The organism is Pseudomonas sp. GW822-FHT02G04 (genome assembly GCF_058802085.1).
In genome coordinates this window covers 1-56,632 of sequence record NZ_JBXANU010000017.1, presented here as the reverse complement: position 1 = coordinate 56,632, position 56,632 = coordinate 1, and the positions used below count along the sequence as shown (strand labels likewise).

At 59.2% G+C, this 56,632-nt stretch carries 58 protein-coding genes (1 of these 58 cut by a window edge); 36 read left to right on the top strand and 22 right to left on the bottom strand.

Annotated elements, in window-relative coordinates; genetic code table 11:
* The 5 genes in view from mtnC to aroC are tightly spaced (at most 28 nt apart) and all read right to left on the bottom strand, a layout consistent with a single transcriptional unit that may run on beyond the window.
* Positions 1-352: the 5' portion of an acireductone synthase gene (gene mtnC / locus AC1RO5_RS20360; protein WP_493177236.1), read on the bottom strand. The gene continues 332 nt to the left of window position 1, outside the view; 352 of the gene's 684 nt are visible here — the first part of the coding sequence; its start codon is at positions 350-352; the stop codon falls past the left edge of the window.
* Between the two features lie 4 nt (positions 353-356).
* Positions 357-902, bottom strand: a complete 546-nt coding sequence (locus tag AC1RO5_RS20355) for a 1,2-dihydroxy-3-keto-5-methylthiopentene dioxygenase (protein WP_205889614.1) — start codon at positions 900-902, stop codon at positions 357-359.
* A gap of 20 nt (positions 903-922) precedes the next feature.
* Positions 923-1,549, bottom strand: coding sequence for a methylthioribulose 1-phosphate dehydratase (locus tag AC1RO5_RS20350; protein ID WP_413697472.1), 627 nt, complete (start codon positions 1,547-1,549; stop codon positions 923-925).
* Entirely contained in the window at positions 1,546-2,697 is a 1,152-nt protein-coding gene (locus AC1RO5_RS20345) for an MFS transporter (RefSeq protein ID WP_493177234.1), read from the bottom strand. Before AC1RO5_RS20345 ends, AC1RO5_RS20350 begins: the two co-directional genes overlap by 4 nt.
* A gap of 28 nt (positions 2,698-2,725) precedes the next feature.
* Positions 2,726-3,817: a chorismate synthase gene (gene aroC, locus AC1RO5_RS20340; protein WP_019648222.1), complete on the bottom strand. Its 1,092-nt coding sequence runs from the start codon at positions 3,815-3,817 to the stop codon at positions 2,726-2,728.
* Between the two features lie 85 nt (positions 3,818-3,902).
* Between aroC and AC1RO5_RS20335 the strand changes: the two genes are divergently transcribed.
* Positions 3,903-4,901, top strand: coding sequence for an alpha/beta hydrolase (locus tag AC1RO5_RS20335; RefSeq protein WP_493177232.1), 999 nt, complete (start codon positions 3,903-3,905; stop codon positions 4,899-4,901).
* Between the two features lie 87 nt (positions 4,902-4,988).
* Positions 4,989-5,780 (top strand): hypothetical protein, encoded by a 792-nt coding sequence (locus tag AC1RO5_RS20330; protein WP_493177230.1) that lies wholly within the window; start codon positions 4,989-4,991, stop codon positions 5,778-5,780.
* A gap of 135 nt (positions 5,781-5,915) precedes the next feature.
* Here the strand turns inward: AC1RO5_RS20330 and prmB are convergent, their stop codons facing one another.
* A complete protein-coding gene (prmB, locus tag AC1RO5_RS20325) occupies positions 5,916-6,824 on the bottom strand; it encodes a 50S ribosomal protein L3 N(5)-glutamine methyltransferase (protein WP_493177228.1) in 909 nt (302 codons plus the stop codon).
* 238 nt (positions 6,825-7,062) lie between these two features.
* Between prmB and AC1RO5_RS20320 the strand changes: the two genes are divergently transcribed.
* The 5 genes from AC1RO5_RS20320 (at position 7,063) to AC1RO5_RS20300 (ending at position 9,846) form a co-directional block, all read left to right on the top strand.
* Entirely contained in the window at positions 7,063-7,653 is a 591-nt protein-coding gene (locus AC1RO5_RS20320) for a cysteine hydrolase family protein (RefSeq protein WP_493177227.1), read from the top strand.
* 131 nt (positions 7,654-7,784) lie between these two features.
* Positions 7,785-8,105, top strand: coding sequence for a hypothetical protein (locus AC1RO5_RS20315; protein WP_493177226.1), 321 nt, complete (start codon positions 7,785-7,787; stop codon positions 8,103-8,105).
* 87 nt (positions 8,106-8,192) lie between these two features.
* On the top strand, positions 8,193-8,750 hold the full coding sequence (locus AC1RO5_RS20310) for a Smr/MutS family protein (protein ID WP_008005647.1): 558 nt from the start codon (positions 8,193-8,195) through the stop codon (positions 8,748-8,750).
* Between the two features lie 77 nt (positions 8,751-8,827).
* Positions 8,828-9,373, top strand: coding sequence for a GTP cyclohydrolase I FolE (folE, locus tag AC1RO5_RS20305; RefSeq protein WP_007940820.1), 546 nt, complete (start codon positions 8,828-8,830; stop codon positions 9,371-9,373).
* Positions 9,374-9,474: 101 nt separating this feature from the next.
* Positions 9,475-9,846, top strand: a complete 372-nt coding sequence (locus AC1RO5_RS20300) for a glutathione S-transferase N-terminal domain-containing protein (RefSeq protein ID WP_493177225.1) — start codon at positions 9,475-9,477, stop codon at positions 9,844-9,846.
* Between the two features lie 100 nt (positions 9,847-9,946).
* Here AC1RO5_RS20300 and AC1RO5_RS20295 read toward each other — a convergent pair whose 3' ends face one another.
* A complete protein-coding gene (locus AC1RO5_RS20295) occupies positions 9,947-11,113 on the bottom strand; it encodes an aminotransferase-like domain-containing protein (protein ID WP_493177224.1) in 1,167 nt (388 codons plus the stop codon).
* A gap of 82 nt (positions 11,114-11,195) precedes the next feature.
* On the opposite strand from AC1RO5_RS20295, the gene AC1RO5_RS20290 reads away from it, so the two are divergent.
* The 3 genes from AC1RO5_RS20290 to AC1RO5_RS20280 all read left to right on the top strand — a co-directional run bounded on the left by AC1RO5_RS20290 (position 11,196) and on the right by AC1RO5_RS20280 (position 14,061).
* Entirely contained in the window at positions 11,196-11,651 is a 456-nt protein-coding gene (locus tag AC1RO5_RS20290) for a MarR family winged helix-turn-helix transcriptional regulator (RefSeq protein WP_019648217.1), read from the top strand.
* 361 nt (positions 11,652-12,012) lie between these two features.
* Positions 12,013-13,362 (top strand): NCS2 family permease, encoded by a 1,350-nt coding sequence (locus AC1RO5_RS20285; RefSeq protein WP_019648216.1) that lies wholly within the window; start codon positions 12,013-12,015, stop codon positions 13,360-13,362.
* Between the two features lie 72 nt (positions 13,363-13,434).
* A complete protein-coding gene (locus AC1RO5_RS20280) occupies positions 13,435-14,061 on the top strand; it encodes a LysE family translocator (protein ID WP_493177222.1) in 627 nt (208 codons plus the stop codon).
* A gap of 166 nt (positions 14,062-14,227) precedes the next feature.
* On the opposite strand, the gene uraH is transcribed toward AC1RO5_RS20280, so the two are convergent.
* A complete protein-coding gene (gene uraH, locus AC1RO5_RS20275; RefSeq protein ID WP_007940831.1) occupies positions 14,228-14,581 on the bottom strand; it encodes a hydroxyisourate hydrolase in 354 nt (117 codons plus the stop codon).
* A gap of 435 nt (positions 14,582-15,016) precedes the next feature.
* Between uraH and puuE the strand changes: the two genes are divergently transcribed.
* The 7 genes from puuE to AC1RO5_RS20240 all read left to right on the top strand — a co-directional run bounded on the left by puuE (position 15,017) and on the right by AC1RO5_RS20240 (position 22,501).
* Positions 15,017-15,943, top strand: a complete 927-nt coding sequence (gene puuE, locus AC1RO5_RS20270) for an allantoinase PuuE (RefSeq protein ID WP_007940832.1) — start codon at positions 15,017-15,019, stop codon at positions 15,941-15,943.
* Positions 15,940-16,455 (top strand): 2-oxo-4-hydroxy-4-carboxy-5-ureidoimidazoline decarboxylase, encoded by a 516-nt coding sequence (gene uraD, locus AC1RO5_RS20265; protein WP_493177220.1) that lies wholly within the window; start codon positions 15,940-15,942, stop codon positions 16,453-16,455. Before puuE ends, uraD begins: the two co-directional genes overlap by 4 nt.
* An 88-nt stretch (positions 16,456-16,543) precedes the next feature.
* Positions 16,544-17,539: an allantoicase gene (gene alc, locus AC1RO5_RS20260; RefSeq protein WP_007940834.1), complete on the top strand. Its 996-nt coding sequence runs from the start codon at positions 16,544-16,546 to the stop codon at positions 17,537-17,539.
* Between the two features lie 138 nt (positions 17,540-17,677).
* Positions 17,678-18,181, top strand: a complete 504-nt coding sequence (locus AC1RO5_RS20255; protein ID WP_018925187.1) for an ureidoglycolate lyase — start codon at positions 17,678-17,680, stop codon at positions 18,179-18,181.
* 51 nt (positions 18,182-18,232) lie between these two features.
* The gene (locus AC1RO5_RS20250; RefSeq protein ID WP_493177218.1) at positions 18,233-19,534 is read left to right on the top strand and encodes a urate hydroxylase PuuD; all 1,302 of its coding nucleotides are present in this window, start codon (positions 18,233-18,235) and stop codon (positions 19,532-19,534) included.
* Positions 19,535-19,765: 231 nt separating this feature from the next.
* Positions 19,766-21,124, top strand: coding sequence for a nucleobase:cation symporter-2 family protein (locus AC1RO5_RS20245; RefSeq protein ID WP_493177216.1), 1,359 nt, complete (start codon positions 19,766-19,768; stop codon positions 21,122-21,124).
* A gap of 591 nt (positions 21,125-21,715) precedes the next feature.
* Entirely contained in the window at positions 21,716-22,501 is a 786-nt protein-coding gene (locus AC1RO5_RS20240; RefSeq protein WP_493177214.1) for an outer membrane protein OmpK, read from the top strand.
* Between the two features lie 87 nt (positions 22,502-22,588).
* Here the strand turns inward: AC1RO5_RS20240 and AC1RO5_RS20235 are convergent, their stop codons facing one another.
* Positions 22,589-23,743, bottom strand: a complete 1,155-nt coding sequence (locus AC1RO5_RS20235; RefSeq protein ID WP_493177213.1) for a patatin-like phospholipase family protein — start codon at positions 23,741-23,743, stop codon at positions 22,589-22,591.
* A gap of 35 nt (positions 23,744-23,778) precedes the next feature.
* On the bottom strand, positions 23,779-24,711 hold the full coding sequence (locus tag AC1RO5_RS20230; protein WP_493177211.1) for a lipid A biosynthesis lauroyl acyltransferase: 933 nt from the start codon (positions 24,709-24,711) through the stop codon (positions 23,779-23,781).
* Between the two features lie 118 nt (positions 24,712-24,829).
* Between AC1RO5_RS20230 and minC the strand changes: the two genes are divergently transcribed.
* The 7 genes from minC (at position 24,830) to AC1RO5_RS20195 (ending at position 31,763) form a co-directional block, all read left to right on the top strand.
* On the top strand, positions 24,830-25,567 hold the full coding sequence (gene minC, locus AC1RO5_RS20225) for a septum site-determining protein MinC (protein WP_026331736.1): 738 nt from the start codon (positions 24,830-24,832) through the stop codon (positions 25,565-25,567).
* Between the two features lie 201 nt (positions 25,568-25,768).
* Complete coding sequence (gene minD / locus AC1RO5_RS20220) at positions 25,769-26,581, top strand: septum site-determining protein MinD (protein WP_007940844.1); 813 nt, start codon at positions 25,769-25,771, stop codon at positions 26,579-26,581.
* A complete protein-coding gene (minE, locus tag AC1RO5_RS20215) occupies positions 26,581-26,835 on the top strand; it encodes a cell division topological specificity factor MinE (RefSeq protein ID WP_007940845.1) in 255 nt (84 codons plus the stop codon). The genes minD and minE overlap by 1 nt, the downstream gene beginning before the upstream one ends.
* A gap of 91 nt (positions 26,836-26,926) precedes the next feature.
* On the top strand, positions 26,927-27,562 hold the full coding sequence (locus tag AC1RO5_RS20210) for an RluA family pseudouridine synthase (RefSeq protein ID WP_007940846.1): 636 nt from the start codon (positions 26,927-26,929) through the stop codon (positions 27,560-27,562).
* A gap of 273 nt (positions 27,563-27,835) precedes the next feature.
* On the top strand, positions 27,836-29,125 hold the full coding sequence (locus AC1RO5_RS20205) for a M18 family aminopeptidase (protein ID WP_493177210.1): 1,290 nt from the start codon (positions 27,836-27,838) through the stop codon (positions 29,123-29,125).
* A gap of 248 nt (positions 29,126-29,373) precedes the next feature.
* Positions 29,374-29,550, top strand: coding sequence for a hypothetical protein (locus AC1RO5_RS20200; protein ID WP_008005668.1), 177 nt, complete (start codon positions 29,374-29,376; stop codon positions 29,548-29,550).
* A 77-nt stretch (positions 29,551-29,627) separates the two neighbouring features.
* Positions 29,628-31,763 (top strand): mechanosensitive ion channel family protein, encoded by a 2,136-nt coding sequence (locus AC1RO5_RS20195; protein ID WP_493177208.1) that lies wholly within the window; start codon positions 29,628-29,630, stop codon positions 31,761-31,763.
* A 111-nt stretch (positions 31,764-31,874) separates the two neighbouring features.
* Here the strand turns inward: AC1RO5_RS20195 and AC1RO5_RS20190 are convergent, their stop codons facing one another.
* Positions 31,875-32,588, bottom strand: a complete 714-nt coding sequence (locus AC1RO5_RS20190) for a UTRA domain-containing protein (RefSeq protein ID WP_493177206.1) — start codon at positions 32,586-32,588, stop codon at positions 31,875-31,877.
* A 351-nt stretch (positions 32,589-32,939) separates the two neighbouring features.
* Here AC1RO5_RS20190 and AC1RO5_RS20185 point away from each other — a divergent pair, with 351 nt between their 5' ends.
* From AC1RO5_RS20185 to AC1RO5_RS20160, 6 genes are all read left to right on the top strand, one after another.
* Positions 32,940-34,007 carry an ABC transporter substrate-binding protein gene (locus tag AC1RO5_RS20185; protein WP_493177204.1) on the top strand — a complete coding sequence of 356 codons (1,068 nt, stop codon included), beginning with the start codon at positions 32,940-32,942 and terminating at the stop codon, positions 34,005-34,007.
* 156 nt (positions 34,008-34,163) lie between these two features.
* Complete coding sequence (locus tag AC1RO5_RS20180; protein ID WP_493177203.1) at positions 34,164-34,970, top strand: alkaline phosphatase family protein; 807 nt, start codon at positions 34,164-34,166, stop codon at positions 34,968-34,970.
* Positions 34,971-34,975: 5 nt separating this feature from the next.
* Positions 34,976-35,812 (top strand): ABC transporter permease, encoded by an 837-nt coding sequence (locus AC1RO5_RS20175; RefSeq protein WP_162130330.1) that lies wholly within the window; start codon positions 34,976-34,978, stop codon positions 35,810-35,812.
* Positions 35,799-36,599, top strand: coding sequence for an ABC transporter permease (locus tag AC1RO5_RS20170; protein ID WP_018925174.1), 801 nt, complete (start codon positions 35,799-35,801; stop codon positions 36,597-36,599). Before AC1RO5_RS20175 ends, AC1RO5_RS20170 begins: the two co-directional genes overlap by 14 nt.
* Positions 36,596-37,585 (top strand): ABC transporter ATP-binding protein, encoded by a 990-nt coding sequence (locus AC1RO5_RS20165; protein ID WP_138866072.1) that lies wholly within the window; start codon positions 36,596-36,598, stop codon positions 37,583-37,585. The genes AC1RO5_RS20170 and AC1RO5_RS20165 overlap by 4 nt, the downstream gene beginning before the upstream one ends.
* 34 nt (positions 37,586-37,619) lie before the next feature.
* Entirely contained in the window at positions 37,620-38,273 is a 654-nt protein-coding gene (locus tag AC1RO5_RS20160; protein WP_493177201.1) for an HAD family hydrolase, read from the top strand.
* A 100-nt stretch (positions 38,274-38,373) separates the two neighbouring features.
* Here AC1RO5_RS20160 and AC1RO5_RS20155 read toward each other — a convergent pair whose 3' ends face one another.
* Positions 38,374-39,336 carry a zinc-binding dehydrogenase gene (locus AC1RO5_RS20155; RefSeq protein WP_493177200.1) on the bottom strand — a complete coding sequence of 321 codons (963 nt, stop codon included), beginning with the start codon at positions 39,334-39,336 and terminating at the stop codon, positions 38,374-38,376.
* Positions 39,337-39,476: 140 nt separating this feature from the next.
* Between AC1RO5_RS20155 and AC1RO5_RS20150 the strand changes: the two genes are divergently transcribed.
* Together AC1RO5_RS20150 and AC1RO5_RS20145 are read left to right on the top strand one after the other, a co-directional pair.
* Positions 39,477-41,558: a carboxy terminal-processing peptidase gene (locus tag AC1RO5_RS20150; RefSeq protein WP_493177199.1), complete on the top strand. Its 2,082-nt coding sequence runs from the start codon at positions 39,477-39,479 to the stop codon at positions 41,556-41,558.
* A 133-nt stretch (positions 41,559-41,691) separates the two neighbouring features.
* Complete coding sequence (locus tag AC1RO5_RS20145) at positions 41,692-43,482, top strand: bifunctional diguanylate cyclase/phosphodiesterase (RefSeq protein ID WP_493177197.1); 1,791 nt, start codon at positions 41,692-41,694, stop codon at positions 43,480-43,482.
* Between the two features lie 497 nt (positions 43,483-43,979).
* Here the strand turns inward: AC1RO5_RS20145 and AC1RO5_RS20140 are convergent, their stop codons facing one another.
* Both AC1RO5_RS20140 and AC1RO5_RS20135 read right to left on the bottom strand, forming a co-directional pair.
* Positions 43,980-44,879 carry a DMT family transporter gene (locus AC1RO5_RS20140; RefSeq protein WP_493177195.1) on the bottom strand — a complete coding sequence of 300 codons (900 nt, stop codon included), beginning with the start codon at positions 44,877-44,879 and terminating at the stop codon, positions 43,980-43,982.
* Between the two features lie 74 nt (positions 44,880-44,953).
* Positions 44,954-46,024, bottom strand: coding sequence for an SDR family oxidoreductase (locus AC1RO5_RS20135; protein WP_493177193.1), 1,071 nt, complete (start codon positions 46,022-46,024; stop codon positions 44,954-44,956).
* Positions 46,025-46,098: 74 nt separating this feature from the next.
* On the opposite strand from AC1RO5_RS20135, the gene AC1RO5_RS20130 reads away from it, so the two are divergent.
* Positions 46,099-46,488 carry a MerR family transcriptional regulator gene (locus AC1RO5_RS20130; protein WP_493177192.1) on the top strand — a complete coding sequence of 130 codons (390 nt, stop codon included), beginning with the start codon at positions 46,099-46,101 and terminating at the stop codon, positions 46,486-46,488.
* A gap of 90 nt (positions 46,489-46,578) precedes the next feature.
* Here AC1RO5_RS20130 and AC1RO5_RS20125 read toward each other — a convergent pair whose 3' ends face one another.
* Complete coding sequence (locus AC1RO5_RS20125) at positions 46,579-47,568, bottom strand: LysR family transcriptional regulator (RefSeq protein WP_493177190.1); 990 nt, start codon at positions 47,566-47,568, stop codon at positions 46,579-46,581.
* Positions 47,569-47,694: 126 nt separating this feature from the next.
* Between AC1RO5_RS20125 and AC1RO5_RS20120 the strand changes: the two genes are divergently transcribed.
* Positions 47,695-47,955 carry a DUF2798 domain-containing protein gene (locus AC1RO5_RS20120; RefSeq protein WP_493177189.1) on the top strand — a complete coding sequence of 87 codons (261 nt, stop codon included), beginning with the start codon at positions 47,695-47,697 and terminating at the stop codon, positions 47,953-47,955.
* Positions 47,956-48,041: 86 nt separating this feature from the next.
* On the opposite strand, the gene AC1RO5_RS20115 is transcribed toward AC1RO5_RS20120, so the two are convergent.
* The 7 genes from AC1RO5_RS20115 to bamJ form a co-directional block, all read right to left on the bottom strand.
* Positions 48,042-48,959, bottom strand: a complete 918-nt coding sequence (locus tag AC1RO5_RS20115; RefSeq protein WP_493177187.1) for a DHH family phosphoesterase — start codon at positions 48,957-48,959, stop codon at positions 48,042-48,044.
* Positions 48,960-49,427: 468 nt separating this feature from the next.
* Positions 49,428-50,195, bottom strand: coding sequence for a DUF3313 domain-containing protein (locus AC1RO5_RS20110; RefSeq protein WP_493177186.1), 768 nt, complete (start codon positions 50,193-50,195; stop codon positions 49,428-49,430).
* Between the two features lie 290 nt (positions 50,196-50,485).
* Positions 50,486-50,893 carry an SEL1-like repeat protein gene (locus AC1RO5_RS20105; RefSeq protein ID WP_493177184.1) on the bottom strand — a complete coding sequence of 136 codons (408 nt, stop codon included), beginning with the start codon at positions 50,891-50,893 and terminating at the stop codon, positions 50,486-50,488.
* Entirely contained in the window at positions 50,894-51,265 is a 372-nt protein-coding gene (locus tag AC1RO5_RS20100; RefSeq protein WP_003223109.1) for a hypothetical protein, read from the bottom strand. It lies immediately after the preceding gene.
* Positions 51,262-51,603 (bottom strand): helix-turn-helix domain-containing protein, encoded by a 342-nt coding sequence (locus tag AC1RO5_RS20095; RefSeq protein WP_493177182.1) that lies wholly within the window; start codon positions 51,601-51,603, stop codon positions 51,262-51,264. Before AC1RO5_RS20095 ends, AC1RO5_RS20100 begins: the two co-directional genes overlap by 4 nt.
* 112 nt (positions 51,604-51,715) lie before the next feature.
* On the bottom strand, positions 51,716-52,171 hold the full coding sequence (locus AC1RO5_RS20090) for a YkvA family protein (protein WP_493177180.1): 456 nt from the start codon (positions 52,169-52,171) through the stop codon (positions 51,716-51,718).
* Positions 52,172-52,465: 294 nt separating this feature from the next.
* Positions 52,466-53,179 carry a BamJ family beta-barrel-assembly machinery protein gene (gene bamJ / locus AC1RO5_RS20085; protein WP_019648192.1) on the bottom strand — a complete coding sequence of 238 codons (714 nt, stop codon included), beginning with the start codon at positions 53,177-53,179 and terminating at the stop codon, positions 52,466-52,468.
* Between the two features lie 269 nt (positions 53,180-53,448).
* Between bamJ and AC1RO5_RS20080 the strand changes: the two genes are divergently transcribed.
* Both AC1RO5_RS20080 and AC1RO5_RS20075 read left to right on the top strand, forming a co-directional pair.
* The gene (locus AC1RO5_RS20080) at positions 53,449-55,281 is read left to right on the top strand and encodes a di-heme-cytochrome C peroxidase (protein WP_493177178.1); all 1,833 of its coding nucleotides are present in this window, start codon (positions 53,449-53,451) and stop codon (positions 55,279-55,281) included.
* A 3-nt stretch (positions 55,282-55,284) separates the two neighbouring features.
* Entirely contained in the window at positions 55,285-56,421 is a 1,137-nt protein-coding gene (locus AC1RO5_RS20075; protein ID WP_493177176.1) for a catalase family protein, read from the top strand.
* The last annotated feature ends 211 nt before the right edge of the window (positions 56,422-56,632 follow it).

Below are 56,632 nucleotides of genomic sequence, written 5' to 3'. Positions count from 1 at the left end.
CCTGATGCCAGCGTTTAAGCGCTTCAACGGCGTCCGGGTAAACATGGCCTTTCAACTGCCCGGCCTGATACCCCTGTTCCCAGACCATGCCTTGCAACGCCTTGAGCGGCGTGGCCTTGCGGTCTTCGGCGATCCAGCCCAGAAGGATGTCGATAACCCGCTCGACGTCGGCTTGCGGCTCATCGCTGTCACGACGAACAGCGGCGAGCTGTTCGGCGACGTCAGCGCGTTCGGCATTTTCGCGAACGAAGTCCGGCAGGTGTTTGGCCGCGTACGGAAACAACACGTCGAACACAAAACTCACCGCGCTGGTGGTGCCTTCGATGTCGGTGAGAATCGCTTTGATCGGCATCGGTTCAGTCCTCAAGGCGCGGGAAGTGGCTGGCGATGTCATCGCCGGTGAAATTGGCCACCCAGCCCTCGGGGTTGTTAAACAGGCGGATTGCGACGAAATGCGGGTTTTCGCCCATGTCGAACCAGTGCGGCGTACCGGCTGGCACCGAGATCAGGTCGTTTTTCTCGCAAAGCACGGCGTAGACGTAATCGCCGATGTGCAGGGTGAACAAGCCACGGCCGGCGACGAAAAATCGCACTTCGTCTTCGCCATGGCGGTGTTCATCGAGGAACTTGGCGCGCAACTCGGCTTTTTGCGGGTGATCGCTGTTCAGGCTGACCACGTCGACGGTGATGTAACCGCGCTCGGTCATCAGCTTGTCGATTTGCTCCTGATACGCGGCGATCACTTCTTCCTGGCTGGCGCCGGGCTGGATTTTCGCCGCGGCTTGCCAACGGTCGAAACGCACGCCCTGCTCGGCCAGGGTCGAGGCGATGTCTTCGAAGTGGGTCAGCACCTTGTTCGGAATGTCAGGGCTTGAGACGTGGTAAACGGACAGGCTGCTCATCAGGGCAACTCCTTAACGGTTCATGCATTACGGTTAAAGAGCGAGCGCGTCTTCAACTCGCACTCGAACAAAAATTCAAATGCCTCGATCTGCCGCAGCGCATCGCTCATGCGCGCGCCCCACGTGTAGAGGCCATGGCCGCGGATCAGGTAGCCGACACAATCAGGGTGGGCGTCGAGCCAAGGCTGCACCTTGGCGGCCAGCCGCGCAATGTCCTGGTCATTGTCGAAAATCGGCACACGAACGCGGGACTCGTGAGTCGAAACGCCGCTGAAGGCTTTTTGCAGTTCGTAGTCTTCGAACTCGATGAAGTCTTCCGGCGTCAGGCGCGACAGCACCGTGGCGTTCACCGAATGGGTGTGCAGCACCGCGCCGATCTCCGGGCGCCAGCTGTAGAGCTGAGTGTGCAGCAGGGTTTCGGCGGACGGCTTCTTGCCCGGTTCCAGGCTATTGCCCGACAAGTCGGTGGCCAGCACATCATCCGGACCCAGTTGGCCCTTGTGCTTGCCGGACACGGTCAGCAAGGCTTCGGTCGGCGACAGGCGGGTCGAATAATTGCTGCTGGTGGCCGGCGACCAGCCACGGCCATACAGAAAGCGCCCGGCGTCGATGATTTCCTGGGCGAGGTGTTCACGGCTAAGGCTCATGGCCTGTCCTCTTGCATACGTGTGGCAATGATAACGGCAGCGGCGAAGGCTGCGAGACTGGCAATACTAAAGGTCAATGTGGCGCCGAGGGCATTCCAGCTGTAGCCGGAATACAGCGCGCCCAATGCGCCGCCGGTGCCGGCCAGCGCGGCATACAACGCCTGGCCCTGCCCTTGCTGACGCGCGCCGAAACTACGTTGCACGAACTGGATGGCAGCCGCGTGAAAGCTGCCGAAGGTGGCGGCGTGCAGCACCTGGGCGAACAGCAACACCCAAAGAAACTCGGCAAACGAGCCGAGCAACAACCAGCGCAGGGCCGCCAGCAGGAAACTCGCCAGCAGCACCCGGCGCACCGAGAAGCGCGCGAGAATCTTGCTCATGAACAGAAACATCAAGACTTCGGCGACCACGCCGACCGCCCAGAGCATGCCGATCAGCCCGCGACTGTAACCGAGGCGCTCAAGGTGCAAGGTCAGAAAGGTGTAATACGGCCCGTGACTCATCTGCATCAGCGCCACGCACGCGTAAAACGCCAACACTCCGGGGCTGCGCAATTGCTGGAGGAATCCCTCCCCCGTCAACCGTTCACCCTGAACCGGTTGCGCGTTGGGCACCCACAAGCTGCTGACGACGATCCCGGCCATGATCAGTACCAGCGCCACCGGGTAAATATCGAGGCTCAGCCATTCGAACAATCGGCCCAGCGCGACCACGGTGATGATGAAACCGATAGAACCCCACAGGCGAATCTGACTGTAGCGCGACGTCTGCCCCTGCAAATGCGCCAGGGTGATGACTTCGAACTGCGGCAATACCGCGTGCCAGAAGAACGCGTGCAAGGCCATGACCATCGCCAGCCACGCGTAGCTTTTGCTGACGAAAATCAGTGAGAAGGTCAGCAAGGTGCAGGCGGCGCCGAAACGCACGATGGCCAGCCGTCGCCCGGTGTAGTCACCGAGCCAGCCCCAGATATTCGGCGCCACGCAACGCATCAGCATCGGGATTGCCACCAGTTCGCCAATGCGTGCGGCGCTGAAGCCCAGATGATCGAAGTACAGCGCCAGAAACGGCGCTGTCGAACCGAGCAAGGCGAAATAGAACAGGTAGAAACTGGAGAGCCGCCAGTACGGGAGCGCCGCCGCTGCCATCAGACTGCAGCGGCTATCAGATCAGCCATTAAAGCTGCCCCAACACCGGAGTGCTCACGCGCACATCGGCGTTCTGCCCGCGGTGACGCAGCAAGTGGTCCATCAGCACGATGGCCATCATCGCTTCGGCGATCGGCGTGGCGCGGATGCCGACGCACGGGTCGTGACGGCCCTTGGTGACGACCTCCACCGGGTTGCCATGGATGTCGATGGAACGACCCGGCGTGGTGATGCTCGATGTAGGCTTGAGCGCCAAGTGCGCAACGATCGGCTGACCGGACGAGATGCCACCGAGAATGCCGCCGGAGTTGTTGCTGAGGAAACCTTCCGGGGTCATTTCATCGCGGTGTTCAGTGCCACGCTGGGCGATGCTGGCAAAACCGGCGCCAATTTCCACGCCCTTGACCGCGTTGATGCTCATCAGCGCATGGGCCAGTTCGGCGTCGAGGCGGTCGAAGATCGGCTCGCCAAGGCCCGGCATCACGCCTTCGGCGACCACAGTGATCTTCGCGCCGACCGAATCCTGGTCGCGACGCAACTGGTCCATATAGGCTTCCAGCTCCGGCACTTTGTCCGGATCGGGGCTGAAGAAGGCGTTCTCTTCCACCGAATCCCAGGTCTTGAACGGGATTTCGATCGGGCCGAGCTGGCTCATGTAGCCACGAATGACGATGCCCTGGGTGGCCAAGTATTTCTTGGCAATCGCGCCGGCCGCCACGCGCATGGCGGTTTCCCGCGCCGAGCTGCGACCGCCACCGCGGTAATCGCGCTCACCGTATTTGTGGTGGTAGGTGTAGTCGGCGTGGGCCGGACGGAACAGATCCTTGATCGCCGAGTAGTCCTTGGACTTCTGGTCGGTGTTGCGGATCAACAGGCCGATGGCGCAACCGGTGGTGCGGCCTTCGAACACGCCGGAAAGGATTTCGACTTCGTCGGCTTCCTGGCGCTGGGTGGTGTGGCGGCTGGTGCCGGGCTTGCGCCGGTCCAGGTCGCGCTGCAGGTCCTCAAGGGAGATCTCCAGGCCCGGCGGGCAGCCATCGACAATGGCGACCAACGCCGGACCATGGCTTTCGCCCGCGGTGGTGACAGTGAACAGCTTGCCGTAGGTATTGCCGGACATGCAGGACGCTCCGTGAAATCGAACCTAAAATACGTAATGCGCGCCAGTATACGCAGGCTACCCGACTAGTTCATCCTCGAACCTTATGGGTGCCTGCGAGTCCAACCGGCACCTTGTTGATGATGGCGTGATGATGCTGCGAGTTCTAGCCTTGAGCCTTACCCTGTTTACCGGCTTTGTACAGGCCTCCGTCCTGCAACGCCCAATCACACTGGACACCGGCAGCGGCGAGCTTTTCGGCTCGCTGTTGCTGCCCAAGTCCGACACGCCAGTACCGGTTGTCCTGATCATTTCCGGCTCCGGGCCTACAGATCGTGACGGAAACAACCCCGACGGCGGGCGCAACGACAGCCTCAAACGGCTGGCCTGGGTGCTGGCCAAGCACAACATCGCCAGTGTGCGTTACGACAAACGCGGCGTGGCGGCGAGCCTTACGGCAACGCCCGATGAACGCAACCTGTCCGTGGAAGCCTATGTGGCCGATGCCGTGGCCTGGGGGCAGAAGCTCAAGGCCGATCCGCGTCTGGGCAAACTGATTTTGCTGGGCCACAGCGAAGGTGCGTTGATTGCCAGCCTGGCGGCGCCAAGCGTCGACGCTGCGGCGGTGATTTCCCTGTCCGGCAGCGCGCGGCCGATCGATCAAGTGCTGCGCCAGCAGTTGAGCAATCGCTTGCCGCCAGCCTTGATGCTGCGTAGCAATGAACTGCTCGACAGCCTCAAGGCCGGCCACACCGACGACAACGTACCGCCGCAGTTGCAGGTGATTTTCCGCCCCAGCGTGCAGCCGTACCTGATTTCGCTGTTCCGCCAGGACCCAGCGGCAGCCTTCGCCAAACTGAAGATGCCGGCACTGATCATTCAGGGCAGCAACGACATCCAGGTCGGCGTGGGTGACGCCAGGGCACTTAAAGCCGCCAAACCGGACGCCGAACTGGCACTGATCGAAGGCATGAACCACGTGATGCGCATCGTGCCCAACGACGTGAAGCGGCAATTGGCCTCCTATAAAGATCCGCAATTGCCGCTGGCGGCGGAACTTGGCGCGCGAATCCTCGGGTTTATTGACGAACTTCGCTCCAGTTAAGCTCCAGTCCTGAAAAAAACGGCCGATAAGCCTTTGTCGCCAGCGCTATGACTGGCGGCAACAGAGCTTGGACAGGATCTCGCCGTTATGACTGATACCCAGACTTCACCCGACACCACCGCTGAAAAAGACGCACCGCCAGCGGTCGAGCTGCCGTGGGCGGACGTCCACGTCGAGCACCACAAAATGCTCCGCCTGGCGCCGCTGCAAACCGACCGTAACACCGGCGGGCGGCCGCTGCGCTTTGTCGAATTCGGTTACGCCGAACGCAACAGCAAGGAGCACAGCCTGCTGCGCATGGCCATCAAGCTGCCAGGCCAACGGGTACGCAAAGAACAGAATCATTTGGATGTGTGGGTCGATCACACCGCCAAACGCGTGCATTTCGCTCCGGAAAGCGGCTTGCAGATCGAGCCGATGAACCGTGGCATCGGGCGCTATATGGCATCTCAGGGTGTCACGTGGGCAAAGAAACGATGGCCCGCCTACACCGTCGACGGCACTGACTTGAACAACAAGGATGCGTTGAACGAAGACACGCGCCTGCGCCGCGACCACTTTCTGCGGGTGCACGGTTTTGACGTGGTCTACGCCGATGCCCAGCATTTGAAGGGCAGCGTCAAAGAGGTGCAGATCGGTGATTTGCTGGGCGACTGGAACAGCGAAAAGCTGCAACAGGTAGAAATCCTCGAAGCCGCGCAGATGCTCCAGCAAGCGGAGCAGAACCTGGCGGAACAGGAAGTCAAACTGAAGAAACACGAAGAAAAGGTCAGCAAGTACAAGCGTGAAGACGCCGGGCTGCGTTTTACCATTACGTGTCTGGTGGCGTTTGCAGTGTTTCAGGCGGGGTTGTTGATCTGGATTGCCACGCATCGGTAACCGACATCAAACCCAATTGTGGCGAGGGAGCTTGTCGGATCGCCGCGCCGTCCCGCTGGGCTGCGAAGCAGCCCTAAAATCGCCGACCGCTTCGCGCTCGAACGGGAGCAAGCTCCCTCGCCACAAGAGTCGGGGTCAGACGCGGGAAGCGAACAACGCCTGATGATCGCGGCACTGCTCCGCTGTCAACATGAACACCCCATGCCCACCGCGCTCGAATTCCAGCCAGGCGAAGTCGACTTCCGGGTACAGCGACTCGACGTGAACCTGGCTGTTACCCACTTCGACGATCAGCAAACCCTTCTCGGTCAGATGATCCGCCGCTTCGGCGAGCATGCGGCGTACCAGGTTCAAACCGTCGTCGCCACAGGCCAGGCCCAGCTCGGGTTCGTGTTGATATTCGTCCGGCATGTCGGCGAAATCTTCCGCATCGACGTAAGGCGGGTTCGACACGATCAGGTCGAAACGTTGCCCCGGCAAACCATCGAAACCATCGCCCTGAACAGTGAATACGCGCTCGTCGACACCGTGGCGCTCGATGTTCTGGTTAGCCACTTCCAATGCTTCGAACGACAGGTCAGCCAAAACCACTTCGGCGTTCTGGAACTCATAGGCACAGGCAATACCGATGCAACCGGAACCGGTGCACAGGTCGAGAATGCGCGCAGGTTCGGCACCCAGCCACGGCTCGAAACGCTTTTCGATCAGCTCACCAATCGGCGAACGCGGGATCAGTACGCGTTCGTCGACAATGAACGACAAGCCACAGAACCAGGCCTCGCCCAGCAGGTAAGCGGTCGGAATGCGCTCTTCGATACGGCGCTTGAGCAAACTTTGCAGATGGGCCAGTTCGTCGTCTTCCAGACGGCAGTCCAGATAGCTGTCGGCGATTTCCCACGGCAAGTGCAGCGCACCCAATACCAGTTGGCGGGCTTCGTCCCAGGCGTTGTCGGTCCCATGGCCGAAAAACAGATCCTCCCCATGGAAGCGGCTGACGGCCCAACGGATATGGTCACGCAGGGTACGAAGTCGGGAAGTGGTCACGGGATAAACTCCAGAAAAAACGACTGGCGATTCTAACAGCCAAAAGGCGCCACGACGACGCAGGAAAAACACCGCATCAGATGTAGGACCCTTCTATTTTTTTAGCGGGCTATTGAACAGAACGAGTATCTTGACAAGGCTGCAAGCCAGCAACGGCGGTGCCTACGATGGTAGCGATTCACAGAAGCGCTCAGCCAGAGGACAATGTCGCAAAAGCCCCACCCGAAGGAGCCCCAGAATGTCCGTTCCAAAAACGATGTTTCAACTCAGCGGCCGTGGTTACGCAGCGGCCAATCTGGGTCATGCGACCCTTGTCATCATCGATGCCCAGAAAGAATACCTCAGTGGCCCGCTGGCCCTGAGCGGTATGGATGCTGCCGTCGCGAACATCAAACACCTGCTGGCCGCTGCCCGTGCAGCCGGTCGGCCGATCGTGCATGTGCGTCACCTCGGCACCGTCGGTGGGCTGTTCGATCCTCAGGGCGAACGCGGTGAGTTCATTCCGGGCCTGGAGCCACAGGGCGACGAAACTGTCATCGGCAAGTTGCTGCCAAGCGCGTTTCACGGCACCGAACTGTACGATCGCCTGCAACATTTGGGCTCGCTCGACCTGATCGTTTGCGGTTTCATGAGTCACTCCAGCGTCAGCACCACCGTGCGTGCCGCGAAGAACCTGGGCTTTCGCTGCACCTTGGTGGAAGACGCCTGCGCGACGCGGGATTTGCCTTGCAAGGGCGGGATCCTCAGCGCCGAACACGTTCAGCAGACCGAAATGGCGATCATGGCGGACAACTTCGCCACCCTCGCCCTGACCCACGATCTGATCTGATCGACCGTCGATGAGCGGCCCATACCGCCGCTCATCCGCAAAAGCCTCTCATTTGCCGTAATTGCCCTAGCCTCAGGAACATCCCGGTCAACTCCCGGTCGAAGGGCCGATACCCATTGAGGAAGGTCGGAATGAAGTTATCCGATGGTTTTGATGCACGCCGCTTGCGGCCCAAGGGCCAACGCAATTGGCGATTTCGCTTTGGCGCAGCGTTCGCGGCCCTGCTGGCGATGTGCGGTGTATTGCTGGCGATGGCCGGCGCGGCCAGCCTGCTGGGGCGGCCACCGGCGTTGGGCGAGTTGAATGCCAGCCCGCTGGGCTCGTCGATCATTCTGGTGGTGGGCGTGTTCGTGCTGTACCTCGGCGTGTTGCTATGGCGCCGCTGCCGTCGCCGTTCGCGCCAGTCTCGAGAGCTGAACCTGGCCCCACACCTGATGAAAAAACACGACTGAATCAAAGGCCCGGCGTTTTGACGGGCCTCAATTGTTATGGATAGCGCTCCGACTTGGGTAAACTGCCCCCCCTTCGCGGAGGCTGACATGCAAGACGACGATTTTTCCCTGTTCAAAAGCGCGATCCAAGGCGTCAAGCCGATCAAGCACGATCGCGCCGAAACCGGCAAACCCAAGGCCGATCGCGCGCAAATCGCCAAGCTGCGCCAGGCCGCCACCGTGCGCACCGATGCCACCACCGTTGACGGGCTGTCCGATCAGTTTGTGATTGATGTCGGCCCGGAAGACGAGCTGATGTGGGCGCGTGACGGTGTTCAGGAAAGCCAGATGCGCAAGCTCAAGATCGGACAGATTCCGTTTGAAGGCAGCCTCGATCTGCATGGCATGAACGTGGAAAAGGCCCGTGAAACCCTCTGGGCGTTTCTGGCCGAAGCAACCAAATTCGAAATCCGCTGCGTACGCGTCACCCACGGCAAAGCCGTGCGTCTGGACGGCAAGCGGCCGATGATCAAGAGTCACGTCAACACCTGGCTGCGTCAGCATCCTCAAGTACTCGGCTTCACCTCGTGCCAGCCGAAACATGGCGGCGCCGGAGCGGTTTACGTGATGCTCAAACGCACCATGATGGAAGGTCGTGACGAGTAAAGCTGTCGCTTCACGCTTGCAGCGCCGTGTTTGCCACCGTACCCTTGCCCTTTGCGTAAAATCCCACAGGTAGTTTCATGTCCCTGGAACAGAATTACACCGAGATTCTCGGCCAATTGGGCGAGGATGCCTCCCGCGAGGGCCTGCTCGACACGCCAAAACGTGCCGCCAAAGCCATGCAGTACCTCTGCCGCGGTTATGAACAGACGCTGGAAGAGGTCACCAACGGTGCCTTGTTCAGCTCCGACAACAGCGAGATGGTGCTGGTCAAGGACATCGAGCTCTATTCGTTGTGCGAACATCACCTGCTGCCGTTCATCGGCAAGGCGCACGTTGCCTACATTCCGAGCGGCAAGGTACTGGGACTGTCGAAAGTCGCGCGGATCGTCGATATGTACGCCCGCCGCCTGCAGATCCAGGAAAACCTCAGCCGCCAGATCGCCGACGCGGTCCAGCAAGTCACCGGCGCCCTGGGCGTAGCGGTGGTGATCGAGGCCAAGCACATGTGCATGATGATGCGCGGTGTGGAGAAACAGAATTCGACGATGATCACCTCGGTGATGCTCGGTGAGTTCCGCGAAAACGCCGCCACCCGCAGCGAGTTTCTCAGCCTGATCAAATAATTCGCAGCACGAAGAAAACCGGCACTGATCGCCGGTTTTTTTTCGCCTGCGAAAAATCAGGTAAGCTGCGCGCCTTCTGTTTGCCCTGAGAGACTTATACCGTGTTCGTCAAAGCGCTTCGTGTCGGCCTCGGCCAACTGATCATCTTCATCGATTTCATCACCCGTCCAGGCAAGAAGCAGCGCCCCGCCGCCGCTCAGGCTCAGGTCGAAGCGGCCGCCAAGGACCTGACCCTGTATCAGTTCCACGCCTGCCCGTTCTGCGTGAAAACCCGCCGCACCCTGCGTCGCCTGAACGTTCCGGTGGCCTTGCGCGATGCCAAGAACAATGAACAGGATCGCCAGGCCCTGCTGGAGCAAGGCGGCAAGATCAAGGTGCCGTGCCTGCGCATCGAAGAGAATGGCCAGACCACCTGGATGTATGAGTCCAAGGTGATCATTGATTATCTGGATAAGCGGTTTGCTGCGCTCTGACGCTTCTGTGGCGCCGGTATAAACACCGCAAAACCCGAACAAAAATAAACCGGTCCAATGACCGGTTTATTCATTTCTACACCCTCCTCCACCAACAGCCTCAGGCCGCTTCTGCCGCCTGGGCCTGACGCACCACCGCCGCCAATCGCTTGAGCCCTTCGTCCAGCCTTGCCGGGTCAATGTGGCTGAAATTCAGCCGCAGATGGCCGGGATTGTTATCCGGCTCAGGGAAAAACGGTTCGCCCGGCATGAACGCCACATCTGCTGCCAGCGCCGCTTTGAGCAGCGTGCGGGTATCCAGCGGCTGCTTGAGCGTCAGCCAGAAAAACAACCCGCCCTGCGGCACGTTCCAATCCGCCAGATCGGAAAAGTGCCTTTCCAGTGCTGACTGAAACGCATCCCGACGAACCCGATAGAAGTCCCGCAACTCGCCCAGGTGCTGCTGGTATTTTTCAGTGCCGATCCATTGCAGCGCTTGCCACTGCCCGATGCGGTTGGTGTGCAGATCGGCCGATTGCTTGAGCCGCAGCAAATGCGGGAACAGGTCCGGACTGGCAATCAAGTAACCAACCCGCAGGCCCGGCAACAGGGTTTTCGACACGGTGCCGGTGTAGATCCAGCTGGCCTTGGTCAAGCGGCTGACAATCGGCGTGGCACTGCCGCCGTCGAAGGTCAGTTCGCGGTAGGGTTCGTCTTCGATCAGGGTCACGCCAAATTCATCGAGCAACGCTGCCACCGCGTCGCGCTTGGCTTCGCTGTAACGCACCGCCGACGGATTCTGAAACGTCGGGATCAGGTAGATGAACGCTGGCTTGTGTTGTTCCAGACGGCTGCGCAGTTGCGCCAGGTTCGGGCCATCGGCCTCCAGCGGGACGGTGATGCAGTCGGCGCCAAACAGCTGGAAAATCTGCAACGCCGCCAGGTAGGTCGGCGCCTCGAGCAGAATTTCGGTGCCTTTGTCGATGTGGAGCTTGGCCGCCAGATCGAGGGTTTGTTGCGAACCGCTGACCACCAGCACCTGACTCGCCTCGCACGGCACGCCCAACGCCCGGGCTTCGGCCGCCAGCGCTTCACGCAGTGCCGGCTCGCCTTCGCTCATCCCGTATTGGCCCATGGACAGCGGCATCTGCGCCCACTCGACTTTCGGCAGCATGGCTTCGGCCGGCAAACCGCCGGCGAACGACATCACTTCCGGGCGCTGGGCGGCGGCGAGGATTTCACGGATCAAAGAACTTTTAAGGCGCGAGACACGTTCGGAAAAAGCCATGGGGGTCACCGGTAGCGAGGCCTGAGGAAAATGAGTCAAACTGATTGACCGAAATTACGACAGACCGAGCGGATACGTCAACATGCTTGACCTTAAAAACCCCACCACCCAGCAACAAGCCATGGAAGCGTTCTTCTTCGGCTATCAGGCCTTCACCGCCAAGGCTGATGAAATGCTCGAGCGTCGCGGCTTGAGCCGGGTGCATCAGCGCATCGTGTTTTTCATCGCGCGTTATCCGAACCTGAGCGTCAAGGAGTTGCTGGCGTTGCTCGGCGTGACCAAGCAGGCGCTGAACATTCCGCTACGGCAGTTGGTGGAAATGCATTTGGTGAACAGCGTCGCGTCCCAGACCGACAAGCGTAAGCGGCTGCTGGAACTGACCGTGGAAGGCGCGCGATTCGAGCAGTCGTTGCGGCGCGAGCAGGTGAAATTGCTCGAGCGGGTGTTTGCCGAGGCTGGGGAGACGGCGGTGAATGGGTGGTTGGCGGTGAATCTGGCGTTGGGGGAAGTAACCAGAGTTGACCGGGACGACACCTGACTGTGGCGAGGGAGCTTGCTCCCGTTCGGCTGCGCAGCAGTCGCAAAGAACGATAACGCCGGTATGCCTGAAAAATTGCCACAGCCTGAGTCGGGCCGCTGCGCGCCCCAGCGGGAGCAAGCTCCCTCGCCACAAAAAGCTCGCTACACATCACATTTCATATCTATATACCCCGCCTGCCATTTTTTTCGTCTACAAAATCAAAAACATTATTTGCTTTATTTGTATACAAAAGCATAATTCGCTTCGTGCGAGTTCCTGACCATCAGGTCAACAAATTCGCAAGTACCTCAAAGGGTCGCTGCCACCCTCATGGGTCCGGCCCTGGAAATAACAATAAAACTCTTGAGGAGTACTCGCTGTGGAAAGCCGCAAATCCGAAGCCTCGACGCTGGAACTCTCGCCGCCGTTACGCAATGGCTGGCTGGAGCGCATCTTCAAACTCAGCTTGCACGGCACCACGGTGAAGACCGAGCTGATCGCCGGTCTGACAACCTTCATCACCATGGCCTACATCATCTTCGTCAACCCCAACATCATGGCCGACGCCGGGATCGATCACGGCGCCGCGTTCGTGGCCACCTGCATCGCCGCCGCGCTGGGTTGCCTGTTGATGGGCCTGTACGCCAACTGGCCGGTAGGCCTGGCGCCGGGCATGGGCCTGAATGCGTTTTTCACCTACACCGTGGTCGGCACCATGGGCTACAACTGGGAAACCGCTCTCGGCGCAGTGTTCGTGTCCGGTGTGTTGTTCATGTTCCTGACCTTTTCCCGGATTCGTGAATGGCTGCTCAATAGCATTCCGGTGAGCCTGCGCTTTGCAATGGGCGCGGGTGTGGGTCTGTTTCTGGGGCTGATCGGCCTGAAAACCGCGGGCATTGTCGTCGATAGCCCGGCCACCCTGATCAAACTCGGCTCCCTGCGCGAGCCTGGTCCACTGCTGGCAGCCATCTGCTTCCTGATGATTGCCGTGCTCAGCTACCACAAAGTGTTCGGCGCGATCCTCATCAGCATCATCACCGTGACCCTCGCCGGCTGGGGCCTGGGCCTGGTGCACTACGAGGGCATCATGTCTGCCCCGCCGAGCCTGGCACCGACCTGGATGGCCATGAACATCGCCGGCGTGTTCAACGTCAGCATGATCAGCGTGGTGCTGGCCTTCCTCTTCGTGCACATGTTCGACACGGCCGGCACCTTGATGGGCGTCGCCCAACGCGCCAACCTGGTGAACGCTGACGGCCGGATCGAAAACCTTTCCCGCGCCATGAAAGCCGACAGTGCCTCCAGTGTTTTCGGGGCGGTGGTGGGTGTTCCGCCGGTCACCAGTTATGTGGAAAGTGCCGCTGGCGTAGCCGCTGGTGGTCGGACTGGTCTTACCGCCGTGACCGTAGGTGTGCTATTTATTGCCGCAATGTTTTTCGCACCGCTGGCTGGCATGATCCCCGCTTATGCAACCGCCGGTGCGCTGATTTATGTAGCGATGCTGATGATGGGCGGTATGGCGCACATCGAATGGGACGAAGCGACCGACAGCATTCCGGCGATCGTCACCGCGATCATGATGCCACTGACCTTCTCGGTCGCCGATGGCATCGCGCTGGGCTTCATCACCTACGTGGCGTTGAAGGCTGGCACCGGCAAGTACAAGGAAATTTCGGTGAGCCTGTGGGTGCTCTGCGCGATCTTCATCGCCAAGTTCATCTTCTTGTAAGCGTCACGCGGTACGCGTTTCAAACCAGCCTCACCCCGTCGGGTGGGGCTTTTGTGCATAGGGAGGAAAGTGATGAATCTGGAAACCTGGCTGCTGTTCAGCGGCGCTGCGCTGGTGGTGATCCTGATACCGGGGCCACTGTCTCTGCTGATGATCAGCAACAGTTTGAATTACGGTTTGCGCCGTTCTTACCCGGCGTTTCTCGGGGGCGTGTTTGCTTCGATCTGCCTGCTCAGCGCTTCGGCGCTCGGCCTGGGTGCATTGCTGCTGGCGTCGGAACAGCTGTTCAGCGCCCTGAAAATCGTCGGCGCGTTGTACCTGTTCTACCTCGCCTGGCAGAGCTGGCAGCAATCACGCCAACCCTCCCAGGGCGCCGAAGTGCCCCAGGCTGCGCCGGTGCCGCGCTTTCGTGCACTGTTCGGGCGCGCGTTCATGCTTGGCGCCAGCAACCCGAAAGACATTTTGTTCTTTGCCGCGTTCCTGCCGCAGTTTTTGAGTGCCGAACAACCGTTCCTGCCGCAGTTGCTGGTGATGATTGCCACCTGGACCGTGCTGGATCTGCTGTGCAAGCTGGCTTATGGGCTGGGGGCTCATGGCGCGGCGCGGTATCTGCGCAGTGGCAAGGGGCAGAGCTGGTTTAACCGGGTGAGTGCCGGGTTGTTCAGCGGGGCTGGTGCGGCGTCGTTGTTGAGTCGTTGAGTAAAAGCAAGATCAAAGGATCGCAGCCTTCGGCAGCTCCTACGCGCCTGTGGGCGCCGCCGAAGGCTGCGATCTTTTGACTTTTCTACAAGCAAAAAAAAGCCCGCAGTGTGAGCGGGCAAAAGACCAAAGAAGCTATATGCGCAGGATTTTGGGGGGGAAAGTCCTAGCTTCCTCTATAGGTCGAATAGCTATACGGCGAAATCAGCAACGGCACGTGGTAGTGATCCTGTTCTGCAGAGATGCCGAACCGCAGCACCACTACGTCGAGGAACGCAGGCTCAGGCAGCTGAACGCCACGGGCGCGGTAGTAATCGCCCGCATGAAATTGCAGCTGATAGACCCCGGTACGGTAGTCATCGCCTTGCAGCAACGGCGCATCGACCCGGCCGTCGCTGTTGGTGAGCGCCGTGGCGACCAGTTCCAGCTGCGAGCCTTCGACGCGGTACAGCTCGACCTTGATCGAACTGCCCGGACAACCGTGTGCAGCGTCCAAAACGTGTGTAGTCAAACGTCCCATTGATTCTGCGCGCCTGCCTGCATGGAGCAGTCAGACCTCGCGCCTCCCGAAGTCAGTTGAAAAGGAGACCGCACCGTTCCGGAGCACGAAAAGTTGCGGCGAGCGACTGATTAAGACATTTTTCAAAAAAATTGTACACAATAAAAACGACATTTTTACCGCCACCAACGTCGTTCTTGGTTTGCCAGCGAATTTCTCGCCGAACCATGAGATCAGTGGACCTTCTATCCATTAGCTGACCAGTCAGGCAGGTTTCTTGCAGTACCCTCCAATGAGAGCAGTCAGTGAAAAATGCAAAAAATCAGGCTTACAAAGTGAATATAAAGTTGTATACAATCACTCCATCGCTGTGACGCCAGCCTGCCCTCTCATCGCCAGGCCGCCACACACACCCTGACTTTGAACAAGTCGACACGAACAAGAAGGAAGACTGCAGTGAGCGCTGACTACCCACGCGACCTGATCGGTTACGGCAGTAACCCTCCTCACCCACACTGGCCGGGCAATGCCCGCATCGCCCTGTCCTTCGTGCTCAACTACGAGGAAGGTGGCGAGCGCAATATCCTTCACGGCGATAAAGAGTCCGAAGCCTTCCTCTCGGAAATGGTCTCGGCGCAGCCGCTGCAAGGCGAGCGCAACATGAGCATGGAATCCCTTTACGAGTATGGCAGCCGTGCCGGCGTCTGGCGGATTCTGAAACTGTTCAAGGAATTCGACATCCCGCTGACCATCTTCGCCGTGGCCATGGCCGCCCAGCGTCACCCGGATGTGATCCGCGCGATGGTCGAGGCCGGCCACGAGATCTGCAGCCACGGCTATCGCTGGATCGACTACCAATACATGGACGAAGCGCAGGAACGCGAGCATATGCTCGAAGCGATCCGCATCCTCACCGAAATCACCGGCGAGCGCCCGCTGGGCTGGTACACCGGTCGCACCGGCCCGAACACCCGTCGGCTGGTGATGGAAGAAGGCGGTTTCCTCTACGACTGCGACACCTACGACGACGACCTGCCCTACTGGGAACCGAACAACCCGACCGGCAAGCCGCACTTGGTGATCCCGTACACCCTGGACACCAACGACATGCGCTTCACCCAGGTCCAGGGCTTCAACAAGGGCGACGACTTTTTCGAATACCTGAAAGATGCCTTCGACGTGCTGTATGCCGAAGGCGCCGAGGCACCGAAGATGTTGTCGATCGGCCTGCACTGCCGGCTGATCGGCCGCCCGGCGCGCCTGGCCTCGCTCAAGCGCTTTATCGAATACGCTAAAAGTCATGAACAGGTGTGGTTCAGCCGCCGCGTCGACATCGCTCGCCACTGGCAGCAAACCCATCCGTATCAAGGGGCTGCCAAATGAGCCACTTCCAGACACTGAAGCCATCGACCCTGAGCCGCGACGCGTTTGTCGAAGCCTTCGCCGACATCTACGAACACTCGCCATGGGTGGCCGAGAAGGCCTTCGACCTGGGCCAGGACGCTTCGATCGACCAGATCGAAACCCTGCACCAGCGCATGAGCGACATCCTGTTGAGTGCCGATCACGCAAGCCAACTGGCCCTGATCAACGCGCACCCGGACCTGGCCGGCAAAGCTGCCGTCCAGGGCCAGCTTACCGCAGCCAGCACTGAAGAACAGTCTGGCGCGGGTATTCACCAATGCACGGCCGAAGAGTTTTCTCGCTTCACCGAGCTGAACGACGCCTACAAAGCCAAGTTCAAGTTTCCCTTCATCATGGCGGTAAAAGGCAGCAACCGGCATCAGATCCTCGCGGCGTTCGAAACGCGCATTCACAACCCGGAAGATACCGAGTTCAAATGCGCGCTGGCGGAGATCAACAAGATCGCGTTGTTCCGATTACTGACCCTATAGCAAGCCTGGCCCGACGTTGACGAACGCAAAAAACGCTTCGGGCCCTGCAAGCATCCCAAGCCAACTTATTTAAAGGCAGACAAGAAGAATGAAAGCTTACGCCGTACCTTTCGAGAAGTTCGTCAACCTGGCCGACGCCCGTCTGGGCACCAAAATCATCTCGGTCACCGATGACTGGTTCGCAGACGCCAACCGTCTGTTCCAGCCAACCCCGGCCGTGTGGAAGGAGGGCGTGTTCGATGACAACGGCAAGTGGATGGACGGCTGGGAGTCGCGCCGCAAGCGTTTCGAAGGCTACGACAGCGCGGTGATCCGCCTGGGCGTACCGGGTTCGATCAAAGGCGTGGACATCGACACTTCATTCTTCACCGGCAACTACCCGCCATCGGCCTCCCTGGAAGCCTGCTTCCTGGCCTCGGGCGAGCCGGACGAAAACACCCAGTGGACTGAAGTGCTGTCGGCCGTCGAACTGCAGGGCAACAGCCACCACTACCACGAAATCAATAACGATCAGGCGTTCAGCCACCTGCGCTTCAACATCTATCCGGATGGTGGCGTGGCCCGTCTGCGCGTGTACGGCATTCCGTTCCGCGACTGGTCGGCCGTTGGTGACAACGAACAAGTCGACCTGGCTGCCGCCCTGAACGGCGGTCGCGCCCTCGCCTGCTCCGACGAACACTTCGGCCGCATGAGCAACATCCTCAACCCGGGCCGTGGCATCAACATGGGCGATGGCTGGGAAACCGCACGTCGTCGTACCCCGGGCAATGACTGGGTGATCGTCGCGCTGGGCCATGCGGGTGAAGTCGAGAAAGTCATCGTCGACACCCTGCACTTCAAGGGCAACTACCCGGACAGCTGCTCGATCCAGGGCGCGTTCGTGAAGGGCGGCACCGACAGCCAGATCGAAACCCAATCGCTGTTCTGGCGCGAACTGCTGCCAAGCCAGAAGCTGGAAATGCACGCCGAACACACCTTCGCCGAGCAGATCAAGGCGCTGGGCCCGATCACCCACATCCGCCTGAACGTGTTCCCGGATGGTGGCGTGAGCCGCCTGCGCGTATTGGGCAAGGTCGCTAAATGACACCCGATCGTTCCCACGCTCTGCGTGGGAATGCATACCGTGACGCTCCGCGTCACAGTGGACGCGGAGCGTCCATGGCGGCGTTCCCACGCAGAGCGTGGGAACGATCAACACAGAATTTTGGATAAGAAGACCAGCATGCGCACATTGACGATTGAACCGCTGACCAAAGAAGCCTTCGCCCCTTTCGGTGACGTGATCGAAACCGACGGCAGCGATCACTTCATGATCAATAACGGTTCGACCATGCGCTTCCACAAACTGGCGACGGTGGAAACCGCCACGCCAGAGGACAAGGCGATCATCAGCATCTTCCGCGCCGACGCGCAGGATATGCCGCTGACCGTGCGCATGCTGGAGCGCCATCCGCTGGGCAGTCAGGCGTTCATTCCGCTGCTCGGCAACCCCTTTCTGATCGTGGTCGCGCCACTTGGCGATGCACCTGTATCAGGCTTGGTCCGCGCCTTCGTCACCAACGGCAGGCAGGGCATTAATTACCATCGCGGCGTCTGGCACCACCCGGTGCTGACGATCGAAAAGCGGGATGACTTCCTGGTGGTTGATCGCAGTGGCACAGGCAATAACTGCGATGAGCATTTTTTCCAAGAGGATGAGTGTTTGATCCTCGCCCCCCACCAATAAGAGAAGGTCCGATCACTCGACAACAAGGGTGACGGGCGAGAGGTAAAGACTGTGGAAGCACATCTGTTGGAATGGCTGAACCTAAGCGTGCGCTGGGTTCACATGATCACTGGCGTGGCCTGGATCGGCGCGTCGTTCTATTTCGTCTGGCTGGAAAACAACCTCAATCGGGTCAACCCGAAAAACGGGCTGGCGGGCGATTTGTGGGCGATCCATGGCGGCGGCATCTACCACCTGGAAAAATACAAACTGGCTCCACCGACCATGCCGGACAACCTGCACTGGTTCAAATGGGAAGCCTATTTCACCTGGCTGTCGGGGATCGCGCTGCTGTGCGTGGTGTTCTACTCCAACCCGACGCTGTACCTGCTGGCTCCGGGCAGCACCCTGAGCGGCCCTGAAGGCGTGGCCATCGGCCTCGGCTCGTTGTTCATCGGCTGGTTCATCTACTCCTTCCTCTGCGACTCGGCCCTGGGTAAACGCCCTGCCCTGCTAGGCGCAATCCTGTTCGTGCTGATCATCGGCGCCGCCTACGGCTTCAGCAAAGTGTTCAGCGGTCGTGGTGCGTACCTGCACGTCGGCGCGGTCATCGGCACCATCATGGTCGGCAACGTGTTCCGCATCATCATGCCGGCCCAGCGCGCCCTGGTGGCCGCGATCGCCGAGAACCGCACGCCCGACCCGGCGCTGCCGGCCAAAGGTTTGCTACGTTCGCGGCACAACAACTACTTCACCTTGCCGGTGCTGTTCATCATGATCAGCAACCACTTCCCGAGCACCTACGGCAGCCAGTACAACTGGCTGATCCTGGCCGGGATCGCGGTGCTGGCGGTGTTGGTGCGTCACTACTTCAACACCCGGCACGACAGCCACAAATTCGCCTGGACCCTGCCCGTTGCGGCGGTCGGCATGATTTGCCTGGCATACGTGACCGGCCCGGCGCCGATGTCCAGCGCGCCTGAAGTGGCCAAGGCACCCGGGACCATCGAGTACCAGCCGCTGCCGGAAACCGCCCTGGGCGGTGGTGCCAAACCTGAAGCGGCCAAACCTGATGCGCCTGCCGCTGCGCCGGCCCAAGCCTCGAATCAGGGCCCGACGTTCGACAAGGTTCACAGCGTCATTCAGGAACGTTGCGCGGTCTGTCACTCGGCCAAACCCACCAGCCCGCTGTTCAGTGCCGCACCGGCCGGCGTGATGTTCGATACGCCAGAACAGATCCACCAAAACGCCGCTCGCATTCAAGCTCAAGCGGTCACCAGCCAGATCATGCCACTGGGCAACATCACCCAGATGACCCAGCAGGAACGTGACCTGATCGGCGCGTGGATTGTTCAGGGGGCACCTACCAAGTAAGTAATAAGCCATTGTGGAGATAGGGTTTGTGTGGCGAGGGGGCTTGCCCCCGTTCGACCGCGAAGCGGTCGTAAAACCGGCGGATGCGGTCCTCTAGATAGAACGCGATTGTTGGGTTTGGGGGCTGCTTCGCAGCCCAACGGGGGCAAGCCCCCTCGCCACAGCAAGCTCCCTCGCCACAGGTCCCCCTGATACAAAAATCACAAGAATAAAAAAGATCCGAGGTGTTGCATGTCCGAGCTATCCGAAGCGCGCATCCCCGACGCACCCGCCATTCAACGTTTACCCCTTGTTCAACTGATTCTGGTCGGTCTGCAACACGTTCTGCTGATGTACGGCGGCGCCATTGCAGTGCCATTGATCATCGGGCAGGCCGCGGGCCTGAGCCGTGAAGAAATCGCCTTCCTGATCAACGCCGACCTGCTGGTGGCCGGCATCGCCACCATCGTTCAGTCGCTGGGCATCGGCCCGATGGGCATTCGCATGCCGGTGATGATGGGCGCCAGTTTCGCCGCGGTCGGCAGCATGGTGGCCATGGCCGGGATGCCTGGCATCGGCCTGCAAGGGATTTTCGGCGCGACCATCGCCGCCGGTTTCTTCGGAATGCTCATCGCGCCCTTCATGTCCAAAGTCGTGCGCTTCTTCCCGCCGCTGGTGACCGGCACCGTCATCACCTCGATCGGTTTGTCGCTGTTCCCCGTGGCCGTGAACTGGGCCGGTGGCGGTGCTGGCGCGGCTCAATTCGGTTCGCCTGTTTACCTGGCCGTTGCCGCACTGGTGCTGGCCACCATTCTGTTGGTCCATCGCTTCATGGCCGGATTCTGGGTCAACATTTCGGTGCTGATCGGCATGTGTCTGGGTTACGCGATTTGCGGCGTGATCGGCATGGTCGACCTCAGCGGCATGGACCAGGCGCCGTGGCTGCAGATCGTCACCCCGTTGCATTTCGGCATGCCGAAATTCGAGCTCGCACCGATTCTGTCCATGTGCCTGGTGGTGGTGATTATCTTCGTCGAGTCCACCGGGATGTTCCTGGCGCTGGGCAAAATCACCGGCCAGGACGTCACGCCGCGGATGCTGCGTCGCGGCTTGCTGTGTGATGCCGGTGCTTCTTTTTTCGCCGGCTTCTTCAACACCTTCACCCACTCCTCATTCGCCCAGAACATTGGCCTGGTGCAGATGACCGGCGTGCGCTGCCGCTCGGTGACCATCGTCGCCGGTGGCTTACTGATCGTGCTGAGTCTGCTGCCGAAAGCGGCGTTCCTGGTGGCCTCGATTCCTCCGGCGGTACTGGGCGGCGCGGCAATCGCGATGTTCGGCATGGTCGCCGCCACCGGGATCAAGATTCTTCAGGAAGCCGACATCGGTGACCGGCGCAACCAGTTGCTGGTGGCGGTGAGCATCGGCATGGGGCTGATCCCGGTGGTGCGTCCGGAATTCTTCGCCCACCTGCCGATGTGGATGAGCCCGATCACCCACAGCGGCATCGCCATGGCCACACTTAGCGCCCTGGCGTTGAACCTGTTGTTCAACATTCTCGGCGGTCACGAACGCGCAGCCGTCAACGACTGCCACGCCCACCCGCACTAATCGAACCTGTGAAGGCGCTCCCTGTGGCGAGGGGGCTTGCCCCCGTTCGGCTGCGAAGCAGTCGCAAAACCTGCTGACAGGCTATGGCTGGGGAAATACCGGGGCCGCTTCGCGACCCAACGGGGGCGAGCCCCCTCGCCACAAAACAATAAAAACAAGAGGGAGCAACAGATGATTCGTACCCAGACAAGTCTGTCGTTCAGCGATGCCGGGCTGACCGCCCATAACTGTGCCCCTCACCTGTCGCCAGTGCTCTGTTGCGGGGCACTTGAGACCTGGCCAAGGAGTCAGTATTCTCCGCGGCCGCCCGAATCCGGTCTAAAAAAAAGCCCGGATTTAATTCCTGACCAGAAAGCCAACTTACCCCGGCTCTGGGCAGTATCAAGGCATTCAAAAATGACGCTCGATCGACTGTTTTCGAACAGCCGAACGGGCGTTCTTTGGCTTTTTGAAAGCCTTGGCTCAGCTCTTGCTAACAGCACCAAAGCTGACCGCATGGATGATTTTTTACAGCAGCAAGAAAAGGCGCCACACCAGAGCGCCGACCTTAGAAAGATAACGTGGAACCACCTACTTTTTGGGAGCAACCGAATGAAACGTACGTGCACCAGCCTGATGCTCGCGGGATCCTTGCTGGCCGGGGGCCAGGCAATGGCCGGCGACTTGCTGCAATGGCAGAACAACAGCCTGACCTACCTCTATGGCAAGGACTTCCAGGTCAACCCGCGCATTCAGCAAACCGTCACTTTCGAGCACGCCGATGCATGGAAATACGGCGACAACTTCGTGTTCGTCGACAAGATTTTCTACAACGGCAAGGACGACCCCGGCGTCGGTTCGAACACCTACTACGGCGAAATCAGCCCACGCTTGTCGTTTGGCAAAATCTTCGACCAAAAACTGGAGTTCGGTCCGGTCAAGGACGTGCTGCTGGCCATGACGTACGAGTTCGGTGAAGGCGATACCGAGTCTTACCTGATCGGTCCGGGTTTCGACCTGGCGATTCCTGGTTTCGACTACTTCCAGCTGAACTTCTACCAGCGTCACACCGAAGGCAGCCGCCCTGGTGATAACGTCTGGCAGATCACCCCGGTCTGGTCCTACACCATTCCCGTGGGCGATTCGAACATCCTGATCGATGGCTTCATGGACTGGGTGGTCGACAACGACCAGAACAGCAAAGGCACCTACCACGCCAACCTGCACTTCAACCCGCAGATCAAATACGACCTGGGTAAAGCGTTGAACATTGGCGAGAAGCAGTTGTATGTGGGTGTCGAGTACGACTACTGGTCGGACAAGTACGGGATCAAGGACAGCCAGTACTTCAAGACCGATCAGAGCAACACGAGCTTGCTGGTGAAGTTCCACTTCTGATTTAAAGTCAAAAGATCGCAGGCTTCGCCAGATCCTACGGACGTGCGCATCCGGGGTAGGAGCTGCCGCAGGCTGCGATCTTTTGCTTTATGACAACCCCAGAAACCGGCACAGCTCATCGCGCTTGGCCAACGCATCGCGCCGCCCCAGATCAATCAATTCGCTGCAATACCCCGCCTCGAACAGCAGATAACTCAGCACCCCCGCCCCGCTGGTCTTGGTCGCCCCCGGCCCGCGTAAAAACAGGCGCAAGGCTGCCGGCAGTTCCTGGCGATGCCGCGCGGCAATTTCATCGATCGGCTGACTCGGTGAAATCACCAACACATCCACTGGCGCCGCTCCCAATGCACGACTCGAGATGCCGTCGGGCAGCAGATGGCTGAACTGGTTCAGACGCTGCAATAACTCGATGTCACTTTCCAGGCTGTCAATGAACGTACTGTTGAGCAGGTGTCCACCGACTTGCGCCAGGGTCGGCTGCTGACCGGTGTAGGCGCGTTGCAGTGGTTGTTGCGGATCAACCCCGCGCGGATTGCCGCTGACGCCCACCACCAGCACGCGACTGGCGCCCAGGTGCAGCGCCGGGCTGATCGGTGCCGATTGACGCACCGCGCCATCGCCGAAATATTCTTCGCCAATTTTTACGGGTGCGAACAGCAATGGAATCGCGGAACTGGCCAGCAGATGGTCGACGCTCAGCTGGGTCGGTACGCCGATCCGCCGATGGCGCAACCAGGATTCGATGGTGCCGCCGCCCTGATAAAACGTGACCGCCTGACCGGACTCATAGCCGAACGCCGTAACCGCTACGGCCCGCAATTGCTTTTGCGCAATCGCTTCGGCAATCCCGGGCATGTGCAGTTTGTGATTGAGCAAACGGCGCAGCGGCGAACTGTTGAGCAGGGCCACCGGCACCGGCGAGCCAATGCCCATCAGGTTGTGACTGACAAAACGGGTGGCCTGATGAATCACCCCAGGCCAATCACTGCGTAATACCAGATGGCTGCGAAAACCTTGCCAGAAAGCCGTCAGACGCTCGATCGCGCCACGAAAATCCATCGCCCCACTGGCCAGGCTGACCGCATTGATCGCGCCGGCCGAGGTGCCGACGATCACCGGAAACGGATTCGCCGCCCCCATTGGCAGCAGCTCGGCAATCGCCGCCAGCACGCCTACCTGATAGGCCGCGCGAGCCCCACCGCCGGAAAGAATCAACCCTGTAACCGGTTCAGCAGGACTCATTGCAACACTCCATGGTGCTTAAAGGGATCGGTGACTCAACCGCGTTTGGCGTACAGCTTCGGCTCACCCGGTGGACGGCTCTTGAAGCGGCGATGCGCCCAAAGGTATTGCTCCGGACATTCGCGCAACGCGCCTTCCACCCACTGGTTGATCCGAATGCAATCGGCCTCTTCCGTCTCGCCGGGAAAGCCTTCGAGCGGGGCATGAATCACCAGACGGTAACCGCTGCCGTCAGCCAGGCGCTCCTGGGTGAACGGCACCACCAGCGCCTTGCCCAGCCGTGCGAATTTGCTGGTGGCGGTGACGGTCGCCGCCTGAATCCCGAACAGCGGCACGAAGATACTTTGCTTGGCGCCGTAATCCTGATCCGGTGCGTACCAGATCGCTCGCCCTGCCCGTAGCAGTTTGAGCATGCCGCGCACGTCGTCGCGCTCCACCGCCAGCGAGTCGAGGTTGTGCCGCTCGCGGCCACGGCGCTGGACGAAGTCGAACAGCGGATTCTTGTGTTCGCGGTACATGCCATCGATGGTGTGCTGCTGACCGAGCAACGCCGCGCCGATCTCCAGCGTGGTGAAATGCACGGCCATCAGAATCACGCCCTTGCCGTCCGCCTGGGCCTGTTTCAAATGTTCCAGGCCTTCGACATGGGCCAGTTTCGCCAGACGCTTGCGCGACCACCACCAGCTCATGGCCATCTCGAAGAAGGCGATCCCGGTGGACGCGAAGTTTTGCTTGAGCAGGCGCTTGCGCTCGGCAGCGGTCTTTTCAGGGAAACACAGCTCAAGATTGCGCTTGGCAATGCGCCGTCGGTCGCCGGCCACTCGGTACATCAATGCACCCAGGGCGCGACCAATCGCCAGCAACGCCGGATATGGCAACTGCACAATCAGCCACAACAGCCCCAGGCCACACCACAGCGGCCAGAAACGCGGAGAAAGAAATGCTGTTCGAAATCGCGGGCGTTCCATTAAAGGTTCCGGAAAGTTAATGGCCGCGCATTCTACATCGTTCGACCCGGCTTGCGGCCTGCGGGCGTTCTCGTTATAAGTCTCGGCACTTTTAGTGACAAGCCGTTGTATGCCGACCATGAGCCAAACCGAACCGCTAGACCAAGATCCCGTGTTCCAGTTGAAGGGCAGCATGCTGGCCATTACGGTGCTGGAACTGGCCCGTAACGACCTCGAGAACCTTGATCGGCAACTGGCCGCCAAGGTCGCCCAGGCGCCCAACTTCTTCAGTAATGCGCCGCTGGTACTGGCCCTGGACAAACTCCCGGCCAGCGAAGGCTCGGTCGACCTGCCGGGATTGATGCGCATCTGCCGCCAGCATGGCCTGCGCACCCTGGCGATCCGTGCCAGCCGCATCGAAGACATCGCAGCGGCCATTGCGGTCGATCTGCCAGTGCTGCCGCCGTCCGGCGCGCGGGAACGCCCGCTCGACCCGCTCGAAGGCGTCGTAGCGAAAAAACCGGAAAAACCACCGGAGCCGACCATCAAACCGACAAAAATCATCACGTCGCCAGTACGTGGTGGCCAGCAGATTTATGCCCAGGGCAGCGATCTGGTGGTGATTTCGTCGGTCAGCCCGGGGGCGGAACTTCTCGCCGACGGGAATATCCATGTATACGGCGCGATGCGCGGTCGTGTGTTGGCCGGCGTCAAAGGCGACACGAAAGCCAGGATTTTCTGTCAGCAAATGACCGCTGAACTGGTCTCCATCGCCGGTCACTACAAGGTTTCCGAAGACCTGCGTCGCGATCCATTGTGGGGCGCAGGTGTACAAGTCAGCCTGTCGGGTGACGTGTTGAACATCATTCGGCTTTAACGGATACTGCCGCATTTTCCAAGCATCTCTAAAACGTAGCGAAAACGGCTCAAACGAAGTAGGAAAAAGGCTAAAAGCAGTGTTTACCGGGGGTAAATACCGCTCAGAACCGGATTCCAGCCAAGGCTGTCCGACTGCAGTAGTTTTTCAAGAGATGTTTTTCAGGGGCTAAACGTCCTTTTTCCTTAGGGGTAAAACACCTTGGCCAAGATTCTCGTGGTTACATCCGGCAAGGGTGGTGTGGGTAAGACCACCACCAGCGCCGCTATCGGTACCGGCCTCGCTCTGCGTGGTCACAAAACAGTTATCGTCGACTTCGACGTCGGCTTGCGTAACCTCGACCTGATCATGGGTTGCGAGCGCCGCGTGGTGTATGACTTCGTCAACGTGGTAAACGGCGAAGCCAACCTGCAACAGGCCCTGATCAAAGACAAGCGCCTGGAAAACCTCTACGTGCTGGCCGCCAGTCAGACCCGCGACAAAGACGCGCTGACCCAGGAAGGCGTAGAAAAAGTCCTGATGCAGTTGAAAGAAGACTTCGAATTCGTGGTCTGCGACTCGCCGGCCGGTATCGAGAAAGGTGCCCACCTGGCCATGTACTTCGCTGATGAAGCGATCGTCGTGACCAACCCGGAAGTCTCCTCCGTACGTGACTCGGACCGCATGCTGGGCCTGTTGGCCAGCAAGTCCCGTCGCGCCGAAAACGGCGAAGACCCGATCAAGGAACACCTGTTGCTGACCCGCTACAACCCTACTCGCGTCGTCAACGGCGAAATGCTCGGCGTCGAAGACGTCAAGGAAATCCTCGCGGTGACCCTGCTGGGCGTGATTCCGGAATCGCAAGCCGTCCTCAAGGCCTCCAACCAGGGCGTGCCGGTGATTCTCGACGACCAGAGCGACGCCGGCCAGGCGTACAGCGATGCGGTCGATCGTCTGTTGGGCAAGACCGTGGACCATCGTTTCCTCGATGTCGAGAAGAAGGGATTCTTCGAGCGACTTTTTGGAGGTAGGTAATGAACCTTTTTGACTTCTTTCGTGCCAACAAAAAGCCCAGTACCGCCTCGGTAGCGAAAGAGCGTCTACAGATCATCGTGGCGCATGAACGCGGCCAACGCAGTACGCCGGACTACTTGCCAGCCTTGCAGAAGGAACTGGTGGAAGTGATCCGCAAGTACGTCAATATCGGGTCCGATGACGTGCACGTCGCTCTGGAAAACCAGGGCAGCTGCTCGATTCTGGAACTCAATATCACCCTGCCCGATCGCTGAGTCGATCCGGCGGGAGCCACGGCGGCTCAGGGCCCTTCCATGACTGGAGGGGGCCTGAGTCGCCGTTGGCGTTTGTTACGAGGCTGTTTTAATGCCGCTGTCCAACATCCGCATCATCCATCAGGACGCCGCCGTACTGGTGGTGGACAAACCGACCCTGTTGCTCTCCGTCCCCGGACGGGCCGATGACAACAAGGACTGCCTGATTACGCGCCTGCAAGAAAACGGCTACCCGGAAGCGCGAATTGTCCATCGGCTGGACTGGGAAACCTCCGGCATCATTCTGCTGGCCCGTGACCCGGACACTCATCGCGAGCTGTCTCGGCAATTTCACGACCGCGAAACCGAAAAGGCCTACACCGCCCTGTGCTGGGGACAACCGGAACTGGACAGTGGCAGCATCGACTTGCCCCTGCGCTACGATCCGCCGACCAAGCCACGTCATGTGGTGGACCACGAGTTCGGCAAGCATGCCCTGACCTTCTGGCGTGTACTGGAGCGTTGTGGCGATTGGTGCCGCGTCGAGCTTACGCCGATCACCGGCCGCTCCCACCAATTGCGCGTGCACATGCTCTCCATCGGCCACCCGCTGCTGGGTGACGGGCTCTACGCCCATCCGCAAGCCCTGGCTGCCTGGCCACGCCTGTGCCTGCACGCGAGCATGCTGAGTTTCACTCATCCGCAAAGCGGCGAACGCCTGCGCTTCGAGTGCCCGGCACCGTTCTAACGGTGGCGAACAGGCTTCTATGGCGAGGGGGCTGTTGTGGTGAGAGAGCTTCTGTGGCGAGGGAGCTTGCTCCCGCTGGAGTGCGGAGCGCTCCCAAAACCAGCGACCGTATTCTGTCGGGCACACCGCGCAAACTGGATTTGCGGCCGCTACGCAACCGAGCGGGAGCAAGCTCCCTCGCCACATTGAATCTCACGCGCCGCCAACATCAGGCCCGCCGCACTTTGCGCTTTCAATACGTTAAACTGGCGCCACTGCTGTCTGGAGCTTCTTATGCGCGAAGAGTTGAACCAAGGCCTGATCGACTTCCTCAAGGCCTCCCCTACCCCGTTCCATGCCACCGCCAGCCTTGTCCAGCGCCTGGAAGCGGCCGGTTTTGTGCGCCTCGACGAGCGCGAGCCGTGGACCACCGAAGCCAATGGCCGTTACTACGTCACCCGTAACGACTCTTCGATCGTCGCGGTAAAAATGGGCCGTCACTCGCCGCTGCACGGCGGCATCCGCCTGGTCGGCGCGCACACCGACAGCCCGTGTCTGCGGGTCAAACCCCAGCCGGAACTGCAACGCCAGGGCTTCTGGCAACTGGGCGTCGAAGTCTATGGCGGTGCACTGCTGGCGCCGTGGTTCGACCGCGATCTGTCCCTGGCCGGCCGCGTGACCTTCCGCCGCGATGGCAAGGTCGAGAGCCAGTTGATCGACTTCAAGGCACCGATCGCGATCATTCCGAACCTGGCCATTCACCTCAACCGTGAAGCCAACATGGGCTGGGCGATCAATGCCCAGACCGAGCTGCCGCCGATTCTCGCGCAATTCGCCGGTGACGAACGCGTGGACTTCCGCGCCGTGCTCACCGATCAGCTGGCCCGCGAACATGGCCTGAACGCCGACGTAGTGCTCGATTACGAGCTGAGTTTCTACGACACCCAAAGTGCTGCGGTCATCGGCCTGCATGGCGATTTCATCGCGGGCGCGCGCCTGGACAACCTGTTGTCGTGCTACGCCGGCCTGCAAGCATTGCTGACGACCGAAACCGACGAAACCTGCGTACTGGTCTGCAACGATCACGAAGAAGTCGGTTCCTGCTCGGCCTGTGGCGCCGACGGTCCGATGCTTGAGCAAACCCTGCGTCGTCTGTTGCCCGAAGGGGATGAATTCGTACGGACCATTCAGAAATCCCTGCTGGTCTCGGCCGATAACGCCCACGGTGTACACCCGAACTACGCCGACAAGCACGACGCCAACCACGGCCCGAAACTCAACGCCGGCCCGGTAATCAAGGTCAACAGCAACCAGCGCTACGCCACCAATAGCGAAACCGCCGGGTTCTTCCGTCATTTGTGCATGGCCGAAGAAGTGCCGGTGCAGAGCTTCGTGGTGCGCAGCGACATGGGCTGCGGCTCGACCATCGGCCCGATCACCGCCAGCCACCTGGGCGTGCGCACCGTGGACATCGGCCTGCCGACGTTCGCCATGCACTCGATCCGCGAGCTGTGCGGCAGCCATGACCTGGCACACCTGGTCAAAGTGCTGAGCGCGTTTTACGCCTGCCAGGAATTGCCATAACCCTTGTGATTAAAAGGCAACTTTTGTGGCGAGGGAGCTTGCTCCCGCTCGGCTGCGAAGCAGTCGTAACTTGGCAAACTCGGTCTGGCTGATTAGCCGATGTTGCTTTGTTTTGGGGCTGCTTCGCAGCCCAACGGGAGCAAGCTCCCTCGCCACAATGATCTTGCGATCCATTCCTGCCACACATCACCAACGCCCGCCCGAAAGCCGCCTAGACTTGCAGTAACCCCTCCGACAAGGCTGTCACCATGATCTCGATGTCTTCGTTTCACGCCATGCTGATCCCGATTCTTTCCGGGATGATCATGCTGGCCATCGGTTTCAACTTTCGCGACAAAAACGCCGGCGTGTTCGCGATGTGGGTCGGCATGCTGATGATCCTCGCCACCGTGATCTACAAGATCCTCGCCAAACTCAACGAATAAATCCTCGCGCCCGACTCGCATTGATTTTGACGGGCTCGTACACTCGGCCGATTCGCTCATCCGAGGTTGACCGCCTAGTGTTCGCTCGTCTTTTTGCCCTGCCGTGTTTGTTCCTTGTCTGCCTGATGACGCTGCTGCCGATGGCGCCTGCCCAGGCGGTCGGCTTGCCGGGGCTGCTCAACGGCTCGGCGAAAACCCAGCCGGAAGCCCAAGCGCCACTGGGACAATCGCTGGACGAAGTCATCAAATCGCTGGAAAACGATCAGCAGCGGACCAAACTCCTGGCGGACCTGAAGAAGCTGCACGACGTCACCAAAAAAGCCCAACCGACCACCGAAGAAGGCGTGCTGGGCCTGATCGGCGGCACCCTGGCCAGTTTCGAAAAGCAATTTTCCGGCGCCGACAGCCCCCTCACACGCTGGTCGGAAGAAGTCGACCAGGCCAAGGATGAACTGGTGGCACTCATGCTGCCGGCCAATGAATGGCTGCCGATCATCTTTGCCTTCGCCATGATCCTGATGGTCTGGAGCCTGCTGGCCGCCGCCCTGATCTGGCTCGGCCACCGGGTGCGCATGCGCTTCGGTCTCACCGAAGAACTGCCGCAACACCCCAAGGCGCTGGATATGCTGCGCTTTGCCTTGCGCAAACTCGGGCCGTGGATGATCGCCTTGGTCATGACGGTTTACATGACCTACGCCCTGCCCTCGTCATTGGGTAAAAGCCTGGCCATGGTGCTGGCCTATGCGCTGGTGGTCGGTACCTGTTTCTCGGCGATCTGCGTGATCGCGTTTTCTCTGCTCGATGGCCCGCATCGCCACCGCGCCTTGTACATCCTGCGGCATCAGGCCTTTCGCCCGTTGTGGCTGATCGGCAGTTTCGCCGCCTTCGGTGAAGCCCTGAACGACCCGCGCCTGATCGCCAGCCTCGGCAGCCACCTGGCCCACACGGCGGCGACGTTCGCCAACGTGCTGGCGGCGATTTTCACAGGTTTTTTCATTCTGCGTTTCCGCCGACCTATCGCACACCTGATCCGCAACCAGCCGCTGTCCCGGCGCCTGACCCGTCGCGCCTTGAGCGACACGATCGAAATCCTCGGGACCTTTTGGTATCTGCCAGCGCTGGTGCTGGTGGGCATCTCGCTGTTCGCCACCTTCGTCTCCGCCGGCGACACCAGCACCGCGTTGCGTCAGTCGCTGATCTGCACCGTGTTGCTGGTGTTGTGCATGGTCATCAACGGGCTGGTGCGCCGTCATGCACTCAAGCCACAACGCGGCCCCAAGCGCCATGCTCTGTATTCGGATCGCCTGAAAAGCTTCTTCTACACCCTCGCCCATCTTGTGGTGTGGCTGGCGTTCATCGAACTCGGCCTGCGGGTCTGGAGCATGTCGCTGATCCGCTTCACCGAAGGCGAAGGCCATGAAATCAGCGTCAAACTGTTCAGCCTCGGTGGCACGCTGATTTTTGCCTGGCTGATCTGGATCCTCAGCGACACCGCCGTGCATCACGCCCTCACCCGCTCACGCAAAGGCCTGGCCAACGCCCGCGCGCAGACGATGATGCCGCTGATCCGCAACGTGCTGTTCGTGGCGATTTTCATCATTGCGCTGATCGTCGCCCTGGCGAACATGGGCATGAACGTCACGCCGCTGCTGGCCGGCGCCGGTGTGATCGGCCTGGCCATCGGTTTCGGTGCGCAATCGCTGGTGGCCGACTTGATCACCGGGCTGTTCATCATCATCGAAGACTCCCTGGCCATCGACGACTACGTGGACGTCGGCGGTCACTTGGGCACGGTCGAAGGCCTGACCATCCGCACCGTGCGTCTGCGGGATATCGACGGTATCGTCCACACCATCCCGTTCAGCGAAATCAAAAGCATCAAGAACTACTCCCGGGAATTCGGTTACGCGATCTTCCGGGTGGCGGTGCCCTCGAACATGGACATCGACGAGGCGATCAAGCTGATGCGCGACGTCGGCCAGAAAATGCGCACCGACCCGCTGCAACGGCGAAACATCTGGTCGCCGCTGGAGATTCAGGGGGTCGAAAGTTTCGAGTCCGGCAATGCGATTCTTCGCGCGCGCTTCAAGACCGCGCCGATCAAGCAATGGGAAGTGTCCCGGGCGTTCAACCTGTCGCTCAAGCGGCATCTGGATGAGGCCGGGCTGGATCTGGCGACGCCGCGCATGAGTGTGCAGGTCGCCAAGGAATAATGCTCTTGTAGGAGCGAGGCTTGCCCGCGAAGACGGACTATTGGCCAACATCAATGTTGAATGTCAGTCCCTCTTCGCGGGCAAGCCTCGCTCCTACGGAAGATCAAAATCTTAGAGCACATCTACACCAACATGAATCGCATCATGACGCCAAAACTCCAGGTCACAATCGATCAGCCGCTGATGCTGATCGTAGTTGACCCGGGCAATCCGCAACCCCGGGCTGCCCACCGACACCCGTAAAGCCGCCGCGGCGTCCACCGACAACGCGGTCGGCACGATCTCGAAGCGTACCCGCCCGTAGTGCAAGTCGTAATGCCGCGCATACAGTTCGGTCATCGACTGATTCAGATCGAAATCCAGAATCCCCGGAAAATACTGCGGGTTCAGGTAGTGCTCCACATACAGCACCAATCGCCCGTCAATCCGTCGCGAACGGCAGATCTGGATCACGCTCGACAGCGCTGGCAGCTGCAGCCAGGCACACACCGCCGCTGACGCCGGTTGCAAACGCGCGGAAATCACCTCGGTGGACGGCACCCGCCCCTGGGCGCTGACCATCGCGTGAAAGTGGCTGCGTTGCATCAGGTTATAAGCCAGCCGTGGTGGCGACACGAACCAGCCACGCCGCTCTTCGCGATAAATCTGGCCCTGTGCCTCCAACTGCAACAACGCCTCACGCACGGTAATCCGCGTGGTACCGAACAACTCACTGAGCTTGCGCTCGGCCGGTAACTTGCTCCCGGGCGCCAACAGGCCGTGGTCGAGCTGTTCTTGCAGAACCTGCCCGATCGCTGTCACCGCTTTGGTTGTCTCGATGCGCATCAACGTTACCTATCTGGACTAGACCAGCACTGATTCAGGGCAGAACCGCGATTGAAACCGGGCTCCATCAACTGCCTGCAAGCCTAGGCACTGCAGATGACTGACAGATGACAAAGCCGCCGAACGGTTGCTTCAGACACCTGCAATTTCATGGCCAAGTCCCTTTCATATCAGCCCTTTAGCCATGGTCTACGCTTATCTCGCACCCCGCGTATCCGAGCGCAGGAAATTCAGGCCGACCGGTCGTCGACATCAAAATGTCATCCAGGACGCCTAAATTGGCTCAGGTATTGCTGACCTAGACCAACACAACCGCAATCGCAGCGTTGAAAACGCCCAAAGGAGCTTCGGATGAAACAGTTTTTCCTGGCATCACTGTTAGGCTCGACCATTGCCCTGTGCACTGCCGCCATGGCGGCGGATACCGATCTGAAAACACTCGAAGCCGCTGCGAAAGCGGAAGGCGCAGTCAACAGCGTCGGCATGCCCGATGACTGGGCCAACTGGAAAGGCACCTGGGAAGACCTGGCCAAGAAATACGGCCTGAAACACATCGACACCGACATGAGCTCGGCCCAGGAAATCGCCAAGTTCGCCGCCGAAAAAGACAACGCCACAGCCGACATCGGCGACGTCGGTGCCGCCTTCGGCCCGATCGCGGTCAAGCAAGGCGTGGTGCAACCTTACAAGCCGAGTACTTGGGCACAGGTTCCGGACTGGGCCAAGGACAAGGACGGTAACTGGGCACTGGCCTACACCGGCTCCATCGCGTTCATCATCAATAAAAAGCTGCTGCACGGTTCCGCAGCGCCGACCAAATGGGCCGACCTCAAGAGTGGCAAGTACAAAGTCTCCATCGGTGACGTAAGCACTGCGGCTCAAGCGGCCAACGGTGTACTGGCCGCCGCCCTTGCCAATGGCGGTGACGAGAAAAACATTCAGCCAGCCCTGTTGCTGTTCGCTGACATCGCCAAGCAGGGCCGCCTGTCCATGGCTAACCCGACGATCGCCACCATGGAAAAGGGTGAAATCGAAGTCGGTGTGGTCTGGGACTTCAACGGCCTGAGCTACAAGGCCAAGATGGCGAATCCGGATGACTACACCGTGCTGATTCCATCCGATGGCTCGGTGATTTCCGGCTACACCACCATCATCAACAAATACGCCAAGAACCCGAACGCCGCCAAGCTGGCCCGCGAATACATCTTCAGCGACGCTGGCCAGATCAACCTGGCAAAAGGCAACGCCCGTCCGATTCGCGCCGAGCATTTGACTCTGCCGGAAGAGGTCAAGGCCAAACTGCTGCCTAACGAGCAGTACAAAAAGGTTACGCCGATCAAAGACGCGGATGCGTGGGAAAAGACCTCCAAGTCGCTGCCTCAGAAGTGGCAGGAAGAAGTCATCATCAATATGCCGTAACGCATTGGGGATCTGATAGAGATCCACTGTAGGAGCGAGGCTTGCCCGCGAAAAGGGACTGACATTCAACATTGATGTTGTCTGACAGGCCGCCTTCGCGAGCAAGCTTCACTCCTACAGGTTTGACGATATTCACTGTTTTCGCGGAGTCCCCCCATGAAGCACAACGTCATCCTTGTCGTGCTCGACGGCCTCAATTACGAAGTCGCGCGCCACGCCATGGGGCATCTGCAGGCTTACGTTGGCGCAGGACGCGCGGCGCTCTACAAACTGGAATGCGCACTGCCGGCCCTGTCCCGACCGCTTTACGAATGCATCCTGACCGGCGTTAAGCCGATCGACAGCGGCATCGTTCACAACAACGTCTCGCGCCTGTCCAACCAGCGCAGCATCTACCATTACGCCACCGACGCTGGTCTGAAAACCGCCGCCGCGGCCTATCACTGGGTCAGCGAGTTGTATAACCGTTCGCCGTTCGTAGCTGCCCGGGACCGTCACACCGACGACCCGAAACTGCCGATCCAGCACGGTCACTTCTACTGGAGCGACCACTATCCGGACTCGCACTTGTTTGCCGACGCAGAAAACCTGCGCCTGCGCCATGCGCCGAACTTTCTGTTGGTTCACCCCATGAACATCGACGACGCCGGGCACAAGCACGGCCTCGACACCCCGCAATACCGCAACAGCGCCCGCTCGGCGGACGTCATCCTCGCTGACTACCTGCAAGGCTGGCTCGACGCCGGATACCAGGTGCTGGTGACCGCCGACCACGGCATGAACAACGACCGCTCGCACAACGGCCTGCTGCCTGAAGAACGCGAAGTACCGCTGTTCGTCCTCGGCGATGCCTTCAGCTTCAGCCAAAGCGCAGCACCGAAACAAACCGAACTGTGCGGCACCGTCTGCGAACTGCTGGGCGTGCCCCACGACAAACCTGTGTGCCGGGAGCTGCTCAAGTGAATGCCATGACCCGCGGTAAATGGCTGGCCGCTCTGTGCCTGGTGCCCTTCGCTATTTTCTTCTTCGTGTTCGAGATCGCCCCGCTGCTCTGGGTGATGATCAACAGCCTGCAATCGGAAGAGTTCGGTTGGGGCCTGGCCAACTTCAGCAAAATCTTCAACTCGAAGTTCTATTTGCAGGCGATCCAGTACAGCCTTGAGATCAGTTTCTGGTCCAGCGTATTCGGCATCATCATTGCCGTACTCGGCGCCTATTCCCTGCGCCGGGTCGACTCGAAACTGCGCAACTTCGTGAATGCCTTCGCCAACATGACCAGCAACTTCGCCGGTGTGCCCCTGGCCTTCGCGTTCATCATCTTGCTGGGGTTCAACGGCACCTTCACCATCATGCTGAAACAGGCCGGAATCATTCAGGATTTCAACCTGTACTCGAAAACCGGGCTGATCATTCTCTATACCTACTTCCAGATTCCTCTGGGCGTGCTGCTGCTCTACCCGGCCTTCGATGCCCTGCGCGAAGACTGGCGTGAATCCGCCGCTTTGCTGGGGGCCAATGGCTGGCAGTTCTGGCGGCACATCGGTCTGCCGGTGTTGACCCCGGCGCTGCTGGGCACGTTCGTGATTCTGTTGGCCAATGCGCTCGGCGCGTATGCCACGGTCTACGCGCTGACCACCGGCAACTTCAACGTGTTGCCGATCCGTATCGCGGCGATGGTGTCCGGCGACATTTCCCTCGACCCGAACCTCGCCAGTGCGTTGGCCGTGGTGCTGGTGGCGTTGATGACCCTGGTGACCATCGTGCATCAGCTGCTGTTGAAGAGGAGCTACCATGTCTCGCGCTGAACTGGGGCCCGTCGGTGTCTACCACCGGGTCATTGTGTATTTGCTGTTTGCCATTCTGTTGTTGCCGCTGCTCGGAACCCTGATCTACTCGATCGCCAGCAGTTGGTCGGCGACGATTATGCCCAGCGGCTTTACCTTCAAATGGTACATCCAGCTGTGGAGCGATCCGCGCTTTCTCGATGCATTCGGTCAGTCGTTACTGGTTTGTATCGGCTCGCTGATTCTGTCGGTGGTGCTGATTCTGCCGCTGCTGTTCGTGGTGCATTACCACTTCCCGAAGCTCGATGCGCTGATGAACATCCTGATTCTGCTGCCCTTCGCGGTGCCGCCGGTGGTGTCGTCGGTGGGGCTGTTGCAGCTCTATGGTTCGGGGCCGTTCGCGATGGTGGGTACGCCGTGGATTCTGATCGGTTGCTACTTCACCGTGGCGCTGCCGTTCATGTACCGGGCGATTACCAACAACCTGCAAGCGATCAACCTGCGCGACCTGATGGATGCCGCACAACTGCTCGGCGCCAGCACTTGGCAAGCAGCCTTCCTGGTGGTGTTGCCGAACCTGCGCAAGGGGCTGATGGTGGCGTTGCTGCTGTCCTTCTCGTTCCTGTTCGGTGAATTCGTGTTCGCCAACATCCTCGTCGGCACCCGCTACGAAACGCTGCAGGTCTACCTCAACAACATGCGTAACAGCAGCGGCCACTTCACCAGCGCGCTGGTGATTTCCTACTTCTTTTTTGTGCTGGTTCTGACCTGGGTGGCCAATATCTTGAACAAGGACAAAAGCGAATGAGCTATGTGAGCGTCCAACATCTTCAAAAAGATTACTCGGGCACCACCGTATTCAGTGACATCAACTGCGAAATCAAGAAAGGCGAATTCGTCACCCTGCTCGGCCCGTCCGGTTGCGGCAAGTCCACGCTGCTGCGTTGCATCGCCGGCCTGACCTCGGTGGACGGTGGCCAGATTCTGCTGGAAGGTCACGACCTCGTCCCGCTGAGCCCGCAGAAACGCGGAATCGGCATGGTGTTCCAGAGTTATGCGCTGTTTCCGAACATGACCGTGGAGCAGAACGTCGCCTTCGGTTTGCGTATGCAGAAGGTCAACGCCGACGACAGCCAAAAACGCGTCGCCGAAGTGCTGAGACTGGTAGAGCTCAATGACTTCGCCGCCCGCTACCCGCATCAACTGTCCGGCGGCCAGTGCCAGCGTGTTGCCCTGGCTCGCTCGCTGGTGACCCGGCCTCGGCTGCTGTTGCTGGATGAACCGCTGTCGGCACTCGATGCGCGGATTCGCAAGCACTTGCGCGAACAGATCCGTCAGATCCAGCGCGAACTCGGCCTGACCACGATCTTCGTCACTCACGATCAGGAAGAAGCCCTGACCATGTCTGATCGAATCTTCCTGATGAATCAGGGAAAGATCGTACAAAGCGGAGATGCCGAAACCCTCTACACCGCGCCAGTCGACGTGTTTGCCGCAGGCTTCATCGGCAACTACAACCTGCTGGACGCCGACAGTGCCAGCAAACTGCTGCAACGGCCGATCACCCACCGCATCGCGATCCGCCCGGAGGCCATTGAGCTGAGCCTGAACGGCGAACTCGACGCCCAGGTGCGCAGCCACAGCCTGTTGGGCAACGTGATTCGCTATCGGGTGGAAGCTCGGGGGGTGGAATTGGTGGTCGATGTGCTGAACCGTTCGGCGTCCGACCTGCATCCCGATGGTCAGCGCCTGGCACTTTCCATCGATCCGACAGCCCTGTGTGAGGTAGCCTGATGACCTTGCTGATGTTGAAGAGAGAACCGCACTGATGGCCCTGGCAATTTTTGATCTGGACGAAACCCTGATCCATGGCGACTGCGCCTCGCTGTGGAGCGAACAGATGGCCCGCCTCGGCTGGGTCGACCGCGAATCCTTCTTGCGTCGCGACAAGGAATTGATGGATGCGTACGGCAGGGGCCACCTGGCCATGGAAGACTACATGGCCTTCAGCCTGGAGCCGCTGATCGGTCGCACGCCGCAAGAGGTCGAGCACTTGGTGGCGCCCTGGGTGGAGGACTTCATCGAGCCGATCATCTTCAGCGACGCCACCAAAACCATCGCCGCCCACCGCAAGGCCGGTGACCGGATCCTGGTGATCTCGGCCTCGGGCACGCATTTGGTCAAGCCGATTGCCGACCGTCTGGGCATCGACGAGATTCTCGGCATCGAGCTGGAAGTGGCGCACAGGGTGTACAGCGGCAACACGGTTGGCACCCTGACCTACCGCGAAGGCAAGATCACCCGACTGCTGGAATGGCTGGACGCCGAAGAGGAAAACCTTGAAGGCGCGAGTTTCTACTCGGATTCACGCAACGATTTGCCGCTGCTGCTGAAGGTGGATTTCCCGCATGTGGTAAACCCCGATCCGGTATTGCTCGAACACGCCGAAAAAGCCGGCTGGCCGATCCATATCTGGAAATAACCAGATCCCTTGTGTTGATCGTTCCCACGCTCCGCGTCCCAGAAGCGGACGCAGAGCGTCCATTGAGGCATTCCCACGCAGAGCGTGGGAACGATCATCCCTAAACCAGGCTGTCGTCGATCACCAGCACCAGCTTGCCCGACACCTGATTGGTCGCCAGCTCCGCAAACGCCGCTTCGGCATCCTCGATCGCAAACGTTCTGGCCAGTTGCGGGCTCAAACGCCCTTCGGCAAACAGCGGCCAGACGTGCTGGCTGAGATCGCTGAACAAATCGGCCTTGAACTGCTCATCGCGATTGCGCAGGGTCGAACCCAGCAGTTGCACGCGCTTGGCCAACACTTGCGCCAGATCCAGCTGCGCCTCACGACCGCCCATCAAACCAATCAACACCCAACGGCCATCACGAGCCAGCAGCTTGAGGTTCAGCGCCGCATAGTTGCCGCCCACCGGATCCAGAATCACGTCGAACGGGCCCAGATCGTTCAGACTCTCCAGATCCTTGTTGCGCACCACTCCACCCTGGGCACCCAGTGCTTCACAGTAGGCCAGACGATCCTCGGAGCCGACGCTGACCCAGCACGGGTTGCCAAATGCCTTGCACAGCTGAATGGCAGCTGAACCGATTCCACTTGCTCCGGCGTGCAGAAGAACTTTCTCACCTGGTTTGAGCGCAGCCAGTTGAAACAAATTCAGCCAAACCGTCGCATACACTTCCGGCAACGCCGCGGCCTCGGCCAGGGACAAACCTTCGGGAACCGGCAACACATGCCGTCCGTCGACAACTACCTCTTCGGCCATCCCCCCCCCGGCCAGCAAGGCGCAAACCCGATCGCCGACTTGCCAGGACGAGCCCGGGCCGACCTCGCTGATCACCCCCGAACACTCAAGACCCAGTGCTTGACTGGCTCCCGGCGGTGGCGGATACAGGCCTGCTTTCTGTAACAAATCGGCTCGATTGAGTCCCGCAGCCGCCACTCGGATACGAACTTGTCCTACATCGCACGTAGGACTCGGCTCCTCAACCCACTCCACTCGCCCTTCAACGCCTTGCAATGCTTTCACAGTGCCTCCATAGTGAGTCTGGACTGAGCCCGAAGCTGTAGCGCCGGGCTTTCTTGCATTATGCGACCGGCCCTTGTGGGAACCGGCGACTTCAAAGACGGCCTAATATGCGTGATCAATTGTCCCCGCGTCGAATCAGCATGAAGCATTTTTTCCCCAGCACCGCCCTCGCTCTTGTCATTGGTTTCGGTCTTTTGCCGATGTCGAGCAATTCGTTCGCAGCCAACAGCTGGGACAAGCTTCAGCCCGATCGCGACGAAGTCATCGCCAGTCTGAACGTCGTCGAATTGCTCAAGCGCCACCACTACAGCAAGCCGCCGCTCGACGATGCGCGCTCCGCGATCATCTACGACAGCTACCTCAAGCTGCTGGATCCATCGCGCAGCTACTTCATGGCCAGTGACATTGCCGAATTCGACAAATGGAAAACCCAGTTTGACGACTTCCTCAAGAGCGGCGACCTGAACGCCGGGTTCACCATGTACAAGCGCTATCTGGACCGCGTCAAGGCGCGTCTGGACTTTGCCCTTGCCGAGCTGAACAAGGGCGTCGACAAAATCGACTTCACCACCAAGGAAACCTTGCTGATCGACCGCAAGGATGCCCCTTGGCTCAAGACCACCGCCGAGCTCGACGACCTGTGGCGCAAGCGCGTCAAGGACGAAGTGCTGCGGATGAAGATCTCCGGCAAAGAGCCGAAGCAGATTCAGGAAACCCTGACCAAGCGTTACAAGAATCAGCTGGCGCGTCTGGACCAGACCCGCGCGGAAGATATCTTCCAGGCGTACATCAACACCTTCGCCATGTCCTACGACCCGCACACCAACTATCTGTCGCCGGATAACGCGGAGAACTTCGACATCAACATGAGCCTGTCCCTGGAGGGCATCGGCGCCGTGTTGCAGAGCGATAACGACCAGGTCAAAGTCGTGCGCCTGGTGCCTGCCGGCCCGGCCGACAAGACCAAGCTAGTGGCACCGGCCGACAAGATCATCGGCGTGGCCCAGGGCAACAAAGAGATGGTCGACGTGGTCGGCTGGCGCCTGGACGAAGTGGTCAAACTGATTCGTGGGCCGAAAGGCACCGTGGTGCGCCTGGAAGTGATCCCGGCCAGCAATGCGCCGAACGACCAGACCAGCAAGATCGTGCCGATCACCCGTGAAGCGGTGAAACTCGAAGATCAGGCGGTGAAGAAGTCGGTCCTCAACCTCAAGCAGGATGGCAAGGACTATAAGCTCGGCATCATCGAGATCCCGGCCTTCTACCTGGACTTCAAGGCCTTCCGTGCCGGCGATCCGGACTACAAGAGCACCACCCGCGACGTCAAGAAGCTGCTGACCGAACTGCAGAAAGACAAGGTCGACGGCGTGGTCATCGACCTGCGCAACAACGGCGGCGGCTCCTTGCAGGAAGCCACCGAGCTGACCAGCCTGTTCATCGACAAAGGTCCGACCGTGCTGGTGCGTAACGCCGACGGCCGGGTCGATGTACTGGAAGATGAAAACCCGGGCGCGTTCTACAAAGGCCCGATGGCGTTGCTGGTCAACCGTTTGTCTGCCTCGGCGTCTGAGATCTTCGCTGGCGCAATGCAGGACTACCACCGCGCACTGATCATCGGCGGCCAGACCTTCGGCAAAGGCACCGTGCAGACCATTCAGCCGCTGAACCATGGCGAACTGAAACTGACCCTGGCCAAGTTCTACCGGGTTTCCGGTCAGAGCACCCAGCATCAGGGTGTACTGCCGGACATCGATTACCCGTCGATCATCGACACCAAGGAAATCGGCGAAAGCGCCCTGCCGGAAGCCATGCCGTGGGACACCATCCGTGCTGCCATCAAGCCGGCGGTCGACCCGTTCAAACCGTACATTACGCAGCTCAAGTCCGAGCATGATATGCGCTCGGCCAAAGACGCGGAGTTCGTGTTCATCCGCGACAAACTGGCCCTGGCCCAGAAGCTGATGGCCGAAAAAACCGTCAGCCTCAATGAAGCCGACCGTCGTGCACAACACGCTGATATCGAAGCCAAGCAACTGGCCATGGAAAACATCCGTCGCAAGGCCAAGGGTGAAGAGCCGCTCAAAGAGCTGAAGAAAGAAGACGAAGATGCCATCGCGGCCGAGCCGGACAAGACCAAGCCAGAAGACGACGCCTACCTGAGCGAGACCGGGCGGATTCTGCTGGATTACTTGAAACTCAACACCGCGGTCGCCAAGCACTAAGTGGTTACATCAAGATGATGGCAATTTAATGCTGACGCTCCCCGGATCGTCATCAAACAGACATCATTCTGTCGTGAAATAAAGGACCGGGAGCTTTGCGCTCCCGGTCCTTTTTTTATCGCCAGAGATCGCCATGACCACAACCGAACAGCTGAGTGCCTTGAGCTCAATACTGACTCAAAGCGGTTTGCACAGCCTGTTCCAGCCGATCATCTCCCTCTCCGAACGACAGATCATCGGCTACGAAGCCCTCAGCCGTGGCCCCTCCAACAGCCCGCTGCACTCCCCCATCGCCCTGTTCGCGGTCGCTCGCCAGGCCGGTCGCCTCAGCGAACTGGAAATCGCTTGCCGTCAAAGTGCTTGCCGACGTTTCAATGAACAGCAACTGCCCGGCAAACTGTTCCTCAATGTGTCCCCGGAATCCCTGCTCGAAGCCGCCCACCAACCTGGACGCACCCTGCAACTGCTGCAGGATTTCGGCATACCGCCGAGCCAGGTGGTGATCGAACTCACCGAACAGACCCCGACCGACGATTTCCAGTTGTTGCAAACCGCCCTGCATCACTATCGGGCGATGGGCTTTTCGATTGCGCTGGATGATCTGGGCGCGGGTTATTCGAGCCTGCGGCTCTGGTCTGAATTGCGCCCGGATTACGTCAAGATCGATCGGCACTTTATCGATGGCATTCATCAGGACGCGCTCAAGCGTGAATTCGTCGGCTCGATCCTGCAAATCGCCAAGGCTTCGCGGGCAAAAGTGATCGCCGAAGGCATTGAATTGCCAGAAGAACTCGCCGTGTTGACCGAAATGGGCGTCGATCTTGTGCAAGGCTATCTGCTCTGCCGGCCCCAGGAGCATCCGCCCCGCGATGCCCGAACCTTTATGCCCAAACCAAACAGCGCCGTAGCGATGCTGAACGAGGAAGCCAGTGACCTCAGCGCCCTGCTCAACGACCAACCGGCGATGGCCAGCGACACCCCGACCGCCACCGTACTGGAAGCCTTCCGCCGCCAGGCCAACCTGAACTCCCTGGCGGTGCTCGACAAGCAGGGCAAGCCGTGCGGCATCGTCCATCGTCATTCGCTCTCTGACGCCCTGCTCAAGCCCTTTGCCACCGACCTGTTCGCCCGCAAACCCATCAGCCGCTTGATGAGCGACGACTTCCTCGCCGTGGAGCTGAGCCAGTCGCTGCAACAGGTCAGCCGCTTGATCACCAGCCGCGCCCGCCAACGCATCGAAGAAGACTTCATCATCACCCTCAACGGCAGCTATCTGGGGTTGGGCCGAGTGATCGACGTGCTCAAACTGATTACCGAACTGAAAATCCAGCAAGCCCGCTACGCCAACCCGCTGACCCTGCTGCCGGGCAACGTTCCGATCCAGCAATGCCTGACACGGCTGCTGCAACAGGAACGGGAATCGGTGATCTGCTACGTGGACATCGACAGCTTCAAACCCTTCAACGACATCTACGGCTACGGTCGTGGGGATGAAGTCCTACTGTGTTTGGCGCAATGCCTGAACGACCGCGTCGACCCCTCCCGCGACTTTGTCGGCCATATCGGCGGCGACGACTTCCTGCTGGTGCTCGGCCCCGAAGACTGGCGCAAACGCCTCAACCAATTGCTGGACGACTTCCACAGTCAATGCCGACGCTTCTACCGCAGCGAACACCTGGAAGCCGGCTGCTTCATCGCCCCCAACCGCCAGGGCGTAAGACAGGAGTTCCCGCTGCTATCGCTGTCCATCGGCGTGGTGCATTTACATCCACAGGCCTGCGGACAACTCGACGCGAGTCAGTTGGCCGAGATGGCCTCGCAGGCCAAACACCACGCGAAGAATGTGCCGGGGTATAGCGTGCATGTGATTGATAGCCTGGCAGTGCCGACAACCGAAGAAGCGGTGGTTGTCGGACATCGGTGATGGCTGCGATCTTTTGATCTTGCTCCCCTGCCGCCCACAACTCCGTGGTGAAGGGGCTTGCCTTACTGCAAATCGATAAAGTTAAACACCCATCCTGTGGCGAGCGAGCTTGCTCGCGCTGGGCTGCGTAGCGGCCCCAAAAAATCCGGCTATATCGCCAATTTTATGAGTGCTTCGCACTCAAGCGGGAGCAAGCTCCCTCGCCACAAAAGCCGCTAGGCGCTACTCCGAAGACCGAGCCCGCAACCGCCGCCCAATCACATCCAGCACATCGCAGCCATCGCGCAGCGGAATAGACCTTGCCCAGAAATTTCGCTCAAAAAAGGCAAACGTGGGGGAAGGCTTCGCTGAAGCCTGGGTTGATTTCTCCACCGCGGGTTAACCGCTTTCGACCTATAGCTGCCGGTGGCAACAGGCGGCAACCGGCCAGAAGCGGTCAGTCGCTCAAAACACTTAAAAACCACTGATTGCTAAAGTAATCAGGATCCGAAAATAGCTCACTCGGTCGAAGGGACGGATGCTTTGCTGCCCAAGCGGATTAGTTCATTGGAGAAACACAGGCCGACGATGATCAGTGCCGCTCCCGGGTACAGGCTTTCGCGCGGTACTTCATTGAGCGCCACAAACGCTAGCAGCGCGGCGAACAGTGGCTCGGTCAGCTCCAGCGCTTGCACTTGGGATGGCTTGAGATACTCGATGGCCTTGGTGGTGCAGAAGAAGCCCAGGATTGTCGGCAGCGTGGCCAGCGCCAGTAGCGCGGCGATCGCCAGCGGCGACAGCTCGCCCATCGCGAAACCATCGGCCGCAGCCGGCATCAGCAGGTACAGGCTGCCAAAGAACAACAATTGTCGGGTGAAGTGCAGCCCCCCCGACACACCCATACGCTTCATGGCAACCGAAAAGGCCCCATAGCCGCAGCCGGCCATGGAGGCGAGCGCAGCACCTTGCAGGGTAAAGCCCTGCTGCAGGTCGCCGCCGAAGATCACCGAGATCCCAGCGATAGCCAGTGCGGCGCCAACGATAGCGTTCGCGGTGATGGCATCCTTGAGGAAAATGCGCCCCAGAATGATCGAGGAAATTGAGGCACTGGCCATCAGCACCACCACCACACCTGCCGCAGCGTAATGTCGATAGGCGGACGTTTCGAAATGGAACAGCACAAAGATGCCAAGGAATGCGCAGATAGCCGCCTGAGCCCATTTGGTCGACGCCGCCGGGCGCTTGAGGAAAAACAGTAAGATCGAGAGAAGCACGCAACCCAGTACGGTCTTGATGACAGCGACACTGCTAGCGGTGAAACCATTACTCATGAGTACTTTGCTGAGTACACCGATCGTTGCGTTCAGTGCCGCAGCGGAGAGTGCAAATATGACGCCTTTGCTGAAAGTAGATTGCATTGATGACGATCCCTGTCGCTGAATTGTCGTTCGATAGAATGCCGCCCTACATCGACGGCGCAAAGTCAGAGGGCCTAACCCTTGGCTATGCAATATGAGTTTACGAACGTTGCAGTGTGCTGCAAAGACTGACGTATATCCGGTTTGGCTATTCCATGCCTGTTGGCAAATTGCTCGACCGCCGCTGTATCAAAACGAGTGGTCTGGATAAAGTCCAAGGCTTCGGGTTTTGAATTCAAAAACCGCGCGACGGGAGGAATACTCAGTAGCAACTTCAGCAATCGGAGTGAAATGTAATGCTTGGGAGACTTTAAGCCCAAAGGTTGTGCCACCTGTACCAGGAGTTCTCGCAAGTTGGGAGTTTGGTCATCAAGCGCCAGCAGTTCCTGGCCCACCATGGCAGGATCAAAAGCACAAACCGCCACCAGCTCAACCAGGTAATCCACGGTGACCAGTGGCAGCCAGTGCTCGGCGGTACCGGGCACTGCGGTCAGCTTTCCCTGCACAAGGTTGCGTATCAACTCCACCAGCGGCTGACCGTCAAGGATATGCCCCGTGCGGCTGTGGCCACAAACCGTCGCGGGGTGGACAACGGTAATCTCCCCGCCCTTGGCGGACATGACCTCCAGGGTCGCAAAATGCGCCTCCAGCTTGCTCCCCTCGTAACCACCGACATGTCGGTAGACGGCAGGCCAATTCGTCAGCTCCGGATAACGAGGATCAATTCCGATGCGTTGCAGATGTTCATGATTTTTCAGCATGTAGCCGCCGATCATCACTAACCGGCTTTTTTGCTCAGCCGCCAACAGCGCCACGCGCTTTGCCCCTTCCACATTCACCGCACGAGAATGCTCCATTGAAAGCCCCCATGCGAAGTGGGCGCCTAGGTGGAATATGACTCTGGCGTGCCTTAGCACTTCTCGGTCAGCAAGACTCAGCCCGAGGTTGTCCCGTTCCAGATCGCCAGCTACGGCAAATACCCGGGTTGCGCACCCTCCCAAATTGTCGACTTGCTCCCGCAGTGCAGCTAGTCGCTCTGGGCGACGCATCAACACCCGAATGGTGTGACCTTTTGCACTCAGGTACGCCACCAAATGTTGACCGATGAAGCCGGTACCCCCCGTGACAAAGCACTCCACGCTCATTTCCCTGCTCCTTGTTTAAGGTGAGAAATCAAGCGTAAACTATCGACCCAACTCTATAGTCAAGCGGTGTTTTCATGAAAATCGGCGAACTCGAGGCCCGCAGCGGCGCCAGCCGCCATACGCTGCGTTACTACGAGCAAATCGGCCTGATCTCACCGCTGCGGCAAACTAACAACTATCGCGTTTACACAGAGCAAACTCTGCAGGATCTGGACTTTATCCAGCGCGCGCAAAGCATGGGGTTTTCCCTGGGGGAAATAGGCGAGATTCTGGATGCGCAGCGGAACAAGCTGATCGATTGTGCTGACGGCGCTAAGCTAATTGAAAAGAAGATGGCAGAAATCAAACAGAAAATCGCCAACTTCCAAAGCATTTATCGGTATCTGGATGAAGAGCGTGCAACCCTCGAAGCCAGTGCTGCCAAGCAACTTGAGCTTCAGCAGCTGAACAACTCTTCCAACTGAACTGTCAGCATCTGGGAAACGGAAGCTGCAGCCTGCTTCCCGTTTCAAGCCCATCGCTTACGCATTTTCTAAAACTTTGTGGCCAGGCCCCTAGACAGTAAGCGTCCGCCCAGATCGTCGATTTTTCGCTTTATCAGACCGTCGTGCGGCAGTCTGTGCGAGCGCATTCGGCTCGCTTTCCATCGCACGTTCGAGAAAATCGATGAACGCGCGCACCTTTACATTCAAAGCCGACCGCTCGGTGACACAGGCATAGATGTCCATCGGCTCAGGCTCTGCGCAAGTTGCGTTGCGACTGCCCGACTCGAACAAGGGTAGCAGTCGCCCGCTGTCGATGAGTGGCTGAGCGACAAAGCTTGCGAGACGTGCGATTCCGCCGCCGTAAACGGCGATCTGCGCGATAGTATCGATGTCATCGCAGACGAAGCTCGGGTTGACCTTAGCCTCGAAACGTCTGCCGTTGAGCACAAAAGTCCAGGGCAGAAAACGACCATCAGTTGGATAGCGAAAGACAAGGCAGGCGTGCTGCTTCAGGTCCTCAGGTGTAGTGGGCACGCCCGCGCGGTCGAGATACGCTGGCGACGCGCAGAACACGAACGGACGCGAGGCGATACGCCGGGCAATTAGCTGATCGTTCAGCTGCGCTTCGATGCGGATACTGACGTCGACGCCCTCAATCCGATGATCAACGCGTCGGTCCGTACTGATCAGTTCGATGTCGATGTGCGGGTATGCGTCCTTGAACGCGGGTATTAGCGGCGCGAGCACATGACGGCCAAACGCCGTCGTGGTGGCGATACACAGTGGCCCCTGCGGCTTGGTTGCGACGGCAGCGGCTTGCGAGGCGAGATCGATGTCGCGCGGAATGTGGCGCACCTTCTCGAAATATCGAGTGCCGCTTTCGGTAAGCGCCATGCTGCGGGTTGTGCGCGAAAGCAGACGCACTCCCAAGTGTGCTTCGAGTCGGGTGATGCTCTGGCTGACAGCGGCGGCGCTCATGCCTTGGGCGCGGGCTGCCGCCGCTATGCTGCCGTTTTCTACCACGCGTATATACGTATTGATCAAACCCAGAATATCCATCGGATCCTCGTCGCAATTCGTCGATTTTACTTAAGGATGATTTAAGCGCAACGCGTCTACCAGCGCCTTCAGCAGCTTGTTAAGTTAGCCGCTCTTTCGCCACTCAAGATTGACAAGGATTAACTGATGACCGACGGAATAGCTCAAAAAACTGCACGATTTCGCCTCCCGAAACACGCGACGCCTTACGTCTTCGCACTCTACATGGCGACGATCATGGCGTTTCTTATGTGTCTCGTCATCACCATCGCAGAATTCGGCGTTGGTAAGCATTACATGGAAAATGTGATGAATGCGTACCGAGTAGCAATGCCTTCGGCATTCGTCTGCGTGCTCGTCGTGCGCCCAATCGTTGCCCGGCTCGTTGCATGGACCGTGCAAGACTAGTGAGACAGAAACGTCGCTGGCACCTCGCTCGGTGGGTTCGAGGCAATTTCATTCGCTTGGAAAGGGCAAAACCAGAGGCGGTTTACTCACAACGGAGATGCGGCCAACCCCAACTTCAACAGTTCCTTACGTAGCAGCGAGCGCTCAAGCACAGCCATTCCGGCCTGCCATACGATCGGCAGCAAATGGCTCAACTTTTGTTGACTGACCAAGGGTTCAGCCAGAAAGTAGCTTTTGCACTCGCGGATGCTGATGACGTTCAACAGCCAGTCCCCACCCTGCGCCGCCAGCCAGTGACAGATCGTTGAACGATGCGTTCGGATCAGCGCACTGGCATCCCACACCGCCATCTGCGCGAAAACCTGCGGCAGGTTGCTATCGGCTTTCAGCCGCTTCAAATCAACCGCCAACGCACCAATCAGGTCTGACTCGATAGTGGCTTGGCACTCGGAGAAATACCGCTCGGGCCAGTCCGCTTCCAGTTTCGCCCGCCGTGCGAGGACTTCATAAGCCCGGATATCCGATTGGGTGGTCAACTGCCCTGTGAAATTCAGGGTATTGTCCAGAATTGCCGTGGCCAGCAACGCAGCACTTTTTTCGCTGATCAGCGGCAACAGCCCTGCCGCTTCCCAACGCTGAAAAATCAGAGTCGCCGCTGCGCCGATCGGCAGGATGTCTGCCGCAGATCCGAGCCTCTGCGCCCAATAGTTTTCAAAGCCAGGGTGATGGTCAATGACTTCCACCACCTGTTCAAGAACCACCACCGGGTCGAAATGGTGGTAGTCGGAGACATCCACCAACACGAACTCATCACCCGCTCTCGGCAGATAATTGTCCAGAGATGATTGCCATCCGAGCACGGTCCTGGAGATGCTGACATTGAGCGGGGCCCTACTGACGGCCCGAGCATCAACGCCTTGGTGATTCAACAGCTCGGCGTACGCAATGCAACAGGCATACGCGTCGATGTCCAGGTACGCCGAGCCTGAGGTCACCACCCTCATAACACGTGGGCCGCATTGCTGGCTGCCAATTGGCCGAAGACATAAGGATCGTTGACTATCGGGGAGAAAGAATCGCCGCACCCACCACTCTCAGATTTATCCATGATCTGAAAAAACATCGACATCGGCTTTCCTTGAAATCCATTTTCCATAATTAAAACAGCGCATTAGCGTGCCGAAACATTCTGTTATGCCCTATTTTCTGCCGACAAGACTCGTATGCTTTCATTGCGAAAATATGACGGAATGGGGGGTATTTTGAAGTCATGCTGATTTCAGCCGGGCGCTGCCGCAGCTATCGTCAGAAGAACGGCAATGGTTGGCTCAGCATCTAACTCTGCTGCATCCGGGCCATGACTGGATAAGTAGAGTCTCGTCCGATTGCGAGGCTGATGAACTACAGTCGTTAAGGCCCTACACAACCCGGCGATAGCCGGATTGCGGGTCATGGCATGCTGGTGAGCTGACTTACTCGACAGCATCAACACAGTTGGTCGCTGCACGGCGCATGCACAGGCGATAACGCATTTTTTCCGCCCAGTACTTTTCTGCCTCCGTCACGTCGCTCCACTTGTCATATGTGCTGCTTTCAAACAGACCGATAATTGGGCGACGCGAGCCTGTGCGGCGGTCGATTACGGCTGCGACGATTTCACCTGTTTGTGAATCGTACATCTTGCCTTCGACGGTCACTTGACCAGTGGCGAGGGGTTGGCCGGTGGTTTGCGTTGCCGCTTGCATCGCTGCTGCTTTCGCTCCCGGAAGTCCTAGCGGAATGTACGAGGCGGCCTTGAGCGAGGTGTCGGAGGCTTCGGCATCGACGATCGCTACAGAGATCCGCAAGGTATCCGGGCCGGGAGTCTGGACCATCTGATAATCCTTGCCAAACTGCTCATGCAACTGGTTATAGAAGCCTTGGGCAATCGCTTTGGCCTCGTCTTGTGGGGCATCCTTCAATTTAGATTTGGAACCGGCATACAGCTTGACCGGATCGAGCAGCACTTTGGTGAAGCGAGTAAAGCTCGCCGTGGAGGCATATTTCGGATTGCGGTACAGGCGCAGTGCTTCGCCGTCCTTGCCTTCTTTCATCAGCGGGTAGACATCGGAAAGAAAACCCGAGCCATTGAGGTTTTCTTCGCCCAGGGGTGTGTTTCTGCCGGGTTGCGAAGTCGTTGAACAACCGGCCAACGTGATGATTGCGACAGTGAGTGCCAATGAACTCATGAGCGGTTTCATACAAAGCGTCCTTGCTGAAGTCAGGGTTTGACGTGGGGGCAATTACGAGGCCAATGCCACGCAAAAATGCTAGTTCATCAACCGATAAAAAACAGCCCCCAAATCCACCGTCGCACATTTGTTTTGGATATTTTCGCTACCTGCCCCTCTTCGCCTTTGTAGGCGCAGTATTTCTTTATGCGCAGGGCTTTTTAACTGAAGCTCGCCCATGAGGCGCTGAACAGTTTTGTGGTTCACGAAGGACGATCGTTAGATCCCCCCACAACGCTCGCTTATCGAAGAACATCGAATTACTGCGCAGCATCGCCACTCACCAACCCTTTCAACTTGATCTCAGCCAACGGATGCCCGGCCTTCAAAGCAATACGCCAAAACCGCGCCGCTTCCACCGGATCTGGCGCCTTGCTCGGCGTCCCCGCGAGGCAGATCGCGCCAACCTGATACGCGGCCTTGCCGTCCCCCGCCAATGCGGCCAGGCGCAGTAATCGTATGCCTTCCTCGCGAGCCCCAAGGCCGACGCCGCGAAAGGTCAGAATGTGGCCGTAGAAGCTCTGGGCGCCGACGTCCCCCAGGTTCGCCATGCGCGCGAACTGGCCCTCGAGCCAACGCCAGCCTCGCGGCTGGCGCACAAACCACGACCAGTGGAACAACCGGCGGGCCAGCCAGTAACCGGTCCGCGCCTTGAGTCGTAGAAACACTCAGGCTTCCGCCGACTCGGGGTACTCGTATTCGAACACCCGCACTACTTCCGAGGCATGCCAGGACGCGGCAGCCACGCCATCGGACGGTCCGGAGAAGCGCCCGAGGCGCTCGACACATTCGAAGAAGCCGGTGCGCGGCAAGCGGCTGGCGCCCTGGCTGATTACCAGTGAGCTGCGCAGCGGCTGCTCGGCCTTGGCATCCAGCGCGGCCAGGTGCTCAAGGGCGGCGGTCAGGGTTTGCATGGCGGGCGTGGGTAGCTGCAAACGCTCCAGCAACGCCCGATAAGTCAAAAGATGGCGCTGACGACGCGCCTGATCCAGTTCCCCCAGCAATCCATCCCAATGTTGACGACTGATGCGTACGCTCACGATTCATCCCTCCATCCCGGCACCGTCAATTCCCAGGCGAGGCTGCGGCGAATAGCAGCGTCAGGTTGACGCTCACCGCTTTCGATCAAGGCGAGATATGACGGGCTGATGCCTACCGTGCGGGCAAGCGCCTCAATGGCGATGCCCTTCCCTTCGCGCAAACTGCGTAGTTGATCCAGACCCGGAAGAATCGGGTCTGGTGCCGCCACGGGACGCTCTGGGGCGTCGTGTGGTGGTTGTTGCTTGATGCCTGCTGCTTTCAGTAGAGCCTGATACTGGGCCCATGGCAGAACCGCATATTCTGGTTCGCCTTCGCGTGTAATTATCTGAATATCCATGACTACCCCGTAGGACAACGACACGTAGCGAGTCGGCACTTTTCCCTAGAAGTGTAATCCTAACAGCGGCCAAGGTCGCGGGGGGTATGAATATGGATGATCCTGAATCGGTTCAGTTTTTTTTCGGGCCCTGTAGTTGCAGTTGTTCCGGGGTATCAGGCAGGCGTTCGACCACCGCGAGTTTTTCCGGCGCCTGACGATTGCGCCAGGCGCGGAAGGCGTTGAGTTCGTCATCGAGGACTTTCATCAGCCAGGCCAGCACGGCAATGTCGTCGAGCATGCCGAACACCGGGATGAAATCCGGGATCGCATCCACCGGGCTGAGGAAATACATCAGGCCGGCCACTACCGAAACCAGCGCTTTCGGGCTGATGGCCCGGTACTCGCCACGCCAGTAGGCCAGGCAGAGTGCCTGCAACAAGCGCAGATCGTCCTTTATTTTGCCCAGACGATTACCTTGGCTGGCACCTTTGCTGGCAACCGCAAACAGCAGGGTTGGCAAACGACCACGGGCGAGCAGGCGCCCGGCCAGTGGCAGGAAACGGGCGAAATTCCAGGGCGTTTTCATCTTTTCCTCCCACTGAAATGTTATCCACACAAATTGTGGATAACCTTGTGAACAGAGCTGCATTTCACCGCTGGAAGCCCCGTTTCATAAGGGTCCTGCTCAGATCGGGCGTTTTTTACTCACATAAAAAAACCCAAGATTTCATTGACTTGGCGCACCGGTCCGTCTAGCTCGGGCACTCTCACTGGCTATGACTGCAGCGTACCGCATCCGTTCTCTTTGTTTACCTTCACTGAACCCCAGATGCAACAACGCCCCGCATAAGCGAGGCGTTGTTGTCAGAGCAGACGCGGATTACTTGGCGTCGTCTTGTTTGGCTGGATCCTTGATGGCCAGCAGCTCCAGGTCGAATACCAGCACCGAGTTGGCTGGAATCGCCGGGCTAGGGCTTTGGGCGCCGTAAGCCAGGTCGCTAGGGATGTACAGTTTGTACTTCTCGCCAACGTGCATCAGTTGCAGGCCTTCGACCCAACCCGGAATCACACCGCTGACCGGCAGATCGATCGGGCTGCCGCGCTCGACGGAGCTGTCGAAAACGGTGCCGTTGGTCAGTTTACCGGTGTAGTGAACAGTCACTACGTCGGTCGGCTTAGGCTGTGCGCCATCGGCCTTCTTGACCACTTCGTATTGCAGGCCGGAAGCCGTGGTGACGACACCGGCTTTCTTGCCATTCTCTTCGAGGAATTTCTTGCCGGCGGCTGCCGACTCTTCGCTCATCTTGGCCAAACGCTCTTCGGCACGCTTCTGCAGCGCTGCGAAGGCTTCAACCAGTTCCTCATCCTTCAGTTTCTGTTCTTTCTTGCCGACGGCATCTTCGATGCCTTGGGCTACGGCTTTGGAGTCCAGATCATCCATGCCTTCCTGAGCCAGACTTTTGCCCATGTTCAGGCCAATGCCGTAGGAAGCTTTTTGCGCCGGGGTTTTCAGCTCTACGCTGGTCTGCGAATCACAACCCGCAAGTACCAGACCAACCAGGGCCACCGCCGCAGCCAACCGATGCTGTTTCATGCTATTTCCTTGTTCATGCGCCTAAAGGGCAATCGAGTAAAGCCGCGAGCTTATCAGGCGGCCACGACCAATGGCTACCGGCATGAGAGCAGGAAACTTCCGATAAGTTCAGGTGTTTAAACGCATTTCGGGGTTAGAAGGATGAAGCTTCTGTCATCTGGCCCCCACAGACCTGGAGACCGATTCCCACAGCCCCAAGCGTAATGGCCTCTTGCCGCATCTCGTCAGCTGAGGCATAAGAGAGTTACAAATTGACAAGGATGTTTATCGTGCGCCTCATAATCCGCTTGCTGATTCTGATCGCAGCACTGCTGGGGCTGGGCCTCGCGGTGGTGCTGTACTATGTCGCCAACCCGAAATTGCCAGCCTGGTCACCGGCACAACAGGTGCATTACCTGGAGCAATGGAGCGCCGCAGACCGCCAGGCCTACTACTTCACGCCCCAAGGCACTCAGGTCAAAGGCTTGCGCTATGACTGGTTCAACGCCCTCGAACTGCCCTTCTCGCAAAAACGATTCGCCGCTCCCGAATACCTCGCACGCTTTGGTTTTCTGATCGATCCAGGCCAGAAAGCCACGCCAAACAACCCTGGCAACCTGCCCGTCGGTTTCGCCAGTCATCAAAATCCGGGCAGCCAGGAAGAGTTTCTGGACATCACCTGCGCCGCCTGCCACACCGGCGAATTACGCTTCAATGGCCAGGCCGTGCGCATCGACGGCGGCTCGGCTCAGCATGTGTTGCCGTCCAGCGTCCCGACCCTGCGCGGCGGCAGCTTCGGCCAGGCACTGGTGGCCAGCCTCGCCTCGACTTACTACAACCCGTGGAAATTCGAACGTTTCGCGCGCAATGTTTTGGGTCAGGACTACGATGCCCGGCATCAACAGCTACGCCAGGACTTCAAAAGCTCACTCGATACCTTCTTGAAAGTGGCCTGGAACGATACCCATCGCGGGCTCTACCCCACCGAAGAAGGCCCCGGCCGTACCGACGCCTTCGGGCGCATTGCCAACGCCAGCTTCGGCGATGCCATTTCGCCCGCCAACTACCGCGTGGCCAACGCGCCGGTGGACTACCCGCAACTGTGGGACATGTGGACCTTCGACTGGGTGCAGTGGAACGGCTCGGCGCAGCAACCGATGGCCCGCAATATTGGCGAGGCCCTGGGTGTCGGCGCCACGCTGAATTTCTTCGACGGCAGCGGGCAGCCCCTCAAGGGCGACGACCGCTACCCGTCCAGCGTCCGGGTGCGCGATCTGCACCGGATCGAACAAACCCTGCAACGACTCAAACCGCCCACCTGGCCGGAAGCCCTGTTGGGCACCATCGACAAGCCCCTGGCCGCAAAAGGCCGCGCTCTATTCGCTGAAAACTGCGCCGGGTGCCACGTCCCCCGCGTCACCCAAAGCGACGGCAGACCGGTGCAACATCTGAAATTGTTGCCCGTGGAGCTGATTGGCACAGACCCCGGCGCGGCCAACAATATTGCCGACCATCGCTTCGATCTGACGGCCTTGAAGTGGGATCCGGCAGAGCTTGCACAACTGGACGTACAACTGCATCCAAAACCCACGGAACCCTTGGATTTGAGCCAGTTGTCAGTGGCCAAGGGGCTGGCCTACGTCACTGCTTTCGTGGGGAACCAGGCTTACCGCGCAGCCAATGTGACGCCTACGGAGCGTCCAAACCTGGACGGTTTCGGCCTGCCTATCGGCGTTCAGGAATTGCGCAGCTATAAAGCCCGACCACTGGCGGGCGTCTGGGCTACACCACCGTTCCTGCACAACGGTTCGGTGCCGAGCATTTACCAACTGCTCTCGCCCCAGGATGAACGCGCAACAACGTTCTACAAGGGCACCTTCGAATACGATCCCAAACACTTGGGCTATCGCACCGAAGCCTTCACCAACGGTTTTGTGTTCGACACGCGCATTACCGGCAACCACAACAGCGGTCACGAATTCCGCGCAGGCGAGCGCGGTAATGGCGTGATCGGTCGCCTGCTGCAACCGCAAGAGCGCTGGGCGCTGCTGGAATACTTGAAAGTGTTGGGCGGCCCGCTGGAGTCGCAATTGCCAGACCACCTCATCAGTCAAAAGGATTGACCCATGCTGATCACGCTCTGGCTACGCCTGGGTGCCTTCCTTGGTAAAACCCTGCTGTGGTCGTTAGGGTTGGGGGTCCTCGGCTGGGCGCTGACCATGGCATGGTTCGCCTGGCAACATCGCGGCCCGGTATCGGCTGAAGAACTGATTCCGGATGGCGAAGCGGCGATGACCCGGGACATCATCCAGACGGCGGTACGGATCGTCGATCAACACCGCGAAAGTACTCGCTATCTGCGCGACGCTCACGCCAAGGCCCATGGTTGCGTGAAGGCAGAGGTTCAGGTGCTGCCGGATCTGGCGACGGCGTTGCGCCAAGGCGTGTTCAGCGAACCTGGCAAAACCTGGCAAGCGACGATGCGGCTGTCCAACGGCAATGCCTATCCGCAGTTCGACAGCATCCGCGATGCCCGGGGCATGGCGATCAAGTTGTTCGATGTGCCGGGGAAACAGTTGCTGAGTGGCCGACAAGGGCGCAGCGAACAGGATTTCGTGATGTTCAACCATCCGAACTTCTTTGTCAGCGATGTCGCCGAGTATCGTCAGAATGTGGCCGCTCAGGCTGACGGCAAAAAGATAATGGCGTTCTTCCCGGCTTGGGACCCGCGCACCTGGCAGGTTCGCCATCTGTTTATTGCGCTGGCGACACTCTCCCCTGCCCCGGCAAGCCCGACCCAGACCACCTATTTTTCGGTTTCGCCTTACAAGTTTGGTGAGGCCAACGCCAAATTCCGGGTGTTGCCGGATCCTGATAGTTGCCCGGCCTACACGTTGCCCACGCAAAATCAAAACCTGCCGAATTTCCTGCGCAGTGCGCTGAACCAGCAGTTGTCGACTGACCGGGTGCCGGCCTGCTTCGTGTTACAGATCCAGCGCCAGGATCCGGGCCAATACATGCCGATCGAAGACACCAGCATCGAGTGGCGTGAACGAGACGCGCCCTTCGAAACCGTGGCCAGGATCAAGCTGCCCGCCCAGGATTTCGACACCCCGGCGCTAAATCTGCAATGCGACAACCTGTCGTTCAATCCATGGTTCGGCCTTGAAACCCATAGGCCGATTGGTGGGATCAACCGATTGCGCAAAGCGGTGTACGAGGCCGTCAGCGACTATCGACACAGCCGCAATGCCGAACAATAAATAAGGCAGAAACGAAAAAAGCGACCCGAACAGGTCGCCTTCTTCAGTGAATCCGGCACAAAGCCAAATCCCAGACAGCAAAAAGCCCGCATTAAGCGGGCTTTCTGTGGTGATCTGGCGTTCAGTGTTCCAGATACCGAATATGGCGCAGCGGACGGGACTCGAACCCGCGACCCCCGGCGTGACAGGCCGGTATTCTAACCGACTGAAC

Bases quoted from the DNA above. Each gene is read 5' to 3' on its own strand.
- minE (WP_007940845.1), top strand. From the start codon at position 26,581: ATGAACCTTTTTGACTTCTTTCGTGCCAACAAAAAGCCCAGTACCGCC.
- AC1RO5_RS20235 (WP_493177213.1), bottom strand. From the start codon at position 23,743: ATGAGTCCTGCTGAACCGGTTACAGGGTTGATTCTTTCCGGCGGTGGG.
- AC1RO5_RS20245 (WP_493177216.1), top strand. From the start codon at position 19,766: ATGTCCGAGCTATCCGAAGCGCGCATCCCCGACGCACCCGCCATTCAA.
- AC1RO5_RS20295 (WP_493177224.1), bottom strand. From the start codon at position 11,113: ATGGCTTTTTCCGAACGTGTCTCGCGCCTTAAAAGTTCTTTGATCCGT.
- AC1RO5_RS20090 (WP_493177180.1), bottom strand. From the start codon at position 52,171: ATGAAAACGCCCTGGAATTTCGCCCGTTTCCTGCCACTGGCCGGGCGC.
- AC1RO5_RS20170 (WP_018925174.1), top strand. From the start codon at position 35,799: ATGTCTCGCGCTGAACTGGGGCCCGTCGGTGTCTACCACCGGGTCATT.
- AC1RO5_RS20125 (WP_493177190.1), bottom strand. From the start codon at position 47,568: ATGGATATTCTGGGTTTGATCAATACGTATATACGCGTGGTAGAAAAC.
- AC1RO5_RS20075 (WP_493177176.1), top strand. From the start codon at position 55,285: ATGCTGATCACGCTCTGGCTACGCCTGGGTGCCTTCCTTGGTAAAACC.
- minC (WP_026331736.1), top strand. From the start codon at position 24,830: ATGAGCCAAACCGAACCGCTAGACCAAGATCCCGTGTTCCAGTTGAAG.
- AC1RO5_RS20200 (WP_008005668.1), top strand. From the start codon at position 29,374: ATGATCTCGATGTCTTCGTTTCACGCCATGCTGATCCCGATTCTTTCC.
- AC1RO5_RS20210 (WP_007940846.1), top strand. From the start codon at position 26,927: ATGCCGCTGTCCAACATCCGCATCATCCATCAGGACGCCGCCGTACTG.
- AC1RO5_RS20150 (WP_493177199.1), top strand. From the start codon at position 39,477: ATGAAGCATTTTTTCCCCAGCACCGCCCTCGCTCTTGTCATTGGTTTC.
- AC1RO5_RS20190 (WP_493177206.1), bottom strand. From the start codon at position 32,588: ATGCGCATCGAGACAACCAAAGCGGTGACAGCGATCGGGCAGGTTCTG.
- AC1RO5_RS20230 (WP_493177211.1), bottom strand. From the start codon at position 24,711: ATGGAACGCCCGCGATTTCGAACAGCATTTCTTTCTCCGCGTTTCTGG.
- AC1RO5_RS20290 (WP_019648217.1), top strand. From the start codon at position 11,196: ATGCTTGACCTTAAAAACCCCACCACCCAGCAACAAGCCATGGAAGCG.
- AC1RO5_RS20180 (WP_493177203.1), top strand. From the start codon at position 34,164: ATGAAGCACAACGTCATCCTTGTCGTGCTCGACGGCCTCAATTACGAA.
- AC1RO5_RS20330 (WP_493177230.1), top strand. From the start codon at position 4,989: ATGACTGATACCCAGACTTCACCCGACACCACCGCTGAAAAAGACGCA.
- folE (WP_007940820.1), top strand. From the start codon at position 8,828: ATGTCCCTGGAACAGAATTACACCGAGATTCTCGGCCAATTGGGCGAG.
- AC1RO5_RS20145 (WP_493177197.1), top strand. From the start codon at position 41,692: ATGACCACAACCGAACAGCTGAGTGCCTTGAGCTCAATACTGACTCAA.
- AC1RO5_RS20335 (WP_493177232.1), top strand. From the start codon at position 3,903: ATGGGTGCCTGCGAGTCCAACCGGCACCTTGTTGATGATGGCGTGATG.
- AC1RO5_RS20345 (WP_493177234.1), bottom strand. From the start codon at position 2,697: ATGGCAGCGGCGGCGCTCCCGTACTGGCGGCTCTCCAGTTTCTACCTG.
- AC1RO5_RS20165 (WP_138866072.1), top strand. From the start codon at position 36,596: ATGAGCTATGTGAGCGTCCAACATCTTCAAAAAGATTACTCGGGCACC.
- alc (WP_007940834.1), top strand. From the start codon at position 16,544: ATGAAAGCTTACGCCGTACCTTTCGAGAAGTTCGTCAACCTGGCCGAC.
- AC1RO5_RS20095 (WP_493177182.1), bottom strand. From the start codon at position 51,603: ATGGATATTCAGATAATTACACGCGAAGGCGAACCAGAATATGCGGTT.
- AC1RO5_RS20255 (WP_018925187.1), top strand. From the start codon at position 17,678: ATGCGCACATTGACGATTGAACCGCTGACCAAAGAAGCCTTCGCCCCT.
- AC1RO5_RS20355 (WP_205889614.1), bottom strand. From the start codon at position 902: ATGAGCAGCCTGTCCGTTTACCACGTCTCAAGCCCTGACATTCCGAAC.
- AC1RO5_RS20130 (WP_493177192.1), top strand. From the start codon at position 46,099: ATGAAAATCGGCGAACTCGAGGCCCGCAGCGGCGCCAGCCGCCATACG.
- aroC (WP_019648222.1), bottom strand. From the start codon at position 3,817: ATGTCCGGCAATACCTACGGCAAGCTGTTCACTGTCACCACCGCGGGC.
- AC1RO5_RS20185 (WP_493177204.1), top strand. From the start codon at position 32,940: ATGAAACAGTTTTTCCTGGCATCACTGTTAGGCTCGACCATTGCCCTG.
- AC1RO5_RS20120 (WP_493177189.1), top strand. From the start codon at position 47,695: ATGACCGACGGAATAGCTCAAAAAACTGCACGATTTCGCCTCCCGAAA.
- AC1RO5_RS20280 (WP_493177222.1), top strand. From the start codon at position 13,435: ATGAATCTGGAAACCTGGCTGCTGTTCAGCGGCGCTGCGCTGGTGGTG.
- bamJ (WP_019648192.1), bottom strand. From the start codon at position 53,179: ATGAAACAGCATCGGTTGGCTGCGGCGGTGGCCCTGGTTGGTCTGGTA.
- uraD (WP_493177220.1), top strand. From the start codon at position 15,940: ATGAGCCACTTCCAGACACTGAAGCCATCGACCCTGAGCCGCGACGCG.
- AC1RO5_RS20175 (WP_162130330.1), top strand. From the start codon at position 34,976: ATGACCCGCGGTAAATGGCTGGCCGCTCTGTGCCTGGTGCCCTTCGCT.
- AC1RO5_RS20350 (WP_413697472.1), bottom strand. From the start codon at position 1,549: ATGAGCCTTAGCCGTGAACACCTCGCCCAGGAAATCATCGACGCCGGG.
- AC1RO5_RS20240 (WP_493177214.1), top strand. From the start codon at position 21,716: ATGAAACGTACGTGCACCAGCCTGATGCTCGCGGGATCCTTGCTGGCC.
- AC1RO5_RS20140 (WP_493177195.1), bottom strand. From the start codon at position 44,879: ATGCAATCTACTTTCAGCAAAGGCGTCATATTTGCACTCTCCGCTGCG.
- AC1RO5_RS20310 (WP_008005647.1), top strand. From the start codon at position 8,193: ATGCAAGACGACGATTTTTCCCTGTTCAAAAGCGCGATCCAAGGCGTC.
- AC1RO5_RS20205 (WP_493177210.1), top strand. From the start codon at position 27,836: ATGCGCGAAGAGTTGAACCAAGGCCTGATCGACTTCCTCAAGGCCTCC.
- AC1RO5_RS20115 (WP_493177187.1), bottom strand. From the start codon at position 48,959: ATGAGGGTGGTGACCTCAGGCTCGGCGTACCTGGACATCGACGCGTAT.
- uraH (WP_007940831.1), bottom strand. From the start codon at position 14,581: ATGGGACGTTTGACTACACACGTTTTGGACGCTGCACACGGTTGTCCG.
- AC1RO5_RS20315 (WP_493177226.1), top strand. From the start codon at position 7,785: ATGAAGTTATCCGATGGTTTTGATGCACGCCGCTTGCGGCCCAAGGGC.
- AC1RO5_RS20320 (WP_493177227.1), top strand. From the start codon at position 7,063: ATGTCCGTTCCAAAAACGATGTTTCAACTCAGCGGCCGTGGTTACGCA.
- AC1RO5_RS20160 (WP_493177201.1), top strand. From the start codon at position 37,620: ATGGCCCTGGCAATTTTTGATCTGGACGAAACCCTGATCCATGGCGAC.
- AC1RO5_RS20135 (WP_493177193.1), bottom strand. From the start codon at position 46,024: ATGAGCGTGGAGTGCTTTGTCACGGGGGGTACCGGCTTCATCGGTCAA.
- AC1RO5_RS20110 (WP_493177186.1), bottom strand. From the start codon at position 50,195: ATGAAACCGCTCATGAGTTCATTGGCACTCACTGTCGCAATCATCACG.